Here is a 56077-nt window from a genome sequence, read left to right on the forward strand (position 1 = left end):
GTGGGTGGCCCAAAGCCCGTCCTCGCCCGCGTCTGGCAGGTTCTCGGGTTTTTCATGGCGGTGAATGTGCCACTTTGCAATGAACAGGGCCGTGATCGGGGCTGTCAGGAACAAGAACAGCGTGATCAACAGCTCATGCAGGGACAGATGATTTTCAATCAAAACCGAATGGATGATCGAAGCCACAAGAACGCCGCCCACCCCCAGAGTCGTAGCTTTGGTCGGCGCATGAAGGCGCGACATCGGGTCTTTCAGTTTGATCATCCCATACGAGCCCACGAAGCCGAAAATCCCCGAGACGACTAGAAAGAAGGCGATCAAAAATTCGAAAATGAATGCCATGTCGCCCTCACTCGATAATGTTGCCGCGCAACATGAAACGCGCGTAAGCCACGGTTGAGACGAACCCTAGCATGGCAATGATCATGGCGGATTCGAAAAAGATCTCGGTCCCCAAGGATAGGCCATACAGGATCAGAAGGGCGATGGTGTTGATCACCATCGTATCCAGCGCCAGCACACGGGTGCCGACGCCGTCTGCTGTGATGATCCGCCAAAGGCACATCATGATGGCGGTTCCGAAACACGCAAAGGCAAACCAGATGGCGTAGTCGATCATTCGAAAATCTCCTTGAGCCGGCGTTCATAGCGCTGCTTGATTTGATCGCGCACCGCCTCGGGGTCTGGGGCGTCCAGGCAATGAACCAAAAGGCAATGACCTTGCGCTGACAGATCGCTGCTGACCGTGCCCGGTGTCATTGTAATGGTGCCGGCCAGAACGGTTATGGCCTCGGGCGTGCGTAGCTCCAGCGGAACGCTGATCCAATTGGGTTTCCGGTCTGCATCGCGTTTGAACAGGATGATCCGGGCGACTGTGACATTGGCCACGACGATATCCCAAAGCACGACCAGAATGTATTCAACCACCATGGGCCAATTTCGCAGTTTCGGGCGATCCGGCCAGTAGGGTTGCGTGACGAATGGGATGATAATCCCTAAAATCAGGCCGAAGACCAACGAGTTCAGCGAAGGTTCGTTCGCCAGCAGAACCCACACAACCGTCAAAAGAAACGTCAGATGAGGGTGCGGAAATATCCGGTGCAGGAGTCTTATCATTCTTCGCCTCCCAATACGGCTGAGATATAGTCTTCCGGGGTAAACAATTGCTGGGCCGTGCTGCTGGCGTATTGCAATGCGGGACCAGCGAACAGCGTCAGCATGACAAGGCCAAGAACAAGCGTAAAGACGGCGGTGAAGGCGAGGCCGGGTTGCGGTTCTGGCGCCGGTACAGTGTCTCCCTCGTCTGCGCCTTCCTGGTCCGCTTCCGCGTTGTGCTGGGCGTCATGACTTTTCCAAAAGATCAGCGACCCGGCCCGCGCCAGACCGACAATCGTGACAAATGAGCCGATCAGGACTACCGCCCAGATTGCGTTTGCGTCCCGTGCATCCCGCGCGGCGTCCAGAACCAACAATTTGCCGACAAAGCCTGATAGCGGCGGCATCCCTGCCAACGCGATGGCCCCGACAAAGAACAGGGCTGAAATCAACCCGCTCTGCGGCATCGGCCGCGTGGGGGCAATCGCTCCGCCGCGACGTTCCATTACCAGATCAGCCACCAGGAACAGCAGGGCGGTCGCTAGGGTCGAATGGTAGATATAGTACAGTGCCGCAGTTGTGGCGGTTTCCGTGAACAACGAAATGGCAATCAGCAGCGTTCCCATAGACGCGATGGCGCAAAAGGCCACCATCCGCGCGATATGCTGCGCGCCAAGGATGCCGATCGTACCCACCGCAAGCGTCACCAGAGCAGCCGGTTGTAGCCATGCGCCTACCAGTCCTTGCGTCGCTTCGACCTCGGGGCCGAAGCCCAGCGTGTACATCCGCAGGATCGAATAGGCTCCGACCTTGGTCATAATTGCAAACAGCGCGGCGACAGGCAGAGGGGCGTTCGCGTAGCTGGCGGGTAGCCAGAAATGCAGGGGCAGTACCGCGGCCTTGATACAGAACACCAACAGCAACAGCACCGCGCCGACCCGCAGCAGGGCCGTGTCGTCGGCCGGTAGCTCGGCTACGCGCACGGCCATGTCCGCCATGTTCAGCGTGCCGGTCACAGCATAAAGCGTTCCCAGTGCGAACAGGAACAGGGTTGATCCCAGCAGGTTATAGGCAACGTATTGCACGCCCGCCTTCAGTCGCACCGCCCCGCCGCCATGGGTCATCAAGCCGTAAGAGGCGATCAGCAGAACCTCGAAGAAAACAAACAGGTTGAAGGCGTCGCCAGTCAGGAATGCGCCGCACACACCCATCAGTTGAAAGTGGAACAAGGCGTGGAAATGTTTGCCCCGGTCGTCCCAGCCCGAGGCGATGGCATATAATACAATGGGCAGCGCCAGCAGGGCGGTCAGCAACACCATCATGGCCGACAGGCGGTCCAGCACCAGAACAATACCGAACGGCGCGGGCCAGTCGCCCAGTTCATAAACCTGAATGTCGCCTCCCGCCGCCTGTGCAGTAATCGTCAGGGCGATCCCCAGCAGAACAACCACCCCGGCGACCGAGAAGATGCGTTGCAGGTCCAGATGATACCGCAGGACCATGATAATAAACGGGGCCAGGATCGCAGGAAGGACGACCGGCGCAACGATCCAGTGGTTCATGCGTCTTCTCCCGGCGCATCCACGCTGTCCTGCGCGGTCATGTCGATATGGTCATCCCTAGACGACAGATACGCCGACAATGAGATCATGACGATCACCGCCGTCATCCCGAACGAGATCACAATGGCTGTCAGAACCAGCGCCTGCGGCAGCGGATCAGTATAGGGCACGTCTTCGTATTTATTCAGAACAGCAGGGGCGTTCAGTGCCAACCGTCCGGTGGCAAACAGGAAGACGTTCACGGCGTAGGTCAGCAAGGAGAGGCCCAGAATGACCGGAAAGGTTCTGCGGCGCAGGATCAGGAAAATCCCGGCGGCGGTCATGATGCCAACGGCTGAGGCGACAAGCGCTTCCATCAGGCTTGCTCCTTTTCTTGTTCTTCTTCCGGGGGATTATCCCGCAGCGGGTTGATATCCATCGGGAATTCCTGCGCCATTCCGGGCTGCCAGGCAAACCGTGACAGGCTGTCCAAAGCCAGCATGACGGCGCCCAGAACCGCCAGGAAAACGCCTGTGTCGAACAGCATCGCCGTGGCCCATTCGAACTCTTCCAGCGGTGGCCAGTGCAGATAACCGAAGTCGCTGGTCAGGAAGGGGCGTTCGTTGAACCACGCACCCAGACCCGTTGCGGCTGCGATCAGGACACCCCAGCCGATTGTGCCGTGATAATAGAACCGCTGCCGTTCAATGGCCCATGTGTACCCGCTGGCCATGTATTGCATCAGGTAGGCGATGGCGACGATCAGACCGGCGATAAAGCCGCCTCCGGGCTGGTTGTGGCCGCGGAAAAAGATATAGGCCCCCACCATCAACGCAATTGGCATCATCATGCGCGTCACAACTACCATCATGAGAGGGTGTGAATCACCCGATTGCGGCCAGTGCGGTTTGCGGTTCAGCAGATAGCTGCGGACATTCGTCCCCAATACGGATTCTGTCAGCGCAAAGATGATCAGGGCGGCAATCCCCAGCACAATGATTTCACCAAAGGTATCAAAACCCCGGAAGTCGACCAGGATCACGTTGACGACGTTGGTGCCTCCGCCTCCTTTGTACGAGTTGGCAAGGTGGAACTCGGAAATGGTTGGAAACGCAAAGTCACGCAGCATGAGCGCATAGATCAACGCGCCAGTGCCCAGCCCTGCGACGACTGAAATAGCCGCGTCCCGCCAACGCCGCGTTGCGCTGCTGTCCCATGGTGTATCCGTAGGCAGAAAGTTCAGCGACAGCAGCAGAAGGATCATGGTCACCACTTCGACCGAGATCTGCGTCAGGGCCAAATCCGGGGCCGAGAGATAGTTGAACGCCATTGAAACGATCAGTCCAACGACTCCGATCAGGACCAGCGACAGCAACCGGTTACGGTGGAACCACATAATCGCCAATGTCGCACCCACCAGACAGATCCAACCGATGAACGGAATGAGTGGTGCAGGCAGGGCTTCGCGTGTCGCGGCCCCCAACGACCCGGTCGAATACGCATAGTACCCCAGTCCGAGCGTGAAGGCGATCAGGATGATGGCGTAACGGCTGATGACACCATTATGCAGCCCGTCTGTGACCCACCTGCTGAATACCGTGAATGCGCCAATGACATTGTCAAAGATTGCTTTGGCCTCGGGGCGGGGAAGGGCGTTCCAAAGCTGCTCGCCCCGGCGGTGAAGGGCCAGCAGGAACAGACCGCCCAGCGTTGCAACAACGGACATGTAAAGTGCAGGCGTAAAGCCGTGCCACAGTTTCAGCGAATAGTAGGGCAGTTTCTCGCCGCCAATCACCGCGCTGGATACGACGGTGACCAGTGGCCCTACAATGGCCGCAGAATACAAGCCAATCAGCACAACAAGCACCACGAGGAAAGCCGGGGCCAGCCATAGCCCGACCGGAGGATCATGTGGATGGGCCGGGTAATCGCTCCGCTGTGGGCCAAGAAACACATGGCTGACAAAGCGGAATGAATAAGCGGCAGAAAACAGCGCCGCCAGCAAAGCCAGACCCGGCACCAGATAGGGTGAGTTCAACCAGGTGGTGTGAACGGTTTCTTCCAGCATCATCTCCTTGGACAAGAAGCCGTTCAGGGGCGGCAGCCCTGCCATCGACAGTGCTGCAATCGTTCCGATGGTGAATGTTATCGGCATCAGCTTTCGCAGACCGCCAAGCCGCTTGATGTCGCGGGTTCCGGTCTCGTGGTCGACAATGCCTGCGGTCATGAACAGCGCGGCCTTGAACGTCGCGTGGTTGATGATGTGGAACACGGCGGCGACGGCTGCGAACTTGGTGCCAAAGCCCAGCAACATCGTGACCAACCCCAAGTGTGACACCGTGGAAAATGCCAACAGCGCCTTCAGGTCATCTTTGAACAGTGCGATGCAGGCACCGATCAGCATCGTGACCAACCCTGTTGTCGCAACAATATAGAACCACGCATCTGTTCCGGCCAGAACCGGCCACATTCGCGCCATCAGGAAAAGCCCGGCCTTCACCATTGTGGCAGAATGCAGGTAAGCCGAAACCGGTGTCGGTGCAGCCATCGCATGGGGCAACCAGAAGTGAAACGGGAATTGGGCCGACTTGGTGAAACACCCCAACAGGATCAGGATCAGCGCAGGCAGATAATGTGGCGACGACTGGATCAGCTCTTTGTTCTGAAGAATGACGCTCAGGTCGTAGGAGCCGACGATATTGCCAAGGATCAGCATCCCCGCGATCATAGCGAGCCCGCCTGACCCCGTTACCGCCAGCGCCATTCTAGCCCCCTGGCGGCCTTCGGGAAGGTGTTTCCAATAGCCGATCAGCAGGAATGAACTTAGCGACGTAAGCTCCCAGAAAATAAGCAGAAGAAGGACGTTGTCTGACAAAACGATGCCGACCATCGCGCCCTGAAACAGCAGCAGGTACGTATAGAACTGCCCCATCGGATCTTCGCGTGACAGGTAGAACCGGGCGTAGAGAATGATCAGTAGACCGATGCCCAGGATCAGCAGGGCAAACAGAAAACCAAGACCGTCCAGCATGAAATTGGCGTTTAGTCCAAGAATGGGAATCCAATCAAACCGAGCGGACACGACATCGCCCCGCATGACCGACGGGATATGGATGAGCAAACCCATCAAGGCCAGAAACGTGGTCAGCCCCGCGGCGGATGCAGCTGCGTTTCGTCCCGCCCTGATAAGAAGGGCTGGAAACACAGCGCCGAGAAAGGGAAGGGCCGCGATGAGGAATAGGGACAAGTGCGATACTCCGGTCTGGGCGGTCAAAATTGGTACTGATTTTGTAAGGAAATATTTCCGACTGTCCAGCTATTGCAAGTTTTGCACTTTGTCCTACCCCTGCATTCAGGGCGAAGTTCTGTGCGGGAAAATGACGCGATCTTGATTGGCGCGCCTATTTTCGGCGCGGAATTGAAACTGGGACTGTGATAAACCCGTCTTGCCGGTTGAGGAGAATGCGACGTGGCAGGTGAAACAAGTAGAACACGCAGATGGGTCGTGCTTGGCGCGGTCGGTGTCGTTGCAACAGGGTTGGCGGTTCGCGAATACCGGTTGATCCCTCCGGTTTACGCGGGTGGGCAGCTTGGCGTTCGGGACGCGCACCAACAGGCTGTATCAGGTGAGATATTGTTGCTTGATATCCGCACGCCACGTGAATGGGCGGCGACAGGCGTCGGAGAAGGGGCGGCAACGCTGGACATGCGCCGGGAGGATTTTGTCGAAGTGTTGGATCAATTGACCGACGGCGACAGGACCACGGCAATCGCTTTGATCTGCGCGCGTGGTGTCCGGTCAGCCCGGCTGAGTAACCGCCTAAGCGAGGCTGGGTTTGTAAACATTATCGACGTTCCTGAAGGTATGCTTGGGTCCGCTGCGGGTCCGGGCTGGCTGCGTACGGGCCTGCCTTTGGTTGACTATGAAAAGGAACAGCTATGATCCGAACGGTGACATTGGCACTTGGCCTTTCGCTTGCGGGTCAGAACGGCCTTGCCGCCTGTGCTGATCAGGACGGGATGTGCGAAACGGCCTCGGGCGGGTACCACATCGAAATGCCACAGGCCGAAAACCCGCCGCTGGTGGTTTTTCTGCACGGCTATGGCGGCACCGCGACGGGGACTTTGAAAAACCGCAGGATGGTCGACCCTCTGCTGGCCCGAGGCTATGCGGTCATGGCCCCCGAAGGGTCAGAGCGAAACGGACGCCAAAGCTGGAACTTTTTCCCCGGATGGGAAGGCAGGGACGAGACCGCATTCCTGAACGAAGTGGTACAGGACGCTTCGGACCGGTTTGGTGTTGATGCCGACCGCGTGGTTCTGGGCGGGTTTTCGGCTGGGGCCTTCATGGTCTACTATCTGGCATGCGCTGCGCCCGAGACGTTTTCGGCCTATGTGCCAGTATCCGGCGGGTTTTGGCGGCCCCATCCCCAAAGCTGCGAGGGACCGGTGCGCATGTTCCACACGCATGGCTGGACCGACAATGTCGTCCCGCTGGAAGGCCGCATCCTTGGCGGAGGCCGCTTTCATCAGGGCGACATTTTTGCCGGGTTGGAAATATGGCGTGTAGCCAACGAATGCGCAGACACCAAGCCCACCGGCTTTTCCACAACCGGCCAATTCATGCGCCGTCACTGGAGTGGTTGCGCCGACGGCAGCGCGTTGGAATTCGCGCTTTTCCCCGGGGGGCACAATGTGCCCAAGGGGTGGCCCGATATGATGGTTGACTGGTATGAAGGCCTGCCGGGGGGCTGATCAAAGCCCATTACTCGGCAGGTGTCATGACGCCCTTGCCATCGATCAGACGCTTCAACTCATCCCGGTGTCGACGGGCCGACCGCGTGATTGCGGGTTCCTGAATGTCCTCTTTCATACCGACCATACGGCGCGCGGGTGCTGATGATACGCCACTGAGCGCCGACAACGGAATGGCGAACGCAAGGCTAATGGCAATCGGAGCCAGCCAGATCGACACAAGTCCGGACAAAATGCCAACACTCAGGGCGATGCCGCTGATGGTTTCCAGCACATGGCATAGGATCAATGTGCGCAGCCCATAACTGCCGCCATCCCGCGCCTGCGGGGACCAGCCCTTTTGCACGCCAAAAGCTGTGCGGAAAACGGCGGTCATCTGTTGCACCATAAGGATCGGGGCATAGAGGATGGACAGGACCACCTCGGCCAGAAATGAGGTCAAGAACTTGGGGCCGCCACCAAACTCGGCATAGCGCATGCCGCTTAGGGGCAGGGCCAGAACGCCAAGCACCTTGGGGGCCAGCAACATGGCGTACATGACCAAGATGATCAGGACGTGACGGGTTTCCGACATTTCCGGCCATTGGGGGAACAGAGGGTTATCGGGGCTGAAATAATGCAGAACCGACGCGTCTTCGCCCTGACCGATAAGCGCCCACATGACCAGCAGGGCGAACCAAAGCGGTGACATCAGGTATCCAACCGCACCGTGGAACATGTGGAACCGCGATACGGCCCGAAACCCGGTAGAGTCCAACAGTTTCAGGTGCTGCAGGTTGCCTTGGCACCAGCGCCTGTCTCGCAATGCGTGATCAATCAGGGTTGGCGGGGTTTCTTCGTAAGATCCACGGATGCGCGGCAGAAACCGCACGCCCCATCCGGCACGGCGCATCAACCCAGCCTCGACGAAATCGTGGCTCATGATCAGCTTTTCCTGACCGCTGAGCGTCCGTAGTTTTGGCAGACCCGCGCAATTGGCAAAAGCCTTGGTGCGGATAATGGCGTTGTGACCCCAATAGTTGCCCTCTTGCCCGCACCAACGGGCCAGCCCTTCGGCAAAGGCAATGCCATATACGCCATTGGCGAATTGCTGCATTCGGGCAAAAACCGACTGCGCGCCGATCAATTGGGGATAGCTCTGGATCAGGCCCGCGCCGGGGTCGCGCGCCAACGAGTCGGTCAGGCGCAGGATTGCCTGGCCCGTCATCAGGCTGTCTGCGTCCAGCACCAGCATTGCGTCCCAATCAGCGCCCCAGCGACTGACCCAATCGGCAATGTTTCCGACCTTGCGGTCCGTGTTCTGTTCACGCCGACGGTAATAGAGTTCCAGCCCCGGCGCGAGCGTGGTGCGCAACGCTTCGATACTGGATTGTTCCTGCGCGGCAATTTCGGGATCGCGGGTGTCGGACAGGATGAACATGGCATAGTGATGCTGACCACCTTGCGCGCGCAGGTCTTCCAGCATCGTCCGGGCGTTCCCCAGAACATTCCACGGAACCTCGTTATAGACAGGCATCAGCAGAGCAACGCGCAGCGGCTGCGCGCGATCTTGCCGTTGCGGCGGTTCTTGCCGGGACAGTGACACCATGCCCAGCAAAACAGTGCAGACCGTGAAGGCGATCCAGAAGAAATTGAAGGAAATCAGGGTTAGAAGGATGCCTTCCACCAAATTGATCCCTTCGGCCGCAAACCAGTCCGCCATCACCCATAGTAAGCCCAGGGTCGCAACCATTGCGGGCGAGAACACAAGCGCACGCCAGAAGCCAGCCGAAGGACGCTGGCCACCCGGGACTTGCGCATCGCGGAACCCTGCGCGGAAATTCTGCGCTGGCATCGCCAAAGGTGTCTCTGGCGGCATGATATGCAAATCGCTGCTCATATGGTCCAACGGTACAGCCAGACCTCAGAGGCCGGTTGTTTGTCTTTCATCAATTGCGCACGCAGTTCGACGTGGTTGCGTTCACCGGGTTGGAACGAGAATGCCAGCCGCAACCCGCCCGTATCAGGGTTACGCTGCAAGACGCCATCTGAGGTTTCGGCGTGGGGCGAATCCACGAAGATGGTCATCGCCTCGGGATCATCGAACAACTCGCTTGGCTCAAAGTCGATGACAGCCAGACGGCCATCGCCAAAGGTGTTGTCGCCCATCGCTGTGTTGATCACGCGCGGCATCGGTGTCCGCTGCGGTTCTTCACCCCAGATCAGGCGATAGGAGAGGTCGACCTGACTGCCTGCCGTGTACGGCTCCATCGGGCGCCAATAGGCGACGATATTGTCATAAATCTCTTGATCTGCCGGAATTTCCACCAGCGTCACTGTGCCCTTGCCCCAGTCGCCGTTTGGTTCAACCCACAGGCTGGGACGCTTGTGGTAATTGGCCTCAAGATCGGCATAGTCCGAGAATTCCCGCTTACGCTGCATCAGGCCGAAACCGCGCGGGTTCATGTCGACGAAAGAGGAAATCTGCAAACGGGTGGGGTTGGCCAGCGGCCGCCACAGTACCTCGCCAGCGCCGTTGCGGATCAATAGCCCGTCGCTGTCGTGGACGGCGGGGCGGAAGTCGTCAAAGCGGCTGTGGTTGGTCTGATCGAACAGGAACATCGACGTGCCTGGTGCGATCCCTACATGAGACAGGTCCTCTCGTGGGAACAGCGTGGCTTCGACATCCATCACGCAATCCGCACCGGCGGTGACGTTGAACCGATAGGCACCGGTCACGCTGGGGCTGTCCATCAGGGCGTGTACAACCATGTTGCGTTGGCCGGGTTCAGGGCGTTCCAGCCAAAAGCGGATGAATTCCGGGAACTCCTCGCCATCCGGGTCACCGGTTTTCAGGGCAAGGCCGCGCGCGGACAGGCCGTAAACCTCGTGCAGGCCAATGGCGCGAAAATAGCTGGCCCCCTGCCAGACGCAGAATTCGTCTGTCTCACCGGGGCGGTGCATCTCGGTCCGTAGGCGCAGGCCCGAAAAGCCCAACGTATCGTCGATGGGCAGTTGTGGCACGTCTTCGGACTTGTCGAACATCGACAGATCGAAAGCGACCGGAGTTGCCATGCCGTCCTCGACCGTGGCCACTTTGACGGTGCGGGGGAAGTAAAGGCCGGGGGTAAAGAAATCGACATTAAACGGCGTTTCGGTTTCGTACCACAGCGCGCGATCTAGACGGAACCGGATCGAGCGGTATTGCTGATAGGTCAGGTCCTGCCATTCCTGCGGGACCATTTCCCGTTCCGCAAATGGCCGACTGGCCAGATCACGGGCAAGCGCGATCACGTCTTCGCGCTGAAATGGAACTTCACCACCTACCGCAAAGGTCGCCGGGGCGATTGCAAGCGCTGAGGTTGAGGCCAGAAATGCGCGACGCGTGAAATTCATTTTTTTGACTTCCAAGGTTGTGACTTGAACCAGGCGGCCGTGTAAGCGACGCCGATGATCATGGCAAAGCCAATCATGTTGGCGGCAAACACGCTGGCAACATCCCGCCCACTCAGGTCCAGTCCGACGCCGATAAGTCGTGCTGCTGCCATGGAAAATACAAAGACCGCCAGCGACTGCTGCCCGACTTTGGTGATGACGGTCAACAAGAACTGCCAGACCCGCGCGGCAACCCCGTGCCCGGTCGCGATCAGGCGGTGGCCGTGCTCTCCTGCTACGACCCAGCCCAGATAGGCTAGCGATAGGAAGTGAATGTAACGGAAAAGTCCGAATTCTGTCTTGTCGCGGAATTCCTTGGTGACGGGCCAGACTTTTCGGATTTCGTCTGCAAGGTCAGGGGCTGCCGCATTGATCCACATGAACACTTTCCAAGACCCGAAAGGCATTGACAGGATCAGGAATAGCGCCGCTGCCCAGATCAACGTTTTCGACACAGGCGGGGCAGGAATCCAGCCACGCATGAAGGCAAAGCCGGTGAAGAACAACAACTGCCATCCAAAGGGGTTGAAAAACCACTCCCGTTCCGACCACGGTTCGGCGGGCAAAGCCAGCGCACCCGTCTGTGCGATGAGCCAGATCGCGATGGACGTGGCGGCAACGGCCCAAAATCCGATCCGATACAAGCCCATGAACACGGGCATAAGGGCCAGAACCACCAGATACATCGGTAAGATGTCAAAGTAGTTCGGCACGTAAGTCAGCGTGAACAACCCTACCATTTGCGGGGCCGGGTCATTGAAGAAATGCTGCAGGTTTAGGGACGAGATGTAGGTTTTCTCGAAAAGCCCGGTCTGATCCAACGCGGCCATCGACATTGCCACGAAGAAGAACAGGCAGATATGCGCCCAGTATACCTGCCAGATGCGGAAGGCGACACGGGCTGTGCCCATCCACCAGCCTTTACGCAAAAAGGCACCGCCAAACGCGATGGCCGAGGCCATGCCCGAGCAGAACACAAAAATTTCGGTTGCGTCCGAGAACCCGAACCGCGCGGGGATCCACTTGGCCCAGGGGTCGTTTGGGATATGGGCGATCAGAATGATAAACATCGCGATACCGCGATAGAAATCCAGGCGCGGGTCGCGCACGCGGGCAGGGGCGGCTGCTTGGGCCGCCACAGGCGCAAAATCAGAAGCGGGCGATGCTGTCGCCATACGTGTTCTGTCCTTCTTTGGTCTTTTGTTTTTGTTATTCAGCCGGAACGCTTTGTGCATCCCGATCATCGCGGGCCGCGTCGATCAATGCGCGGCGCGCAAGGGCGTAATTGTCCTCGCCACCGGCCCGTTTTGCGCGGCGGTCATCCAGAATGCGCTCGACTGCATCCAGACGCCCGGCGCGCAGGCCGGAATCAATTGTGATGCGCTCGAATACATCACGTTGCGCGTGACTGCCACCTGCCAGTTGCATTCCGTCACGTGCATTGGACAGGAAATCAAAGGCTTGACCATAAAGCCCCTCGCCGAAGGCTTCCAGCCCCTTGGCCGCCGCGATCCCCGGATCGGACATGCGGATCGGGGTGTCACCCTGATTGCGCTGGGCGTCTTTCTGGATGCGTTGCAGCATCTTGCCGGTGGCCTCGGGGCGCTTGTCGCCAGTGAGGGCCAGCAAATAGTGCAGATCGGCGAAGATCAGGCAACCATCCTCGGTGCGCGCGGCGCTGAGATCGGCCAGTTCTTCCCAGCGGTTGCCAACGTTAACGCCCTCAAGCTCAAGCCGGGATAGCAGCGAGGTGGCGTTCGAGATGTCGCGATAGTCGTCGGTTTTGTCCTGACGGATATAGTTGTCATACAACTCCATCACCTGATCGACCTGACCCAAATCCAGATGCATCAGCGCCTTGTGCCACCAGACGTGGTAGCGGAAGTTGTTGCAATGGGTCCAGGCGTCCTCGCGCCCGGCCAACCAGTCCAGACCCAGTTGTGCATTGCCTGTCATCTCATGCACATGTGCGACGGCGTGCAGGCCCCATGCATCGTCCGAAGCCATCCACAAGGCCTGACGACCTGCGATCTCGGCTTTTTCATAGGCGCCCGTTTCTTCCAACGCGAAAGAGTGGCAGCCCAGCAGATAGCCGCGCCCCGCGTGGTCAGGTTCATACGCGGGCATTACCCTTTCGATGGATCGGCGCATCCCGGCGGAGTCACCCAAAATAAACCGGGTGGCATGGCTAAGCTTCATTGCTAGCGTATCTTGCGGATGCGCGCGCAGGACCTCTTCGAACTTCTGTACAGCCTGCGAAGGCAGATCGGCCAGATAAAGCTCCAAAGCATCAACAAAAAGACGTTCGCGATCTGTGACTGGCTGACGCTCCATCGCGGCCTTTGCAGAGACCAGCGCGTCGGTTGCAACAGGCATCACCTCGCGCCGCCCCAAGAGGACCATGAACAACCCTTTGACTGCGTGACCCAGCGCAAAGTCGGGCTCAAGTTCCAGGACAGCGACCAGATGCTGCGGGGTGACCGCCGCGTGCGCCATGAACCCAAGAAGCACCCCGTTCCATGCTTCGACGCTTGTCGGGTGGTTCAGAGTGTTCATCTGTCCGAAAACGTCTTGTTTCATGCTCGTGGTCCGATCCAGTTTTGAATATGTTGCTCTATTCGACTTACCAGAGACTCTAGCGGCGTCGTATCAGTATCGACCAACCTCTCGAATTGGTGAAAGGCTGTGTGCCTAAAACGTGAAAAAAACCGCCGATTCAACGGCATGTTTCAGCAACATGCCGCCTAATTCGGCGTTCTGTTTCAATCGTTGAACGGATTTTCGGCGCTCAGAACATCCTGTGTGTCCGCCCCAAAGACCGGCGGCGCGGCACGATATGTAACCGGTGTGCGCGAGAATTTGAGCGGATTTCCGATCAGTTTCACCTCGGCTGGATCTGCCTGCATTGCAATCTGCATTTGTCGCGCCGCGACCTGTTCGGTGTCAAAAACCTGATCCATTGTCTGCACGGGGCCGACGGGCACTTTGCGGTTTTCAAGCTCGGATATCACCGTTTCAGTATCAACGGATCGAACGGCGGGGCGAAGTATTGCGTTCAGCGCATCCCGGTTTTCAAGACGGGAAGGGTTCGTGGCAAAACGCGGGTCGTCGGCCAGTTCGGGGCGTTCGACGAAGTCACAGAAACGCCTGAACTGGCTGTCATTTCCAACCGCCAGAATGACGTGGCCGTCTGACGTTTCATAGACATCATAAGGCACGATATTCGGATGGCCATTTCCGCGCCGCTGCGGAACGTCGCCAGAGGTCAGGTAGTTGACCCCTTCGTTGATCAGCCACGCGATCTGAGCATCCACAAGCGCAAGGTCAATCTGCTGGCCTTCTCCGGTCAAATCGCGGTGACGCAGCGCGGCCAGAATGCCAACAGTTGCGTACATCCCGCACATGACATCCGCGATGCCCACACCCACCTTCATCGGAGCGCCCTCGGGATCACCTGTCAGGGACATGATGCCGCCGTAGCCTTGCGCCATCAGGTCATAGCCGGGTTTTGACGAATTGGGGCCCGTCTGCCCGTAGCCCGAAATGGAACAATAGACGAGGCCGGGAATATCTTTGGACAACGCCTTGTAATCCAAGCCGTATTTCGCTAGCCCCCCGGGTTTGAAGTTCTCGATCAGGATATCCGCATATGCGGCCAGTCTTTTGATCTCGGCCTGACCCTCGGCTGTTGCGATGTCTATGGCGACGGATTTCTTGTTGCGGTTGGCCGACATGAAATACGCGCTCAGATCCGAGGGGTTTCCGTCGGCGTCCGCCACATAGGGTGGCCCCCATTGGCGCGTGTCGTCGCCCTTAGTTGCCGGGTTCTCGATCTTGATCACGTTGGCGCCCAGATCCCCCAGAAGTTGGGTGCAAGTCGGACCCGCAAGGATGCGGGACAGGTCCAATACCTTTACGCCTTTCAGCGGGCCTTCAGATCCGGCCATCATAGCCTCCACGGTCAATTTCTGCGGCAATCACAGTGAATGTGTCAGATTCCATCGCCGCGTCCAGTGCTGCGCGCAATTCGGAACGTGTGCGAACCGTGTGGCCGATGCCGCCAAATGCCCGACCCATTGCCGCAAAATCGTGTCGGTCGAAGTCCACACCTTTGTTTCCCATCTGACGTTGCCGCTGTTTCAACTCGATTAGGGCAAGGCTTGCGTCCACGAAGACGAGAAAAATGGGGTTACCCCCCATTTCGGCAGCTGTTGAAAGCTCTCCGGCAACCATCAGGAATCCGGCGTCGCCGGAAAAGCTGATCACGGGGCGGTCGGGCTCTGCCAGTTTTAGACCGATCGCCATCGGCACGGCGCACCCCATCGTGCAAAGGGCCGAAGACTGGATCAACCCACGTTCCTCGGAACATTCCCACATCTGGCTTAGAAGGATGCGATGGGCCCCGCTATCTGCCGTGGCCAGTGTTTCCGGCGGCAATGCAGCGCGTGTTTCCGCAATAACGGCGGCCGGTCCCCACTCATCATCAGTCGGAAAGGCCTGTAACAATGCGGATTTAACCTTGTTCGGTTCACCGCCGGGCCAGGTTTTCCGGGCGGGGTTGCCCTTGGCAATCGCTTCAAGTGTAGCCCCTGTGTCGGCCACCAGATTCAATCCGGCCTGATGCATGTAGTGGTCATTAACCACGGCCGAGATATCAATGACCCGCTTTTCATCTGGGTCCCAAATCTCGCGCCAGCCGGGGCGCATTTCGATTGGATCATAGCCCAGACACAAAACCAGATCAGCCTGTTCAACCAACGGCACCAGATGCTTGTCGGCCAATGGCGACAGACCTGCGCCACCCAAGCACAGGGGATGATCTTCGGGGACGACGCCCTTGGCCTTGTAGGTGGTGACGAATGGAATGTCGAAATGTTCCAGAAACGCCTGCACGACGTTGCGCGAGTCATCGTATAGAACATCAAGCCCGATAATGGCTATGGGGCGTTCGGCCTCGGTGACCCAGCGGCGAGCTTTCTCAACGCAATTCCCTTCGGGCGCGACCGCACCGGGTTTGGTAAGCCTGCGGCGTTTGACACCTGAAACACGCGTGTCCGCGACCGAGATGGGCACATCAATATGCACCGGACCGGGGCGGGGCTGGTTGGCCAGCGACACGGCCTTGTCCGCAATGATATCCGCGCCCTTTGCGGTAAGCGTAAAGGTCCCCTTGGTGATCGAGTGGTAGACCTGCGCGTGATCCATGACCTGATGGGTGTAAGTCAGCGCCTCGTCCGCGTCGACGCATCCGGTCAGCACGATCATGGGCACCCTGTCCTGCAAGGCGTTGGCAACCACGTTGATCCCGTTCATCGCGCCGGGGCCGAGGGTTGCGACAAGAATTGCAGGCGCGCCGTCGCGGTGATGCACAGCCTCGGCCATGAAGCCTGCTGCGTTTTCGTGTTTGGTCAGGTGAAAGGTGATCCCGGCCTGCTCCAGTGCGTCCACCAGTGTCAGGACTTCGCCGCCCGGCATGCCAAAGGCGTGGCGGCACCCGGCCTCATAAAGACGTTCGGCCAGAAGGTCCGCAGCGCGGGGCGAAAGGTCCTGCATCAGTCGTTCTCCGAGAAAATGTCTCACAGCAGATTGCGGAGGACGGCCCCGGGCGCAAGGCGGATCACGCCAGTGTGACTATTTGACTGCGGTTTCAGCTATGGACTGAAACTTTGTATCCAGATCAGCCGCGATGTTTCTCAACGGTTCGCCGCCTTCCGGCAGATAGGGTGAAAAAACAAAGCTGGGTGTCTTGTAGGACAAAGTGGCGGTGCCATCGGGTTTTTCTGTCACATAGAACCGGATCGGGGCTTCGATCATCGCGTTCACCGACGTTTCAAGAACGCGTACTGCGTAGTCATTGTTAAAGACACCAATGACCCGGTTGCCGGGAATGATGATCCCACGCGCAGCGGCAGCCTGTGTCGGCCCGGCCTGAGTGACCACGATCAAACCGTTTTCCTTCACGGCGGCTTTTGTGTCTGTCAGCAGTTCCTCGTAAGATTTCTGCGTTGGAAAAACGGCCCATCCCGACGGTGCGTCGTCCGCCCAGGCGGGCAAGGCCAGCGACCCCAACGCAAACAATGCAGCTTTCATAATAAGTCTCCCACGAAATACCGGAACGCGTCTTGCAAGAAAAAAGGTCAAGTTTCGGTCGCAATACTGCGCGCATTCCAAACAGATTGACAGTTCAGAACCCAAAGGATCACAGCATTGTAAGTAAGTACCAAGACTGGGGCTTAGTCCTGGTCTTCGCGCTTTTTCAACAAATAGATATCCATGATCCAGCCGTGATCCGCCCGGGCCATGGCGCGTGTGTCTAAAATCTGCTGGGCCGCGTCTGCCAAAGCCCCTTTGATCAGGATTTCTTCGCTCATGCCGACGTAAGCGCCCCACCAGATGTCATAATCAGCCATCGACAGGTGCTGGAATGAGCATTCTCCGTCCAGCATAACCGCGACTGTCGACGCATCTTGCGGCCATCCTTCATCCCGAATGCGCCGCCCGGTTGTGACAACATATGGCGCACCAAGGTCGTTGATCGGGATGGCATGAGCCGCAGTCAGGGCCTGCAATGCGGTAATGCCCGGCACAACGCGCGTCTTAGGGTAAGGGTCCAGCCGTGACGCGATCCTGAGAGAGCTGTCATATAATGACGGATCACCCCAGATCAGCAACGCAACGTGGCGCGCGCTGGGATGGGTGAAAATCGCATCGCGCCAACGCTGGGCGATCGCGTCATGCCACTCGTCAACGCCCTGTAGATACCCGTCTTCCGAGCGGCGTTTGGGGATGTCAAAATACGCGATTTGCGGCGGTGTGTCCGTTACTGCATTGATGATTTCTTCTCGCAGGCCGGCAAGATCGGCTTTGTTCTCGCCTTTTTTCGGAATCAGGATCAGGTCAGCCGCCCGAATGGCCTGTGCGCCTTGAAAGGTCACGTGATCCGGGTTGCCCGAGCCGATGCCGATCAGGGTCAGGTCAAACATCGTCAAACTCTGCCAATGGACCATAAAGGATCAGGGCAGGGGCTGTGCCGATTTCTGCCGCCAATTTCTCGGACAGTGCGCCGACCGATGATCGGTGCAGTTTTTGGTCAGGTGTAGATACGGATTCAGCCATCAAAGCAGGGGTTTTCAATGGTAAGCCATGATCGTGCAACGCTTTGACCAGAAGGGGAAAAGTTCGCTTACCCATGAAAACAACGGTGGTTGCGTCCGGGTCGGCCAAAGCGGGCAGGTTCAGATCGTCGGGAAGTTTTCCGCTTACATCGTGGCCCGTCACAAATTGCACGCGCCGGGCGGTCAGTCGCCGGGTCAGAGGGATACCGGCCGCCGCCGCAGCGGCAACAGCCGATGGAATTCCGGGAATGATCTCGTACTTGATGCCGGCTTCTTGCAGGGCGACAAGTTCTTCCTCGAGCCGTCCGAACAAGCCTCCATCGCCCGATTTCAAGCGCACGACGCGCGCACCGGTGTTTGCGTAATCCACCAGTAGTCGGCTGACGTGATCCTGCTTGGGCGACGGACGTCCGGCCCGTTTGCCGACGCCCACCAGATCGGCGTCGTCCCGCGCATGAGACAGGATCGGGCCGCTGCTGAGATCGTCAAACAGCACGGCGTCAGCCTTTTGCAACCGGTCTACGGCCTTCAGCGTCAACAGTTCCGGATCACCGGGCCCCGAGCCTATGAATGAGACAAACCCGCTCATGCCGAGGCTTCCGCGATCAGGTGAAAGAACGTGCCGGTTACGTTGCCGCGTACCGACCCGGTTTGCGGTCCTTCAGCCCCTTCAGCGTCGAATACGCGTGCCAATGGCGCATCTGGCTGCTCGAGAATGGATGAATAATGGAACTCATGCCCCCTCAGCGGTGTCTTGGCGTCATAGCCGGGCATTGGGGCTAACAGTTCTGCCCGGCGGTACCCAAGGTTGAACTTGCGTTTCTCATAGGACGTTACCAGCCCCAGCAACCCTGCCATCTGATGCCGGGTGCCATCCTTGTCGACAAGGGCTTGTCCCAAGGTCATGTAACCTCCGCATTCACCGTGAACGGGCTTGGTTTCCGCGTGTTTGCGCAGGCCGGACAGAAATGTTGCAGCAGCGGCCAGTGTGCCCGCGTGAAGCTCGGGATAACCGCCCGGCAACCAGACCAGATTCGCGTTGGGTGCGGGCGGTTCGTCCGCAAGTGGTGAAAAGGGCAGAATTTCCGCCCCGGCTGCGCGCCATCCTTCCAGCAAGTGCGGATAGGTAAAAGAAAACGCCGCGTCCCGTGCCAGTGCGATCCGTTGCGCAGGAGGCCGCGGCAGCGCGGATGACGATGGCCCCTTTGAGCCTGAGGAAGCCGCATTCTTGATGGCCTCAAGATCCACGTGTTCCCGAAGGAACGCGGCATATCCGACGATTGCGCTTTCAAGGTCAGGATGTTCAACAGCCTGAATCAGGCCCAGATGCCGTTCAGGAAGCGTCAGGTCGCCCCGGCGCGGCAAAACGCCCAGAACAGGCAACCCGGCGCGCTCCATGCCCAGCCGCGTTAAACGTTCGTGACGTGGGCTGGCGCATCGGTTCAGGATTACGCCTGCAAAGGGAAGATCGGGATTATACATCCGAAATCCCAGCGCGGTTGCAGCGGCCGATTGAGCCTGCCCGCCGACATCCAGCACCAAAACGACGGGCCAACCCATCCGCTGCGCGGTTTCCGCGCTTGAGCCATGCCCAAGCTCACCGGGTTTGGCGACACCGTCGAACAGGCCCATCGATCCCTCGGCGATGACGATGTCCGCATCCTCGGCTTGCGCGGAAATTGCGGTCAAAAGCGGCTCTCCCATCGCCCAGCTATCAAGATTGAACGAGGCGCGCCCAGCTGCTGCCCTGTGGAAGGCCGGGTCGATATAATCCGGCCCGCTTTTGAACGGCTGCACCGTCAGCCCATCTTCGGCCAGCGCCCTTAGAAGCCCCAGCATGACTGTCGTTTTCCCAGTCCCCGAAGACGGAGCAGAGATCAACAGGCCCGGAGAGTTAGTCATCGCCATGGCTCCAACTTGACCACGGGCTATCCGCGCTTTGCGGGCGATAGCGGCGGTCGTAATCCTTTGAATACAGGCAGCTTTCGTCAAACCCTTTGCCCGCCAATGCGGGGCCAACCATGATCAGCGCCGTGCGCGAGATACCTTCGTCCAGTGCATCTTTCAGCGTTTCCAGCGTCGCGCGAATAATGCGCTCATCCGGCCAGCTTGCGCGATAAACAACGGCGACGGGGCAGTCTGCACCGTAGGCCGGGGTCAGGTCGGCGATTACCTTGTCCAGATTGCCGATCGACAGGTGAATGGCCAGCGTTGCGCCTGTGCGGGCAAAATTCTCCAATGTCTCGCCTTCGGGCATCGAGGACGCACGGCCCGGTGTCCGGGTGAGAACCACGGATTGAGCAAGCCCAGGCAGCGTTAGTTCGGTCCCCAGCGCCGCCGCAGCCGCTGCGAACGAGGGCACGCCCGGCGTGACGCTGACGGGAATTCCCATCTCTTTCAGCCGTCGAATTTGCTCGCCCATGGCCGACCAGACCGACAGGTCGCCGGAATGCAGGCGCGCAACGTCGTGGCCCGCTTTGTGCGCAGCCTCGATCTCGGCCATGATCTGATCCAGATCCATGGGGGCAGTATTGATGATCTGCGCCCCTTCGGGGCAGTGGCCAAGGATTTCCTCGGGCACCAGCGAGCCTGCGTAAAGGCACACAGGGCAGGACGCGATGATATCGCGCCCGCGCAGGGTCAGCAGGTCGGCGGCACCGGGTCCGGCACCGATGAAATGAACGGTCATGATTGTCCTCCGATGGCTATGGCGCAGGTGGCCAGCCGGTCGTCCGATATGTGTCTGGGGGAAAGCAACCGGGCCTGAGGCCCGGCGGCCGCAAGGGCGGATGCTTCGGATACGCTGCCAGTGCCATATGTGGCCCGGCTGCGGTTCGAGCATGTCAGGGTGCGTTGTCCGGCCAGTTCGCTGGCCGCCACATAGTGCAAGGGCAGGGCCAGTGCGTCCGCAAAGGCCGCCAAAGCCGGATGCCCCTTTTTGTCGCTGGCCGTCGCCAAGGCCGAAACGTCGTGACCTATCGATGCCGCATCATAGGCAGCCTGCAGGCTTTCAACCGTCGCAGATGACGAAAAACCAAGGCCCGCGACAATCATAGCGTCACGCTCCACTGGATGACCGGATAGGATGACTTCCACCCGCGACGAGGGCCCAAAGACGACGCCTGCGCCAGTTCAATCCGCAATAGCTCACCACCCAGCTTCTCGTGCCACTGGGTCAGCAGTGCTTCGCTTTCCAATGTCACGGCGTTTGCCACCAACCGCGTCCCCGCCGGCAGTGTTTCACTGATCCATTCCAGAAGGGCGGTGCTCAGGCCGCCACCGATGAAAACGGCGTCGGGTTTTGGAAGCGGGGTCAGTGAGTCTGGTGCGGTGCCGTGCACCACGTCCAGCCGGTCTTGCCCCAACGCGTCCGCGTTGCGCCGAATGCGGTCGGCGCGGTCCTTGCGCGGTTCGATCGTGGTGGCGCTTAGCGTCGGATCACACATCAGCCATTCGATGCCGATCGAGCCCGAGCCGCCTCCGATATCCCAAAGGTGCTCCCCCCTCTGAGGGGCGAGGGCAGACAGGGTCAATGCCCGAATGGGCCGTTTTGTAATTTGGCCGTCGGTTTCAAAAATCTCATCGGGTTTGCCAGAGGCTTTGGGAATGGCGTTGCCGTGTCTCGCCACGTCCAGTGCAACGCAAACGGGGTGATTGAAGTCGCCTTGCAAGGCTTCGGTCAGAGTCAAGCTGTGGGATCGCTCTCGGGGGCCGCCCAAAGCCTCCATTACGTGAAACTGGGTGTCAGCAAATCCGGTTTCGGTCAGATACTGCGCCAGCTCTGCGACCGCAGCCCCGTTACGCAGCAGAAGTATCGCACGAAGCCCCGCTGCCAAATGGGGGCGCAATTGCGTGAGTGGCGCGGCGTGCAAGCCGAAGGTCTGAGCCCCTTCCAGCGGCCAACCCAAGCGCGCGGCGGCCAGTGAAAACGTCGATCGCCCGGGCAGAGCCGTCCACTCACCAGCCTCAAAATTGCGGGCAATCACCGAGCCTGCGCCGAACCAGAAGGGATCGCCCGAGGCCAAAACCACGGTCTTGCGCCCCCTCAAACCGCTCAGGATAGGCAGGCCGTCGGAAAATGGGACAGGCCATTCGATCCGTTCGGCCTTGCCTTGGGGTATCAATGCAATATGGCGTGGTGGGCCCATTATAACTTCGGCCTGTTCCAGCACTTGACGGGTTGCAGGCGAAAGGCCATCCAGTCCATCTTCACCCAAGCCCAAAACGGTCAACCACGGAGTATCAGACATGCCTAACCTCCTGATTCTTGGTGGTACAACCGAAGCAAATGCATTGGCCCAAGCTATAGCGGATCTGGGGATGCCCGCGACCTATTCCTATGCTGGCCGCGTGGACAAGCCGCGCCCCCAACCACTTCCGGTGCGGGTTGGCGGTTTTGGCGGCATCGATCGGCTGGTTGCTTACCTTCATGACAACGAAATAACCCACATTGTCGATGCAACCCACCCGTTTGCCGCCCAGATGAGCCGAAACGCGATTGAGGCCAGCGCGGTTGCTCAAACAAAGCTTGCTGTGCTGACTCGTCCCGCCTGGGCAGCCCAAGCCGGCGACGATTGGCGCCACGTTCCGGACATCGGGGCAGCGGTTGCAGCGTTGTCCGGCGACCCTCGCCGCATTTTCCTGGCGGTTGGACGCATGCATCTTGCGGATTTTGCCGCCCAACCCCAACACCATTATCTTCTGCGGTTGGTGGACGCGCCCGGCGCGCTGCCCCTGCCGAACTGCGACGTTGTCGTGGATCGCGGACCTTTCGCCGAAGCGGACGACCGCGCGCTGATGCAGAGGCACGGGATTGAGCTGGTTGTCTCTAAGAATGCTGGCGGAACCGGGGCACGCGCCAAACTGGACGCTGCCCGATCTTTGGGTGTGCCGGTCTTGATGATCGACCGGCCGGTCCTGCCGCAAAGAACAGAACTGGCGAGCGTTGCTCAGGTTCTGGACTGGTTGGATCATTCCTGATCCTCGTCCGGGGTAAAGCGCGGCGTATAGACGATGGGTGTTCCGTCCCGCTCGATCAGGCGTGTTCGCGAGGAACCGACCAGAACGACGGTTTGCATATCGGCCATGTCCGGCGTCGCTTCGGCCAAAGTCGAAACTCGGATCGCTTCATCCGCGCGGGATACGGCGCGGGCAAACAGAATTAGCCGTTCGGGTTCGCATTCGTCACGCAGAATTTCCAGCGTTTTTACAAAGCCTTCGGGGCGAGACTTTGAGCGTGGATTGTAAAACGCCATCGAGAAATCCGCCTGTGCAGCCAGACGCAGGCGCTTTTCGATCAGAGGCCACGGTTTTAGGTTGTCGCTCAGGTTGATCGCGCAAAAGTCATGACCCAGTGGTGCGCCCGCCCGCGCCGCGGCCGCTAGCATCGCTGTGATCCCGGGTAGAACGTCTATCTGGAGATTGCGCCATTCTTCCGGCCCATTCTCCAACGCTTCAAACACCGCGGCTGCCATCGCGAAAACGCCGGGATCGCCCGAGGATACCACGACCACGCGCTTGCCTTCCGCTGCCAATTGCAACGCATGCTGCGAGCGGTCGATCTCGACCCGGTTGTCACTGGCGTGCAGGGTCAGGCCGGCGCGTTCGGCGACGCGCGCGACATAGGGGTTGTAGCCGACAACATCCGTCGCCTCATCCAGTGCAGCCGTAACTTCGGGTGTCACAAGTCCCTCGTTGCCGGGGCCGAGGCCAGCGATTTTGACCCAGCCGCTCATGGTCGCCGCCCCTGTCCGTGGACAATGATGATCGAGAAATAAGGCGTGACCTTGTCCTCAGATTCGGACAATTTCATCACTTTCTGGTTGGGCATCTGTGCAAATTCGACGATCCAAGCCCTGTCATACATTCCTGCCGACCTGAGCGCCCGCTTCACCTTGTCGATGTTGCGACCGATCTTCATGACCACCAAAGCATCGGTCTGCGCCATGCGCTGCGCCAAATCGTGTTCGGGCAGCGTGCCAACCAACACGGTCAACACGTCGTCGCCCCATGTGATCGGGTCACCCGTGGCCGTCCACGCGCCGGACATTCCGGTAATTGCGGGCACGACTTCCACATCAGTCGTGGTTCGTAAGCGGTTGTAAAGGTGCATGAAAGATCCATAGAAAAATGGATCTCCCTCGCACAGAACCACGACATCCTCGCCTTGTTCCGCCAAGGATTTCAAATGCGCAGCGCAGTCTTCGTAGAAGGCCGACAGCAATTCGTTATAGCGCGGGTCACTCAGGGGGATTTCGGTCGTGACCGGGTATTCCATCGGAAATTCCACGGCGTTTTCGGGGATTATCCCGTTGACGATCTTTCGCGCCTGTCCGCTGCGACCGGGCTTGCGGAAAAACGCCACATGTCGCGCATTGCGCAGCAGACGGTCGGCCCGGACGCTCATCAGGTCCGGGTCGCCGGGGCCAAGGCCAACGCCGTATATTTTCCCCGCTGTCATTCGGCGCGGCTCGCGATTGCGTTAACGGCGGCGACGGTGATGGCGCTGCCGCCCAAACGCCCCTTGACGATGCAGGACGGGACCGGCTGCGCTTCCCATAGGGCGTCTTTGGATTCGACCGCGCCGACAAAGCCCACGGGGCAGCCGATGATCGCGGCGGGGCGCGGGCAGTCGGGGTCTTCCAGCATGTTCAGCAGGTGAAACAGCGCGGTGGGCGCGTTGCCAATCGCGACGACGGCACCCGCCAAATGCGGGCGCCACAGCTCCAGCGCGACGGCGGATCGCGTGTTGCTCATCTCGGCGGCCAGCGGGCGCACACGTTCGTCGTGTAGGGTGCAGATCACGTCGTTGTAGGCAGGCAGACGGAACCGGGTCACACCTTCGCTGACCATGCGCGCGTCACACAGGATCGGTGCGCCAGCCTCCAGTGCTGCGCGTGCGGTGGCGACAAAGCCGGGCGAGAAATGCACGAACTCTTCCAGCCCCACCATGCCTGCTGCGTGGATCATGCGGACAGCGACCTGTTCCTCGTCGGCGTCGAACCGGGTCAGATCGGCCTCGGACCGGATGGTGGCAAAGCTTTCTTTGTAAATCGCCGCGCCATCGGTTTCGTAAGTGTAAGGCATCAGGTGAAGTCCATATTCATCAGTGTTTCTACGGTCAGGCCGGTCTGGCAGGGCTCATCCCCCGCGCGGCCTTGTTTGACAAGATCAAATCGTCCGGCATTCCCGATCAGAGTCACATCGGCCGGGCCCATCCGCGCGCACCCCTTGGAACAGCCCGAGACATGGAGGCTGCCCGGTACGCGCGCCGCCAAAGCGCGGGCGATATCACGGGTTTCCACCTGCGCTTGCGGGCAGAATGGCGCGCCGGGGCAGGCGTCGGTGGTCATCAAAGGATCGGTGCCACCCGTGACAAAGGCTGGGGCAGGTATTGCCGCCCCGCCTTCCAGCAGGATCAGCCGCCACGGGGTCACACGCAGGGCTTGGGCCCCGCTGTGCGCGATCAGCTCTTTCAGGGCGCGCGCAGGCAGTTGCCCAAAGGCTGCACCATAGAGCGTCCCCAGATCGCAAGCACCCGGCTGCAACGGTGCGCCAATAGGTTCCGAAGCTGCGCCCTGCCATTCCGAAGGCAAGGCCGAGACAACGCGTGACATGCGACGAGTCTCGGGCGTGTAGGTTTGGGCGAACCATGTGGCCAGACATATCAACTGGTCAATGGCGTCAGCTTCCTGGACCAGACGTCCGGTCTTGGCCCCGTCGGCGCGCAGGATCAGGCCGTCCGGGGCGGTCTCCAACCGGATATCAGCGGAATCACCTGCCAGCAGGCGTTGAGCTCCGGTGTCGATGGCAAAGCCGAATTTGGCGGGCAGGGCGGGCAATTCCGCCAACCGGTCAATCAGTTCCTGTGTCAGCTTGGCGGTCAGATCGCCCGACTGATAAAGCGGCGAGACCAAAATGTTACGGCGCACCTCGATCCCCGGTTCGGCATCCAGCAGCTTCAGCGCGGCCAGTTCAGCCAGCAGGGGCTGATGATCCGCCTCGGCCACGCCGCGCAGTTGCAGGTTGGCGCGGTTGGTCAGGTCGATGGTGCCATTGCCGAAACGCGCGGCCAGATCACACAGACCCATGGCTTGTTCCGCCGTCAGCCGTGCCAATCGGGGCCGCACCCGTACCACCAGCCCGTCGCCCGACATCATCGGACGGTGCGCGCCGGGGCACCAGCCCTGGACGATGGGAGCGCTCATCCCAGCCCCTCCAGATCGGCACGGATCGAGTTGCGCCGCGTGTTCCAAAGCCCGGCCTCCATTAAGGCGCGGAACCGGTCCTGCATAGCCTGATGCGCCTTTGGGTTGGCCTCGGCCAGAAAGGCGTCGACGTCATCATTGCCCAGCGTGGCATCGTGGTAGAGGTCGAACAGATGCGGCGCGACCGTGCCCGACAGATGCGCGAATGAGGCCATATGGTCCAGCGTCGCTGCAATCTCGGCCGCGCCCCGGAACCCGTGGCGTTGCATCCCTGCTATCCAGCCCGGATTGGCGGCGCGGGCGTGGACCACGCGGCTGATTTCCTCGGGCAGGGTCCGCGCGCGCGGGGTGCCGGGGTTGGTGTTGTCCAGATGATACAGCTGCGCGGTGCCGCCGGTGATCTTCTTGGCGGCGGCGAACCCGGCCTCATGCGTGGCATAATCATTGGCCAGCAGCAGGTCGGTCTCGGCCAGATCCTGAAGGTGCACAAAGCTGTCGGCATTGGCGACGCGCTGCGCAATCCCGTCCTTGTCCTGCGCGTTATGTTCGCCCTCCAGAGCGTAGGAACTGGCGTCCAGCCAAGCCTCGCCCGCCTGCGCGCGGGCTTCGTCGGTGTAAATTTCGGACAATTGCGTCATGTTCACACCATAGCTGCCGGGGGCGGGGCCATAGACGCGGGCGGCGGGTTCGTGACCGGCGTAAGGGTTCCAGTCGGTGGCCTCGTCCCGCGCCGACAACGCCCGGATCGCCTGACCGTAGAGCGCCGAAAGCGTCGGGAACACGTCGCGGAACAGGCCCGAGACCCGCAATGTCACATCCAGACGCGGACGGCTGAGGTCGGTGATCGGCAGCACTTCGATGCCCGAGACCCGTTCGGACCCCTTGTCCCAGACCGGTTTTACGCCCAAAAGGTGCAACGCCATGGCGAATTCCTCGCCCGCCGTGCGCATCGTGGCTGAGCCCCACAGATCGACGATCAGCCCCTTGGGATAATCGCCTTCTTCCTGAAGGTGACGCCGCACCAGTTCCTCGGCCAGTTTGACACCCTGCGCATAAGCCGCGCGTGTAGGCACCGAGCGCGGATCGGTGGTATAAATGTTCCGCCCGGTGGGCAGCACGTCAGAACGCCCACGATAGGGGGACCCAGATGGCCCGGCCTCGATCCGCTTTCCGGCCAGCGCATCCGTCAGCGCGCGACGCTCAGAGTGGGCAGAGGGCGCGGGGTCGAAATTGCCCGTGACCTCCGGTACCCGGCCAAAGATGTGCAGACCGTCACCGAACTGGCTTTCCTTGATGTCGCAGACAAAGCGGTCAATGCGGGTGATCGCCTCGGCGGTGCAGGTGGCCTGATCCAGACCCAGATCGCTTTCCAACCCGATGGCCTGCGCCTCATCCCGAATGTCTTCCTGCAACCGGTCGCGGCGTTTGGGGTCAAGACCATCGGCATTCGAGAATTCGTCCAGCAGGGATTCAAGCCGCACCATTCGGTCGGGCGTGCCGCTTTCCTTCAGCGGGGGTGGGACGTGGCCCAGCGTGACCGCGCCGATCCGGCGTTTGGCCTGTGCGGCCTCGCCGGGGTCGTTGACGATAAAGGGGTAGATCACGGGCAGATCGCGGATCAAGGCCTCGGGCCAGCAAGTGGCGGACAGGGCGACGGATTTGCCCGGCAGCCATTCCAGCGTGCCATGGGCACCGATATGGATCAAAGCGTCTGCGCCCAGCCCTTTGCGGAGCCACAGGTAGAAGGCGACATAGCTGTGGCGCGGGGTGCGCGACAGGTCGTGATAGTCGTCATCGCGCAGCTCGGGCGTGCCGCGCTCGGGCTGCAAGGCGACCAGAGCTTTGCCCCGGCGCAGAGCGGTAAAGTGGAACGCTCCGTTTGCGCAAGCGAGGTCGTCCTCGGGCGCTCCCCAGACTGTGTTCAGGTCGGTACGAAGCTGCTCGGGCAGGTCGGCCAGCGCGGTTTGGTAGTCGGCAAGGGGCCACGCGATGCGCGCGTTCAGCAGCGCTTCAGAGATTGGGTCGGCGGCGGCGGTGTCATAGCCCTCGGCCTGCAAGTCGGACAGCATCGCCTCGGCAGAGGCCAGCGCGTCCAGACCGACCGCATGGGCCATCTGCCAGTCTTTGCCCGGATATGTGGACAGGACCAACGCGGGCACCTGGTCGGATTTAGGTTTGTCCTGAAGGTTCAACCAGCTGGTCACACGGTCGAGGATGGCCTCGACCCGTTCCTCTTCGGCCCGGTGGGCAAAACGAGAATATTCCAGATGCGGATCACGCTTGCCCGGTTCTTTGAACGAGGCGACGCCCGCGTTGATCCGCCCGTCCACCTCGGGCAAAACCACATGCATGGCAAGGTCGGCGGGTGAGAGGCCGCGTTCCGCCTCGGCCCATGCCTTGCGGCGCGAGGTGGCCAGCGCGACTTGGAAGACGGGCACATTCGCAGCATCTAAGGGCGAGGTGCCAGACGCGCCTTTGCCCGAGAATGAGGTGGCGTTGATGATCACCGAAGGGGCCAGCGATACGATGGTTTCGCGTAGCCAGTCGGCGGCTGCCGGTGCCTTCAATGACGGGGCGAACAGGCCCACGGCCTCAAGGCCCCGTTCGCGTAGGCTGTGGATCAAGGCTGCAACAGGGGCGGTATCTGCGGATGTCAGATAAGCGCGGTAGAATGTCACGAGGATACGTTTGGCGTCGCCGGAAAACGCCTGTTCTGCCGGTATCACGCCTCGATCCGGGCACCACACGCCACATTCGGGGATCGTTTTGGCCCCCATCACCGGACCCGCATATAGCCCCGCCGCCAGCGCCATCTGCGCCAAAGCGGCTTGTGCTGCGACCTCGCCACCCGTGTCGCACAGATGCGCCAAGCGGCGCAGGGTTGACACGGGCAGGGTGGAATACTCATCCAGCCGCGTATCCTCGCGCCCGTCGGCGGGCAGCACGGCCACAGCGATCCCCTTGGCCTGCGCCAGCGCCAGAACCTGTTGCAGCCCATAGGCCCAATAGGGCACCCCTCCGATCAGGCGGATCAGGATGCCCTTTGCGCCCTCAAGCGTCTGTTCCACATAGGTGTCTACGGACAAAGGGTGTTTCAGCGCCGTCAGATTGGCCAGCCGCAGGGTCGGCATCCGCCCCTCGGGCCCGCCACCGCGATGCCAGCCCGCCGCGAAAGCGCCAAGGTCACTGTCGGAAAAGGACAGCGCCACCAGATCCGCCGGGCTTTGGCCCAGATCGGTCGGGGTCTCTGATTCCTCGAGCCCGTGGCTTTCGCGGAAGACGACGTGCATGGTCTTACTCTGTGCTCACTCGGCGGGTTCGGTGACACCCATCAGGATATCGCGGATTTCGGCCTCTTTGATGTCGTCATGCTCGGCGATCACTACCAGACGCGAGCGGCGTGCTTCATCCGGTTCCCAAAGGCGGTCATACTGATGCCGCACGCGCGCACCAACGGCCTGCACCAGCAGGCGCATTGGCTTGCCTTGAACGGCGGCATAGCCTTTGACCCGCAGAATGTTCAGTTCAGAAGCCAGACGTTCGATTTTGGCAACCAGATCCAGCGGATCGGCCTGTTCGGGCAACTCGACGATGATGCTTTCGAAATCGTCATGCTCGTGATCGTCGTGACCGTCATGATGGCTGGGTCGGGCATCCATGTCATCCTCGGCGGCGGCTTCCAGCCCCAGTACGACGCGCACGTCGACGACACCTTCGGCCACTTCGACCACGGGCAGAGGGCGCGGGGCCTCGGCGGCGATGATCTCGCGCGCTTTGGCAACACCCTCGGGCCCGGCCAGATCAGGCTTGGTCAGAAGGATGATGTCGGCGCACGAGATCTGATCTTCGAACACCTCGGACAGGGGCGTTTCGTGGTCGATGGAATCATCGGCCATGCGCTGTGCATCCACCGCTTCGACATTGGGGGCAAAGCGACCTGCAGCGACGGCCTCGGCATCGGCCAGTGCGATCACGCCGTCCACGGTGATTTTCGACCGGATATCGGGCCAGTCGAAGGCTTTCAGCAGCGGTTTCGGCAGTGCCAAACCGGATGTTTCGATCAGGATATGTTCCGGGCGCGGCTCCAACGCCATCAGCGCCTCAATCGTGGGAATGAAATCATCTGCCACGGTGCAGCAGATGCAACCATTGGCCAGCTCCATGATGTTTTCCGCCGGGCAATCGGGGATCGCGCAGGATTTCAGGATATCGCCATCCACGCCCACATCGCCGAATTCATTGACCACAACGGCCAGACGCTTGCCCTGCGGGTTCTGCATCAGGTGGCGTACCAGCGTGGTCTTGCCCGAGCCCAGAAAGCCGGTGATCACAGTAACAGGGAGTTTTTCCAAATTGCTCATTTCAGGGCTCCAATCGGGGGAATGCGGGCCGCGCAGTTTTTGCGGAAATGTTCAGGGCGTTCGCGCCATTTGACCAAGCCATCTTCGGTCGCAAGGTACTTGGTCGCGCCTTCAACGATGGTTTCCACATGGTCGCTTTCATTCAGGTGCTCATACACGAACGTCCAGCGTTCGGGCCCACCGCGCAGAACGATGGAACAGCCCTGATCGCAATTCGAAAGGCATTCCACGGCTTTCAGGACAACGCCCTCGGGCAGCTTGGCCTGTTCAAGGGCTTTGTGCAGCAATGCGCCGGGCCGCTGCGCGTCGTCTTCGACGGGCAGTCCTCGGCGACAGGTGGTGCAGACCAGCAGCTCGACTGGTGCAGTATCGGTCACGTCTCTCATCCCCCCAAATCCTCTTTGTGGGGGACGGGGTCTCATGCGGGCCACGCGTTGCGACATGGACCCGACACCGGAACACCCCGTCCGGTTACATCTTCGGGCGCTGGCAGGTCTCCCGGCTTGCGGATATCGGGGCATAGCCCTGTCAGATGTCCTGCCTTCCCGACCTTATTGGCCAGTGGCTTTGGGCACCCTCTCCGGTCACGGTCGCGGGGGCGGCTGTGTTTCACGGAAGATCCGCTGACACATTCCCTTTTCATCCATCCTAAGATGGACACCAACGGATCGGACATGCGGCACCCGGCAGGGGATTGTCAAGCGACTCGCAGATATCCGCGCTACCAGAGTGAAAAAGCGACCTGACAGCGTCGCTGGGCGGCATGACTTGGGGGCAAGCGTCATGCTGCCATGCCCTAAACAAGAGAGGTATGTCGCATGAAGGTAGGCTTTATCGGGCTGGGCAATGTGGGTGGCAAACTGTCGGGATCCTTGCTTCGCAACGGGATCGACCTGACCGTACATGATCTGAATCCCAATCTGGTCGCTGAATTTGTAACGCGGGGTGCAAAGGCCGCCGAAAGTCCCGCACAGCTGATGCGCGATTGCGATGCGGTCATTACCTGCCTGCCATCACCCGCCGCGTCGGATGCGGTGATGCAAGAGATGCTGCCCAATGTCCGTACCGGCAAGATCTGGATGGAGATGTCTACCACCGACGAGGCCGAGGTCAAACGGCTGGGTGCCCTTGTAATCGAACGCGGGGGCGCAGCCGTGGATTGTCCTGTGTCGGGCGGGTGCCACCGCGCAGCGACGGGCAACATCTCGATCTTTGCGGGCTGCGACCGGGATACCTTTGAGCGTATCCTGCCATTTCTGACGACAATGGGCCGGCGCATCCTGCACACCGGCGAGCTCGGCTCGGCCTCGGTGCTGAAGGTTCTGACAAACTACCTGGCCACGGCGAATCTGATCACCTGCGCCGAAGCATTGGTTACCGCCAAGGCTGCCGGTATGGACCTGAATACCACATATGAGGCCATCAAGATCTCTTCGGGTACATCCTTTGTCCATGAGACAGAAAGTCAGGTCATTTTGAACGGATCGCGGGATATCTCATTCACAATGGACCTTGTGAAAAAGGACATCGGTCTGTTTCAGGAGGTGGCAGACCGCGCCGGTGTTCCGCTTGAAATGAACCCGCTGATGATCCGAATTTTTGACGACGCCATCGCACGTTATGGAGAGCGGGAGCTTTCGCCGAACATTATCCGGCGCCTGGAGGATGCGACTGGGCTGGATGTCAGCGCCCCAGGGTTTCCGCCCGAGATGGAAGACGACGAACCCGAAGAGCCAGGGTACGAGGTCGTCCCTCAGGGTCGCAACGCCGTTTAGTTATTCATGAAATCCGTCACCTTGCCGCCGCGCGCTTGTCCACTGGGCACGCAGCGGTTCTCCTGTGGGCAGGATCGCTTTTCTGGCGACAGAAGCAGGGTAAGGCCTGCGGAAAAAATGCCATTTTCTGAGGGTCTTAGGCGCGGGGAGGGCACTATTGCCAGTGTACCACACCCGAGCACCACAGGGCTAAGTCAATGATTTGGCAAAAATTGGAGGCGAGTACCGGAATCGAACCGGTGTACACGGATTTGCAATCCGCTGCGTCACCACTCCGCCAACTCGCCTTTTCAAGTAAAATCAAATACTTGTCGTGGTGTGGGGGGCGTTTTAACAGCTTTCGTCTGGGGCGTCCAGAGGGGCGCCTCAAAAATTCATGCAGAACGCCTTGGCTGGTTGTAGATACTCGGGAAATATTGGTTCTGCGGCAAAAGTTCTCTGTGCTGGCCGTTGCTGGTTCCGCCCTGATATGGCACAAGCGCATCATCCAAGGGAAAGATACGAGCGATCCAATGACAGACTTCGCAGCCCGCCGCCGCACGATGGTTGATACACAGATCCGACCCTCTGATGTGACCAAGTTTCCCATTATCGACGCGATGTTGAACGTGAGGCGAGAGAACTTCGTGCCGGATTCCCAGCGCGAGGCGGCTTATGTCGAAGGATTGGTAGATATGGGTGCGGGGCGCTGTATGCTAGAGCCCAGGACTCTGGCTAAGATATTGGATGCACTTAACATTTCAAATGATGAGATTGTTTTGGATGTCGGCTCGGCTATGGGGTATTCGACAGCAGTTGCGGCGCGGATGGCGCAATTGGTTGTCGGAGTCGAGGAAGACGAGGACCTTGCGGCCGAGTCTCAGACCGTCCTTATGGAGGCGGACGCAGACAACGCCATCGTGCATGTCGGACCGTTGGCGCAAGGTGCGACAGAGCATGGGCCTTACGACGTGATCATGATCCAGGGCGGGGTCGAGCAGGTGCCAGACGCCATTATTGATCAGCTCAAAGAACACGGCCGGATTGCTTGCCTTTTCATGGAAGGTGAGCTGGGAACGGTTCGCATCGGCCATAAATCCGGAGGTCGGGTGACCTGGCGCCATGCTTTTAATGCCAACGCGCCGGTATTGCAGGCATTTTCCGCGGATCGTGCATTTTCGCTATAATTCTACGGCAGATTATTCTGCTGCCTTGATTAGTTGAAAGCAAAGGCGCAAACTGCGCCTAGGGCTGCGTAATTTTGATTTGAGAGGATTTCGTTATGAGTTCAAAGTCGGGAGGTAAGCTGGTCAAGGCCTTGGCGCTGACGGCTGGTATCGCACTCAGCGTTGTTCCGGGACGGGCGGTTTGGGCAGATAATCTGACCGACGCTTTCATTGGTGCATATAACACAAGCGGATTGCTGGAACAGAACCGCGCGCTGCTGCGTGCAGCAGACGAAGATGTGGCAATTGCCCTGTCTGCGCTGCGGCCGATCATCAACTGGACGGTGCAAGTCAGTCAGGATTACACGCGTTCCACCACGGATGACGTCGTAGTCAGGAACGAACCATCGTCCTTTTTCACCGGATTGACGCTGAGCCAATTGATTTATGATGGCGGCTTCTCGGTTCTGGGCAAACAGTCTGCGCAGGAAATCGTTCTGTCCACCCGTCAGAACCTGATTGATATTGAACAGCTTGTCCTGTTCCGCGCCGTGAATGCGTATCTGGAAGTCGTTCTTCAAGAAGAAACCGTTCAGATTCAGCTCAACGATGTCGATGTGTCTTCCGAGGAACTCCGGGCCTCTCAGGATCGTTTCGACGTGGGCGAAGTCACACGAACCGACGTTGCGTTGTCCCAAGCGCAGCTTGCCAGTGCTCAGGCGGAACTTGCCATTGCTCGCGGTAACCTGAGCCGCGCGCAGGCGGAATATGTGAACGCCGTGGGTAAAGCGCCGGGTGCAACAGCGGGCCAACCCAGCCTGCCGAACCTATCTGGCTCAGAATCTGAAGCGATCGCCTTCGCTCAGCGGAACCACCCCGCAATTCTGGCCGCTCAGCACGAGGTGCGAGCCTTTGATCTGGCCGTGCAGCAGCAGCGTGCCAACCTTGGTCCGAACGTAAGCCTGAACGCGGATGCGGGTATTCGCGAAAGCTATGACAATGATGACAACCTCGAAGACGCGTCGATTTCGCTGAACTTCAACCAGCCGATCTATGCTGGTGGTCGTTTGGCGGCAAACGTGCGTCGGTCCATGGCGACCCGTGACGCCTCGCGAGCAAACCTGTTGAACGTGCAAAAAGACATCACGCAGGGCGTGGCAGATGCCTATGCGCGTTTTCAGGCCGCAACTGCAAGCCTGAGAGCGTCGACGGAACAGGTTCGCGCCTCGCAGGTCGCGTTTGACGGTATCCGGGAAGAGGCGACATTGGGCGCTCGGACCACGCTGGACGTTCTGAACGCTCAGCAGGACTTGCTGAACGCGCAGTTGACCGAGGTTGGTTCACGCACAGAGCGGTCACGTGCGGCCTATGATTTGCTGCAGGCCCAAGGTCTGCTAACGGCCGAGCGGCTCGGTCTTGCTGTGCAGATCTATGACCCGACGCTCTACTACAACCTGGTCAAGCGCGCACCGGCGCAGGTCAGCAAGCAGAGCAAGGATCTGGATCGCGTGCTGAAAGCGTTGCGTCGCGACTAAGGGTCCAAGCTGACGGTTGTGAGGTCCGAAGTGTTTGGCTACACTCGATTCTGAGGACAGAGTGGTAGTGAAAAGATGACGGACAAGGTGGTAAACGGGAGCGTAGAGGACGTTTTGTCCTCTATCAAACGGCTGGTCGGTGAAGAAGGCCGCAAGATCCCGGACCTTGTTCCAACAGCCATGTCCAGAAAGCCGGGTCGCTTGGTCCTGACGGATGCTTTGCGTGTTAGCGAAGCAGCAGAAGACGAAGACGAGGCGGAACCCAAGGCGAAATACACCGCGGATGCGTCCATCAAGCCAATGGTCCTGCGTGCCAGCGACATTGTTAAGCGTGACGAACCTGTCGCCGAAGAACAGCAAAGCCCTGATCCAGCGGATAGTCTGAGTGCGAAGATCGAGGCGCTGGAAGCCGCAATTGCCCGCACCGAAGATCAGTGGGAGCCGGACGGCGATAGCGAGGACGAGTATTCCGGCACGCGCACGACGTCGCTGGAATGGAGCGCGGATGAGGAAGCAAGCAGCGCCAAGGAAGACGTCCACGCCGATAATGATGACTCTGCGCCCGAGGCCGAACCCCAGGTTTCCGAAACGAAGGCAATGTTCATTCGCGATCCCGAAGTGACCGCTGCCGCTGTATCATCCACTGAACAGCCCAGGGACGTAACCGCCCTTGATGAGGTCGCGTTACGTGACCTGATAGCGCTGGTTGTGCGTGAGGAACTGCAAGGCGTTCTGGGTGAGCGGATTACGCGCAACGTCCGCAAAATGGTCCGGCGCGAGATTTATCGAGCGCTTGCCGAACACAAGCCGGATTGATCGTTATCCGCGCGTAGGACTCTCTGCAAGGTCCAGCAGTTGATCCAGGTTCATATGCGTTTCAAGATGGTCCGCCAACGCGTCGAGTGTGTCCTCAACCCCATCTTCATAACCCAAATCCGATGCTGCGCCGAGCTGTGACAAGTAGCTGGCGCGAAATGCGTCAGAAGAGAAGATGCCATGCAAATAGCTGCCACGAATGCGGCCGGACTTGTCAGTGGCGCCTTCTGGCCGCCCGTCGATTTCCAGCCAAGCGCGTCGGCAATCGGCCCCCTCTGTTTTACCCATGTGAATTTCATAACCCTGTACAGGGTCGCCGCCTGGAACAGTTCGGGCGCTGCGCAGGGTGAGCGTCTTTTGTCCCGACATCACCGTGTCGACATCTAATAGGCCCAAGCCTTCGACAGTCCCCTGGCGACCATCCACCCCTTCCGGGTCCGCGATCGTCTTGCCCAGCATTTGATACCCGCCACACAAGCCCAAGACATGACCGCCCCGACGAACATGTGCAAATAGATCCACATCCCAGCCCTGAGCGCGGAAATAAGCCAGATCGCCGATGGTCGATTTGCTGCCCGGCAAAAGCACCAGATCGGCGTCTCCGGGCAGAGCGCGACCAGCAGGCACGATCTCTACGGTGATGCCCGGTTCGGCGGACAGGGGGTCAAGATCGTCGAAATTCGCCATCCTCTCCAGTTGCGGGACCACGACTTTACAGGCCCCACCGCTGTGCGAGCGGATATCCATCATGTCTTCGGCTGGAAGACGCCACGCATCATGGAACCAAGGAACGACGCCCAAACAGGGCCATCCGGTTCGCGCTGCTATGTCATCTCGTCCTTCGTCAAACAGTGAAACATCACCCTTAAAGCGGTTAACCACAAAGCCCCTGATCATAGCCAGATCGCTCGCATCAAGCACGGCCTGGGTTCCAACGATCTGGGCAATGACGCCGCCGCGATGGATGTCACCGACCAGAACCACAGGAACCCCCGCAGCACAGGCGAAGCCCATGTTGGCAATATCGCCCTTGCGCAGGTTGGTTTCCGCCGGGCTTCCAGCGCCTTCTATCAGCACCAGATCGGCATCGTCGCATAACCTGTCAAAGCTTTCCAAGGCAGCACTCAGCAGCTTGGACTTGTCCTTGCGGTAATCTCCGGCTTTCATCGTCCCGGCGCGTTGGCCCTGTACGACAATCTGAGCGCCGGTATCCGTTTCAGGTTTCAGCAGAATCGGGTTCATGTCAGTATGCGTCGGCCGTTTGGCAGCGCGGGCCTGTAATGCCTGCGCCCGTCCGATCTCACCGCCGTTCTCGGTGACGGCGGCATTGTTTGACATGTTTTGCGGCTTGAACGGTGCGACACGCAGGCCGCGCCGCGTATAGGCCCGGGCCAGCCCTGCCACCAGAACCGACTTGCCGACATTGCTGCCGGTGCCCTGAATCATGATGGCGCGAACCATGCCGAGTCTCCTATAACCTGAAGGGCACATGACCCGATTTGATGGCTGAGGAAAAGCCCCGGATGAACACACCTGCACATCTTTTGATCGGGGCTGCGGCTTTCGCAAATCCTCCGCGGGGGCGGATTTTGTGGGCTGCTTTGCTGGGCTCTGCGCTGCCGGATGTGTCGCTTTACCTGATGGCTGGGGTGTCCCTGTTCATTTTGGGGATTCCTGAGCAGGTGGTTTTCGGTCAGCTTTACTATTCTTCGGAATGGCAGACCGTATTCGCCGTCGACAATTCATTTTTTGTTTGGGGATTGGCGCTATTTGCTGGGGTTTGGTTCCGTATCAGGCCGCTAATCGTTGGCGCGTCGGCTGGCTTGCTGCATTTGTTACTGGACTTTCTATTGCATGCCGGGGACGGGCGGCCCCAGTTCTGGCCATTCAGCTCGTGGGTCTTTGACAGCCCAGTCAGTTATTGGGACAGCGCGCACCACGCCTTTTGGGTGGCACCTGTGTCATTGACAGTGTGCGCGGTGTCTTATCTGTTACTGTGGCGGCGGGGCATGGCATGGTCGGCGAAGGTGTTTTTTGCCATGATGCTGTGCGCCGAGGTTTGGGTTGCGCGACAGTGGTTGCTGTTTTTCTGACGCAACGCTTGGGGCAAACGAAAAGCGCGCTCCAGTGGCAGGAGCGCGCTTTTTCATCCGACCAGAAGTTTGGATCAGGCTGCTTCTGCCTGTTGTGCGGCGTTGCGACGCTCGCTCTCTTCACGCGACAGGGCGACCGAGGTGCGTACACCACGACCAACGAACTCCATCAGTCCGCTGACAACGCGTTCGTTCGGGTCAATCCCTGCACAAGACAGGACCTCGCGACCATCGCGCGAGCGGGCCCACCGAGCGATTTGTTCGGGGCCATTGCCGTACTTTTTATCGTCGGCGATTGCGTCATCCAGTGCAGCCAACACAACGGCTGCGAAAAGTTTACGAGCACGGTTGCCTTGCTCATTGTTAAAGGCGGTGCCGTCAACGAAATCTCTCATCTCGTCTTCCTTGTTGTTCTTGCTCTTGCATTTTCGGCGTGACGGTCCTTATGACCGATTAAGTGCGATTCGGATACACCTAATATGCATAGTTGCGTTGCGTCATTTGCATGGCTTGCTGCAGCTGCAGCACAAGGTCTCGTTGTCTTGCCAGGTGCAGCCACGCCAGATATAGGGAGCGCAACTTACGCATCAACCGTTTGTGAAGGATTTATGTAATGCCCAAGATAAATGGGAACGAAATTCGCCCCGGCAATGTGCTTGAGCATAATGACGGTCTGTGGGCAGCCGTAAAAGTCGATCATGTAAAGCCCGGAAAAGGCGGTGCTTTTGCGCAAGTCGAATTGCGCAACCTGCGGAATGGGTCAAAATTGAACGAACGGTTCCGTTCGGCGGATAAAGTTGAACGTGTGCGGCTAGAGCAGAAGGACCAGCAGTTCCTGTACGAATCTGACGGCATGCTGGTGTTCATGGACTCTGAGACCTACGAACAGATCGAACTGCCTGCCGAGCTGCTGGGCGAGCGCCGCCCGTTTCTGCAGGACGGCATGACCATCGTGGTCGAGTTCTACGAATCCGAGGCGCTGAACGCCACTTTGCCCCAGAAAGTGACCTGCAAGATCGTCGAGACCGAACCTGTCGTCAAAGGTCAAACCGCTGCGAACTCGTTCAAACCGGCGATTCTGGACAATGGCGTTAAGGTCATGGTGCCGCCGTTCATCGGACAGGATGAGATGATCGTCGTGAACACCGAAACCATGGAATATTCCGAGCGCGCCTAAACGGTTGCCTTGATGAAAATGAAAAAATACCGCGACGGCAGGGGCCGCGCGGTCTTTTTAACTTAACCTTCTTGGGTTCCGATACTGTTCAGGATTGGGGCCGAACAATTCAAGCATCAACTCGTATTTGATGCGATTGGCACTGACTTGCCGGTAGAACGCGATCAAAAAGGCGGTTGGCCCTTGAATGCGGGTTAAACCGCTGGTCGCGGCGACCACAGTACCCACATCCGTTTTGCCTTGTAAAACGAGATAACCGCCCAGCATCAAAACGCCGACGGTGCCCGCGCCGTTGATGACGCTGAGCAGGAACTTGGCGGACAGTTTCCACAAAAACATACGACGGCGTGTTTCGTAGATGTCGTCGAACTGCGCTTCGATATCACGCGCGACAGCGTCGATATCTTCGACCGTCAGCTTGTCGGTCGCGCTGCGCAGGATGTGGACGCGCTCGGCCACAAAGGTGTTTACTTTGCGCTGTGAGATCAGAACGATGACGATCTGCGGCACAATCATCGAAAATGCAATCAGGCCAAGTCCCGGCTGCGTCGATGAAATATACCCGATCACACTGATCAGAGTTCCCACTTGCACCACCGGATCCGAAAACGCCCCGCCCGCAAATTTGCCCAGCTCTTCGGCTTCGGCCGAGATTGCGGTGGTCATTGTTCCCTTGCGAACGGTCCCGCCCGTTTCGCCCAGATCCGATGAACGCAATAGCAGCCGTTGCCGGATCATGCGGATCATGTCTTCGCCCAATGTGCCAGCCCGAAAGCCCAGCAACCATTTCAGAGCAAGACTCAGCAGGATAACGGACATCATGCCGCTTCCGAGATAGATCAGGTGATCCGTGTCGACGTTATCCTCGGTCAGATGGTTGACGATGTCGCGCTGAAACTCCAGCGGCACCGCAGCCAGACCCGCGATGGCTATGGATAGAATAATAAGGATGATCTGACGCCCTGCACTGGCACGCCAGATCGCTCTGTATAGTTTGAACATTTGTTTTTCCGGTTCTTGAACCTGCACACAGTGTGGCAGCGCCTTTGGGCGTGTTCAAACTATACCTCAAAAACCGTGGGTTACGCCGTGCTGGATTGGCAACAATCAAATCTCAACGGTGATTGGGACTCCGTCGGCGGTCAAATCGCCCTTGGCGCGGTCCAGTCTAAGATAGGCGATGCCCCGACCGTCAGACTGGGTAAACAGCGTGCCTGCGGGTTTTCCATCGGACAGAATTTCCGCCCCGACCGGGGCCGCGCCGCCGACCCGGACGCTGCGCAGACCCTTGCGCAACTCGGTCTTGTGTTTCATCCGCGCGGTGACTTCCTGCCCGACATAGCAGCCCTTTTTGAAGTCGACACCGTTCAAGACCTCGAAACCGGATTCAAGGATATAGCTGTCAGTTGTCAGTTCGATTGCAGTCTCGGGAATGCAGTGACGCACGCGGATCGCGTCCCAATCGGTGCCATCGTCGCCCTCGGCGTTTTCCGAGTAGATGCGCCAACCCATTTCGGGATGACGGGGATCCGACAGCGCGCCATGGGGGGCAGGGCCCGTTCCGCGTTGAAGGTTCAGGCCGCTATCATCAATCGTGACATCGGCCCGCAGCTTGTACATGTTCAACCGCTTGACGAGACCGTCAGCCAGTTCCTCTGCCACGTCCAGAAGAACGGTCTCTCCGTCCCGCAGCAGAAAGAAATCTGCCAGATACTTGCCCTGAGGGGTCAGCAGCGCGGCGTAGACGATCCCGTGTTCTATCCCGGCGATGTCATTTGTCACCAGCCCTTGCAGGAAACTGTCAGTGTCCGCGCCGCCAAAGCGCAGGATGCGGCGATTGGGCATGTTACGTCCTCGTCTTTTCCTTGAGCCACGTGATATAGGAGTTCACGCCGACAAGACCAGAGGGTTTCATCATGCCAGCGCCGATCAGCATCGTCATCCCAACGCTGAATGCGGCGGACAGCCTTCCTGAAACGCTGCAGGCTTTGATGGAGGGGCTGCATACCGGACTGATCCGGGAACTGATTGTTTCTGATGGTGGCTCTACCGATTCTACGTTGGAAATTGCCGATGACGCCGGGGCCGAGATTGTGACCGGTGCTGCGTCACGCGGGGGACAACTGCAGCGCGGATGCGCATTGGCCAAGGCTGAATGGTTATTGGTTCTGCACGCGGATACCGTCTTGCAAGAGGGGTGGAGCAAGGCTGTGGGTGATCACTTGCGGACCGGCGGTCCGGCGGCCTTTCGTCTTGCTTTCCGCGCTGCGGGGTTTGCACCTGCCTGGGTTGCGGGTTGGGCCAATTTGCGCAGCCGTCTGTTTCGGTTGCCGTATGGCGATCAGGGACTTTTGATCAGGCGCAAGGCTTACATGGATGCGGGGGGGTACCCAGACCAGCCATTAATGGAAGATGTTGCGCTGGCGCGTCGGCTGCGGGGTATAACCCTGTTACCCGTTCGTGCCTTCACAAGTGCGGATCGGTATCAGAGGGTGGGGTGGGCCCGCCGGGGTGCGCGGAACTTGTGGACACTGACGCGGTATTTTCTGGGTGGTGATCCTGAACGGCTGGCTCAGTCATACCGGCGCTGAGGCTTGTGCGCAGTTCGACGATCGACTTACCCAGCCGGAACGGGGCCGCGAAACTAACCAGACAGAGGGCGACGATCTGCAGCACCAGAATATGTGCATTGGCTTGCAGGTATTCCCATTCGTCCTTTAGCTTCCCAACCTGCGCGATCAGATCGTCGTAACTCTGGGCAAGAATGACATAGTCCCCGGCGATTGCCGGAACTTTTCGGCGCATGTTGTCGATTGCAGCCTGCGTTTCTTCGTCGAGTGACGTGAAAACCAGAAACTGATCCAAGTCGAAGGATTCAACCTTTGAGGCCATTGCCCGCATGTCGTCCTGCTCGGCCTTTGCGCTTTGTCCGAACAGGAAATGCAGACCCTGAAGCGGCGCGACCTCGTTTGTGACGGCGATAAACAAAGGAAGCTCGGAATTACTGGCGGTGGACGCCGATAGGAACTCCACCTTGTCGCACAAAACCCCGATATCTTTGTCATAGGCGGGGTCACAAAAGCGCAGCCGGAACCGTGCGGCATCCCGGTCGAACGCAAGCGTTGCGGCATAAGCCACGTCAATCTGCCGGTCCAGCCGCGAACTGTCTGATGTGTATAACCCTGCAAGAACAGCAACCAAGGCACCGATTCCGCCCAGAACAACCCAAACGAGATCAGCCAGTTTCCACGCACGGTGGCCAGCAGGTTTTCGGAACAGAAACCCGGTTCCAACCGATCCAATCAGAAAGAACAGGATCAACAGGGGCAGTTGATTGTCGGCAATAAACGTCATGCATACAAAGTGACGACGCGTTCACGACGTGGCAACACTCTTCACGGGCTGTTGTTCTTTTTGTCGGATCAGAAATCAAGAGCCGGAGCTTTGGCCAAACTTCCGAAATAGCTTGGTGCGGTCAAAGGCTTGCTCCAACTCGTCAGTGCGTTCCTTTACCGAATCCCAAAGCCGCTCCTGCACCTCGGCGATGGCACATTCCATTAACGCAAGGATTGAAGCCATCGAGTCCCAGGCCGAAGGCACGGCGATCCGGGCCGCGAAAGTGTGCCGCGCCAGCCGGTGAATAGGCGAGCGCCACTGGTCGGTGAACAGCACAATCTCGGCCTCGCGTTCCTGACAAAGCTGCCCGATCAACATGGTCGCGTTCTCGTACCTGCGCACGTCCAGCGCAACCAGAACGTCATTCTTTCGAACATCCAGCAGGTCATGCGTCCAGGAGGCCGCGACGGGCAGCAACCGGACGTCGGGCCGGATCATTTGCAAGTGCAGATAGAGATACTGCGCCAGCGTGCCCGTGATGCGCCCGCCGGTGATGAAAATCCGCCGGTTCGGCTCCGATAACAGGTTGCAAAAGCTATCGAATTCACCGGGATCAACTTCGTCTATCGTGCGCTTCTGGTTGGCAAGGGATTGTTGGGAATAGCGATTCAGGATGTGTTCTTCGGGCAGGTCATTCTGCCAGACGTCGCGCTTGGCGACAGGCCCCGAGATCATCTCTTTCACCTCGCCACGCAGGGCGGCCTGAAACTGCGGATAGCCGTCAAACCCGGTTTTCTGCAGCATCCGCGCAACTGTCGTGGTCGAAACCGAGGCTGCGCTGGCCAGTTCGGTGATGCTGCCCAGCCCGGCCATGGGGTAATCATCCAGCAGAACACTGACGAGTTGCCGTTCAGAAGGGGTCATCTTGTCCCGATGGGCCAGCAGCCTGTCCGTCACCCGCACTGAACGATCCTCCTGTATGCGACAGGGGCATAATGTGAACAATTTTTCATCAAGATCAAGCGTGGAAAATTTTGTACAGGAAAATTATTGACAGGTGTTTGCTGAGTGTGGAAATTTTTCCGCGACGATCACACATGGAATCGCAGGGCGGTAAATTGGACTTCGGAACAGTCGTTCACACGGATTTGGCAGACGACGCGCCTTCGATGATGCTGGTCTGTGAGCACGCGTCCAATCGAATCCCTGTATCTCTTGGGGATATGGGATTGGAACCAGATGCGTTGCTAAGCCATATCGCCTGGGATCCCGGCGCATTGGCCGTGGCTAAACTGATGGCTGCGCGCATGTCGGCCCCCTTGGTCTATGGTGGCGTTTCGCGTCTGGTTTACGACTGCAACCGCCCGCCCGAGGCCGCCGGGGCCATGCCGGTACGAAGTGAGAACTGGGACATTCCGGCCAATGCAAGCCTGTCTTCGCAAGGGCGCAAGGCGCGTATCGAAGGGGTCTATGAGCCGTTTCGCAAATCCCTGTCGGATGTGTTGGACCAGTATCGGCGCTCGTTAGAGTTGATGGTCACGGTTCACAGCTTCACGCCCATATATCTTGGCAAAAAGCGTGAGGTGGAACTGGGTATCCTGCACGGTGAGGATGACCGTTTCGCGACCTCAATGATGGCCCAGCAGCCAGCCCAGAACCCATATGTCACCCGCTTGAACGAGCCTTATTCGGCCGCCGATGGTGTTGCGCATACTCTGGACGCGCAGGCCGCGCCGCGCGGGTTGATGAATGTGATGATCGAAATCCGCAACGACCTGATCGAAACGCCTGAGCAGCAGTCGGCTGTGGCTGACGCGCTGGTCCCGTGGATTGCGAGGGTCTTGTCGGGCATCAATAAGAAGGTGGCGATGTGATCCGGGTCATGGGTGTATATGTCCGCGTCGTCGATGCGATCAACTATAGGATCGGGCGGGTGATGATGTGGGGCCTGTTCGTGATGATGGGCATCCTGCTGTGGTCTTCGATCTCGAAGACCTTTTTCCTGCCGTCGCTGTGGACGCTGGAAATGGCGCAGTTCGCGATGGTGACCTATTACATCATGGGCGGGCCGTATTCGATCCAACTGGGGTCGAACGTGCGGATGGACCTGTTCTATCACAACTGGAGCCACACGAAAAAAGCGTGGTTCGACGCCTTCACCGTGATGTTGCTGATCCTGTATCTAGGCGTGCTGTTTTATGGCGGGCTGGGATCAACCGCCTATAGCCTTGGCTATTGGGGGGATTCGCCGATCTCGTACTTCACTGGCCTGCTGACCGGCAGTGAAGAGATCGGGCGCCTCGAACGATCCTCGACCGCGTGGCGACCATATATCTGGCCCGTCAAGGCGATTATGGTGTTCGGCTTCTTCCTGATGCTGCTGCAGGCGATATCGGAATTCTTCAAAGACATAGCCCGGATCAACGGGCAGGAAATCGGGGTTCGTCGGGCATGAGCCAGGAATACATCGCCATTTTCATGTTCGCCTCGATGATGCTGATGCTGTTCACAGGTCAGCGCGTCTTTGGCGCGATCGGAGCGGTCGCTACTTTCGCGGCACTCGCCCTGTGGGGGACGGGCGGGCAGGATATTACGTTTTCGGCCGCGATGAAGCTGATGAAATGGTATCCGCTGCTTACCCTGCCGATGTTCATTTTCATGGGTTATGTTCTGTCGGAAAGCCGTCTGGCGGATGACCTGTATCGGATGTTCCATGTGTGGATGGGGCCGGTGAATGGTGGGTTGGCGATCGGCACGATTGGCTTGATGGTTTTGGTCTCGGCTATGAACGGCCTTAGCGTCGCGGGGATGGCCATTGGCGCAACCATTGCGCTGCCGGAACTGCTGCGGCGGGGCTATGACAAGACGATGGTGACCGGCGTTATTCAAGCCGGGTCCAGTTTGGGCATTCTGGTACCGCCCTCGGTCGTGCTGGTGCTTTATGCGATGATCGCGCGGCAACCGGTGGGTCAGTTATGGCTGGCCGGGATCGTGCCGGGCCTGCTGATGGCCAGCCTTTTCATCTTATATATCTGGATTCGCTGCCGCATTCAGCCCGAGCTTGGCCCCGCAATGAAAGACGCGCATGAGGTGCCGCGGGCCGAGAAAATCCGGCTGCTGGGCGCGGGCGCGCTACCGTTGATAATCTTTGCCGCCATGATGGTACCGTTTGTGAATGGCTGGACTTCGCTTGTCGAAAGCTCGGCCATCGGGGCGCTGACGGCTCTGGTCGTCTCGGTCGTGAAACGCCGCATGACTTGGAAGATTTTCGAGGATTGCACCAAGCAGACGCTGGCGATTTCGTGCATGTTCATGTGGATCATTCTCGCCGCTCTGGGCTTTGGCGCGGTGTTCGATGGGCTGGGCGCGGTGAAAGCCATCGACAATCTGTTCACCGATCAATTGGGCTTGTCGCCGTGGATGATCCTGATCCTGATGCAGCTCAGCTTTATCGTGATGGGCACGTTTTTGGACGACACGGCGATGCTGGTGATCGTGGCGCCGCTCTATGTGCCGCTGGTGGGGGCATTGGGTTTTGACCTGATCTGGTATGGAGTGCTTTATACGATCACCACCCAGATCGCCTATATGACGCCGCCTTTCGGCTATAACCTGTTCCTGATGCGGGCCATGGCCCCGCCCGAGATCACGCTGCGCGACATCTACCGCTCGATCTTTCCGTTTGTCGCGGTGATGGTGCTGGCGCTGACGATCATCATGATTTTCCCGGAAATCGCCCTGTGGCTGCCCGGCTATGTCTATGGAAATTAACAAGAATGCCCGTTGAAGCGGCACGAGAACCTACAACAGAGAGGAAATGACATGACAACAAGACGTAAGTTTCTGAAAACAGCCGGGGTCGGTGTTGCCGCTGCACCTTTGGCCACGCCTGCACTGGCGCAAAGCACGATCACATGGCGGATGCAGACCTATGCCGGTCCTGCACTTGCCGCCCACGTGATCGATCCCGCGATCGAGATGTTCAACAAAATCGCCGGTGACCGGATGCAGATCGAGCTGTTCTATGCCGATCAGCTTGTCCCGACCGGAGAGCTGTTCCGTGCCATGCAGAAGGGCACGATTGATGCGGTCCAGTCCGACGATGACTCGATGGCATCGCCTACCGAAGTAACGGTGTTCGGCGGCTATTTCCCGTTTGCGTCGCGCTATTCGCTGGACGTGCCGGTGCTGTTCAACCAGTACGGCCTGAACGAGATCTGGGATGAGGAATATTCCAAGGTCGGCGTCAAGCATATCAGCGCCGGTGCATGGGACCCCTGCCACTTTGCCACTAAAGACCCGATCAACAGCCTGGCCGATCTGCAGGGCAAACGCGTCTTTACCTTCCCGACAGCGGGCCGGTTCCTGGCGCAGTTTGGCGTTGTCCCGGTTACTCTGCCTTGGGAAGACATCGAGGTCGCGGTGCAAACCGGCGAGTTGGACGGCATCGCGTGGTCTGGCATCACCGAAGACTACACTGTCGGTTGGGCGGATGTGACCAATTACTTCCTGACCAACAACATCTCGGGCGCATGGGCGGGATCGTTCTTTGCCAATATGGATCGCTGGAACGAGCTGCCCGAAGATTTGCAGACCCTGTTCCGCGTCTGCTGTGACCAGTCGCACTACTATCGTCAGTGGTGGTACTGGGGTGGCGAAGCCAGCCTGCGCGTCAACGGCGATAAGATGCAGTTGACCTCGATCCCGGATGAAGAATGGGCGACGGTTGAAGAAGCGGCCGTTGCCTTCTGGGATGAGATCGCAGCTGAATCCGAAACCAAGGCGAAGGTTGTCGAGATCTTCAAGCAGTATAACGCCGACATGCTCAAGGCCGGACGGCCTTATCGCTACGGCTAAAATCCAAGCGACTACGGCGCGCGGCCTCGGTCGCGTGCCGGTATTGAACCACTGGAACCCCTGTCCCCGATGCTAGGCTTGCCTCTGAAACAGACAAGAATGCTCTGGTCACGCTTTGGCGTGAGCCGAGTCCGAGGGGCATAGGTAAATGGCAATCGCCGGGTTCCTGATCGAGATTTTTGCGGCAACCATGTTGCTGATCTTTGCTTTGCGTCTGGTGCGCACGGGCATCGAACGGCGCTTTGGTGCGTTGTTTCAGTCGCTGTTGACGCGACATTCAAACGTATTTGTTGCAGGTGGGGCCGGTATGGTTCTGGCCACGATCCTGCAAAGCTCGGCCGCGGTGACGGTATTGCTGACCGGTTTTGCGGCGGCTGGCACGGTCAGCTTTGGCATGGCATTGGCCGGGGTGCTGGGCGCGGATCTGGGGGCTGCGCTGGTCATTCAGGTTCTGTCTTACGATCTTGGCTGGCTGCAACCCGTTCTGCTGGCGCTTGGCGGCTGGCTTTACCTCAAATCCGACCGCGCCAATGTGCGGCTGATCGGGCGCATTGTTCTGGGCGTCGCGTTCATTCTGGTCTCATTGCAGTTCCTGCGGGATGCGGTCGATCCGATCCGCGAAAGCGCCTTTTTGCCGGCCATCGCGGGATATCTGGAAAGCGATTATTTCAGCGCCTTTATCGTAGGCGCGGTTCTTGCCTTTGTTATGCACAGCTCCGTGGCAACGATTCTGATGTGCGTAACACTGGTTCAGGTCGGAGCGATCCCCTTTGCGGCGGGTCTGTCGCTGGTGCTTGGGGCTAATCTGGGATCTGCCTTCATTCCCATCTGGCTGACGCGCGACCTGCCAATTTCAGCAAGGCGCATTCCACTGGCCAACTTGCTGCTGCGCGGCAGTGCGGCGCTGGTGATGCTAATCGCGGTCAACGTGACCGGCGCGCATCAGGCGCTTATGGTGGCCGGGGCAGGGCAGTCGTTGATCCTGGTCCATATCGGGTTCAATCTTGCCATATTCGTGCTGGCCACAGGGTTCGTAAATTGGTTGGAGCGCCCGATGACGCCGTCGCTTATCCGATCCTCTACCAAAGCGGGCAGGTACTGGAGACGCGTCTGGTGATGGAAATGGAAAAGGAAGCGGTCGAGGACTAGGGCCGCGAGACAGAGTTTGGGGCGATGTCCCCGGAAGATAACAAAGGATGAACGGGATGGGCAATGACGCACGTTTGGACGATCTGAAAGCCAAGGTCGAAGCCGGTGAGGTTGATACCGTGCTGGTCTGCATGGTCGACATGCAGGGCCGTCTGATGGGCAAACGCTTTCACGCAGGCCATTTCGTGGCTGGTGCGTGGGAAGAGACCCATTGTTGCAACTACCTGCTGGCGACCGACCTCGAGATGGCGACCCCTGATGGCTATGCCGCCACCAGCTGGGAACGCGGCTATGGCGATTACGTGATGAAGCCCGACCTGAGCACTCTGCGCCCGGTGCCTTGGCTGGAGGGCACCGCTATGGTGATGTGTGATGTGTTGGATCATCACACGCATGAGGAAGTGCCCCATGCGCCTCGGTCTATTCTGAAAAAGCAGGTGAACCGGCTGAAGGCCATGGGCTATGACGCCATGTGCGCCACCGAGTTGGAGTTCTTTCTGTTCGAGAAAAGCTTTGACCAGATACGCAAGGAGGGCTTCCGCGATCTGGAGCCGATCTCGGGCTACAATGAAGACTATCACATCTTGCAGACCACCAAGGAAGAGCATGTGATGCGCCCGATCCGCAACCATCTGTGGAATGCGGGCATACCGGTCGAGAATTCGAAAGGGGAGGCCGAGACCGGGCAGGAAGAGTTGAACATCAAATATGCGGCGGCGATGGACACGGCCGAGTATCACTCGATTGCTAAGAACGCGGTGAAAGAGATTGCCTGGCAGCATGGTCATGCGGCGACGTTCCTGCCGAAATGGCATCATGAGAAAGTGGGCAGTTCGTCCCACGTGCATCAGTCGCTTTGGGCGGATGGGCAACCGGCGTTTTTCGACAAGTCGGATGCACTGGGCATGTCGGCTCTGATGAAAAGCTACATGGCAGGGTTGCTGAAATACGCGGCCGATTACACCTATTTCATGGCGCCGTACATAAACAGCTATAAGCGGTTCATGAAGGGCACCTTTGCGCCGACACGGATCATCTGGTCGGTGGACAATCGCACGGCGGGGTTCCGTCTGTGTGGGGATGGCACCAAGGCGGTACGGGTAGAGTGCCGTATTCCGGGTTCGGACATGAACCCTTATCTGGCGATGGCAGGGATGCTGGCCGCTGGGATTGCCGGGATTGAAGAGGGGCTGGAGTTGCAGCCCCCGACGCAGGGAGACGTCTATCAGGGGGAAACCGGGATGATCCCCGGCAATCTGCGTGCGGCGCGGGATGCGTTGTATGGGTCAGCCATGTTGCGGGCCGCCATGGGCGATGATGTGGTCGATCATTATTCCCGTGCGGCAGAGGTCGAGATTGAAGAATTCGAGCGTGTGGTGACCGATTGGGAAATCGCGCGCGGGTTTGAGCGGGCTTGAGACGGGTTGGCTGGGGGCTCTGCCCCCAGACCCCCGGGATATTTTTGGCCAGATGAAGCAGGGGATCCTGTTTCTTTCGGAAATGGAGTGAAGATGGGGCAGATGTTGAATTGTGTCTCGCCGATTGATGGGTCGGTTTACGCAGAGCGTGAAGTGCTGTCGGCTGAGGCGGCGTTCGAGGTCGCCGCGCGGGCGCGCGCGGCGCAGGCGGAGTGGGCGGCGCGCCCGTTGCAGGAGCGGACCCGCCTTGTGATGGCAGGCGTGGCTGCTGTGGGTGCGATGAATGATGAGATCGTGCCTGAGCTTGCGCATATGATGGGCCGTCCGGTGCGCTATGGCGGTGAGTTTGGTGGGTTCAATGAGCGTGCTAGCCATATGGCCGAGATTGCCGAGGTTTCTCTGGCTGATATCGCGGTGGGTGAGGATGAGACCTTTAAGCGCTATATCAAGCGTATTCCGCATGGGGTCGTGTTTGTGGTGGCGCCTTGGAATTACCCGTACATGACTGCGATCAACACGGTGGCGCCCGCGCTGATTGCGGGTAATACGGTGGTGCTGAAACACGCGACGCAGACCTTGTTGGTGGGTGAGCGAATGGCACAGGCCTTCCATGGGGCGGGTGTGCCACAGGATGTGTTCCAGAACGTGTTCCTCAGCCATGACGTGACCAATGATCTGATCGCGGGAAAGGCGTTTGATTTTGTGAACTTTACCGGCTCGGTCGGTGGCGGGCAGGCGATGGAGCGGGCCGCGGCGGGCACCTTTACCGGCGTTGGCACTGAACTGGGCGGCAAGGATCCGGGCTATGTCATGGAGGATGCCGATCTGGATGCGGCCGTGGATACGTTGATCGACGGGGCGATGTTTAACTCGGGCCAGTGTTGTTGCGGGATTGAACGGATTTATGTGCATCAGAGCCTTTACGAGGCGTTTGTCGCCAAGGCGGTTGAGGTCGTGAACGGCTATAAGCTGGGCAACCCGCTGGATGCCGAGACGACGATTGGTCCGATGGCCAATGTCCGCTTTGCCGATGAGGTGCGCGCGCAGATTGCCGAGGCCGTTGCGGCGGGTGCCGTTGCCCATATCGAGACCTTCGCCGAGGATGATGGCGGGGCCTATCTGACGCCGCAGATCCTGACCAATGTCACCCATGATATGCGCGTGATGCGGGACGAAAGCTTTGGCCCGGTGGTGGGCATCATGAAAGTTTCGTCCGACGAAGAAGCCATCGCGCTGATGAATGACAGCGAGTTTGGCCTGACCGCCAGCCTCTGGACCCGCGATGTGGATCGTGCTGCGCGGGTGGGGGACCAGATCGAAACCGGCACCGTGTTCATGAACCGGGCAGACTATCTTGACCCGGGCCTGTGCTGGACCGGCTGCAAGAATACCGGGCGCGGAGGGGGATTGTCGGTCATCGGCTATCACAACCTCACACGCCCCAAATCCTACCATCTGAAAAAGGTGACATCATGAGCCTTGTTGGAAACTGGTCCTATCCGACCGCGATCAAGTTCGGCGCTGGCCGGATTAAGGAATTGCCCGAGGCCTGCGTGGCTGCCGGGATGAAGCGCCCTCTGTTGGTGACTGACAAGGGGTTGGCCGATCTGCCGATCACCACGGCGACGCTGGATATCCTTGAGGCTGCCGGACTGGGCCGTGGCCTGTTCAACGATGTGGACCCGAACCCCAATGAAAAGAACCTCGCAGCCGGGGTAGAGGCTTATAAAGCGGGCGGCCATGACGGGGTGATCGCGTTTGGCGGTGGCTCGGGGCTGGATCTGGGTAAGATGGTGGCCTTCATGTGCGGCCAGACGCGGCCCGTTTGGGATTTCGAGGATATCGGCGACTGGTGGACCCGTGCTGATGCTGATGCCATCGCGCCGATCATCGCCGTGCCCACCACCGCAGGGACAGGGTCCGAGGTCGGGCGCGCAAGCGTCATCACCAATTCGGAAACGCATGTCAAAAAGATCATCTTTCACCCGAAAGTGCTGCCAACGGTCGTGATCTGCGACCCCGAGCTGACCGTGGGTATGCCCCAATTCATCACCGCAGGCACTGGTCTGGATGCGTTTGCGCATTGTGTCGAGGCGTTTTCCAGCCCGCATTACCACCCCATGTCCCAAGGCATCGCGCTGGAAGGGATGCGGCTGGTTAAGGACTACCTGCCGCGTGCCTATAAAGACGGCTCCGATATCGAAGCGCGCGCCCAGATGATGAGCGCGGCGGCGATGGGGGCGACCGCGTTTCAAAAGGGCCTTGGCGCGATACACGCGATGAGCCACCCGATTGGCGCGGTGTTCAACACCCATCACGGCACCACGAACGCCGTTTGTATGCCGGCCGTTCTGGACTTTAACGCCCCCGCCGTCGCCGACCGGTTCCAGCAGGCTGCGGCCTATCTGGGCATCGATGGCGGCTTTGACGGCTTCCGCGCTTTTGTGCAGGAGTTCAACGACAGCTTCGCCATTCCGCGCAAACTGTCCGATCTGGGCGTGACCGAAACACGGCTCCCCGAACTGGTCAAAGGCGCGATCATCGACCCATCCTGCGGCGGCAATCCGATTGAGCTGACCGAAGACAACCTGACCGCGCTGTTCAACGCCGCGCTGTAACAGGCTTGTAGACCCGCTCCCTCACCTCGCATACTGAGCGCAGGTGAGGGAGATTTTCATGACCAAAGAGATAGTTCTGATCCACGGGGCCTTTGCCGGGCCGTGGTGTATGCAGGATTACGCGGGCTTCTTCCGCGCGCGCGGCTGGACGGTTCACACCCCCGCGTTGCGCTACCATGGAGGAGACCCCAAGGCCGAGCCTGACCCCGGCCTGACCGACACCAGTGTCATGGATTACGCCGATGACATCGCCGACTTTGTGCAGGGGCTGGACAGCAAGCCCGTGCTGCTGGGCCATGCCATCGCGGGGGTGGTGGCGCAGCAGGTGGCGGCGCGCTGTCTGTCCAGCGCCATCGTGCTGATCAACCCGAACGCGGCCTGGGGGACGTTGCCCGAAACCGACGACGAACGCGCCGTGCCGCGTGCGCTGATGGAGGGCGGGGCGTTCTGGAAACAGCCCATGCGCGTCGATTTCGACCTGATGGCCCCCTTTGCGCTGAACAAACTGCCTGAGGCGCAGCAGCACGCAGTGTTCGACCAGCTTGGTGCTGAGAGCGGGCGTGTGATGTTCGAGATGTTCTTTTGGATGTTCGACGACCACCACGCGATGAAAGTGGACAGGGACAAGGTCGACTGCCCCGTCCTGATCGTTTCAGGCACCGAGGATCGGGCCGTGAACCCCAACACCTGCCGCGCGCTGGCGGAACTCTACGGAGACCGCGCGACCTTCCTGCCCGTCGAAAACCACGCGCATTTTCTGTTTATGGAGCCCGGTTGGGAAGGCCCGGCCGGACAGATTGCGGACTGGCTGGATCAGACGCCGGGTGTCACCGGCTGATCTGGAAGCTGCTCTGGGGTTTCCAACTGAGCGAGCCATCGTCGTTCTTGACGCAGCGCAGCAGGTGCTCTTCGCGCGTGCTGATCGTGTCGGTCACGGTGTTGTCGCCGAATATGACCACGAACGCGTCCATCGAATAGGCCATGCCCGCATAGTAACAGAACCGGGTCTCGGCCCCTTCCGGAATTGGCGATGCGGTGCTGAGCGTCTGCTGTGCGGTTGCATGGCTGGCCAGCAATGCCAGCGCCAGCCCGAGGGTTGCTGTTTTCATGTCGTCCTCCCGTTCGAAAATCACTTGGCTCATTGAGTCTTGGACGCTCGAGAACCTCAAATGTCGTTCTTGAATGACGGGTTGAGAGTAAGTGTGAACGGGATCAACGGGTTAGGCAAGGGGGGTGTCTGGACGCAGTTCTATTGATCAACACCGACAACAAGTCCCTAGCAAGATGCGAGATGATGTTAGTAGGCAACTCCGAGTATTCTGACTTGGAGTTGGTCCTTCGCGCGGCGCGAGTAGTTAAGTTCTTTTGCGCGCGAATTTCCGAAAAAGCCACCAGTAAGTTTTGCTTTGAACACTCAATAGTTTTGTAGCCAGTTTGCCTTAGTTGGCTTGATTTTCATCCTGCGCCTCAGCTATGGGTTTGCAACCTTAGGAGTTATTTTAATGCAAGAACAATACCGACAGGCGTTCTATTTATTTTTGGGCCTTCTGTTGACGTTTTTCCTTTTATTGGTCCTTGGAGCAATAAATGTAAATTACCCCGGATTTACTTCACTCGAAGCGCATTGGGTTGCATTGTCGTTGTTGCCTTTGTTGGCATTCTTGTGGTTTGGGGGCTACATTACGAGATTCAATGCGTTTGGGGTCGAAATTCAAAACGTACTGAAATCTCCAATTGGGGACTCACTAGAGATTTTCAGGAAAATTGAGGTCTCCGGAATTCTTTCAATGAAAGATGAATTCGCAACAAGAAAAGGGAGTGGTTCGAAGCTCGAGAACATGTCTCTTTTGAGAAGGCAAAAAGTTCGGATGCTTAAGTTTGAAATAGGACACCATTATAACACCAAATTGGTCTTGGATTACTTTAAGGCTTTGCCCAATCTAAAGTACGTAGAAGTTGTGGACCGAAGAAATCGTCTAGTTTCAGTTGTCACATTGAATAGCATTTTTTTGAATAGTGTTGATGACCGTGACAGACTTCTTTGGGAAGAAGATGAGTTCTTACTTCGACGTGTCGAAGATTTCCTCACTTCACTTCACAATATGATTGAAGGGCCATACATCCTTGAATTTGAGGAAAAGTACCCGGACGTCGCCTTGAGGTTGGATAGCTCCGCAACCGTAAATTTCATGCTGGAGTCAGTTCGCCTTTACAACGCAAGTGTAGTGGCGATTGAAAATGAACAGGCACGCTGCTTGGCAGTTATAACTCAAGAACAGTTGATAAAGTACTTATCAAATATTGTTGTGAGAAATAATGTTTCCTAGACTATTGTTGCCGAATTGATCATCAAACATCCAACTCCTCCACAAACCGCGCGTTCTCCTGAATGTACTGGAACCGCAGTTCGGGCTTCTTACCCATCAGACGCTCGACCAGATCGCCGGTTTCGCCGGGTTCGTCCTCGTCAATCGTGACGCGGATCAGTTTGCGGGATGCCGGGTCCATCGTGGTCTCTTTCAGGTCTTTGGCGTCCATTTCGCCCAGACCTTTGAAGCGCGAGACGTCGATCTTGCCTTTGCCGCCCAGACCCTTCTCAAGCCATTCGTCCCGCTCGGCCTCGTCCAGACAATAGACACGCTTGGCGCCTTGGGTCAGGCGATAGAGGGGCGGGCACGCGAGGTACAGGTGACCCGCGTCGATCATAGGCCGCATCTGAGTGAAGAAGAACGTCATCAGCAGGGATGCGATATGCGCGCCGTCCACATCCGCGTCGGTCATTATGATGATCTTGTCATAGCGCAGATCGTCGACGTTGAACTTGGTGCCAAGCCCCACACCTAGCGCTTGTGTTAGGTCGTTGATCTCGGCGTTCGTGCCCAGCTTGGAACTGGCCGCGCCCAGCACGTTCAGGATTTTCCCGCGCAGGGGTAGCAGGGCCTGTGTCTTGCGGTCCCGCCCCATTTTGGCAGAACCACCGGCCGAGTCGCCCTCGACGATGAACAACTCGGTGCCGTCGCGTGTTGAACTAGAGCAGTCCACCAACTTGCCGGGGAGACGAAGTTTCTTAGTGGCGGACTTGCGTTGTGTTTCCTTCTCGGCCCGTCGGCGCAGACGTTCCTCAGCCCGGAGTATCACAAAGTCGAGTATCGCGCCGGCGGATTTCGTATCTGCCGCCAGCCAGTTGTCGAAATGGTCGCGGACCGAGTTTTCGACCAGTCGCTGCGCCTCGACTGTGGCAAGGCGGTCTTTGGTCTGGCCCACGAATTCCGGCTCGCGGATAAAGCACGACACCAGCGCGCAGCCGCCGGTGATCAGGTCATCACGGGTGATCTGCGCCGCTTTCTTGTTGTTGATCAGTTCACCATAGGCCTTGATCCCCTTGAGGATCGCGGCCCAGAACCCCGCAACATGGGTGCCGCCTTCGGGCGTAGGGACGGTGTTACAGTAGGATTGGATGAACCCATCGCGCGAGGGTGTCCAGTTGATCGCCCATTCGACCTTGCCCGGCGTGCCGAATTTCTCGGTGAAGTCCACGGTGCCCGCGAAAGGCTGCTCGGCATAGGTGGACGAGCCGTTCATCGTCTCCTTGAGGTAATCGGACAGGCCGCCAGGGAAGTGGAACGTCGCCTCGGTCGGGGTCTCGCCGTCGTCGATATGCGATTTCCAG

General features: G+C 58.9%; 53 protein-coding genes, 1 tRNA gene, 1 pseudogene and 1 riboswitch (2 of these 56 running past the window's edge). Of the genes and pseudogenes, 20 read left to right on the forward strand and 35 right to left on the reverse strand.

The window, feature by feature from the left end; genetic code table 11:
• The 6 genes in view from RUESEDTHA_RS09555 to RUESEDTHA_RS09580 are tightly spaced (at most 7 nt apart) and all read right to left on the reverse strand, a layout consistent with a single transcriptional unit that may run on beyond the window.
• Positions 1–342, reverse strand: partial view of a Na+/H+ antiporter subunit G gene (locus tag RUESEDTHA_RS09555; protein ID WP_171122014.1) — the 5' portion only. It extends 45 nt beyond the left edge of the window; 342 of the gene's 387 nt are visible here — the first part of the coding sequence; it begins with the start codon at positions 340–342; its stop codon lies beyond the left edge, outside the window.
• Between the two features lie 7 nt (positions 343–349).
• A complete protein-coding gene (locus RUESEDTHA_RS09560; protein WP_171122015.1) occupies positions 350–619 on the reverse strand; it encodes a K+/H+ antiporter subunit F in 270 nt (89 codons plus the stop codon).
• The gene (locus RUESEDTHA_RS09565; RefSeq protein ID WP_370456782.1) at positions 616–1116 is read right to left on the reverse strand and encodes a Na+/H+ antiporter subunit E; all 501 of its coding nucleotides are present in this window, start codon (positions 1114–1116) and stop codon (positions 616–618) included. The genes RUESEDTHA_RS09560 and RUESEDTHA_RS09565 overlap by 4 nt, the downstream gene beginning before the upstream one ends.
• Complete coding sequence (locus RUESEDTHA_RS09570; protein ID WP_180886526.1) at positions 1113–2657, reverse strand: monovalent cation/H+ antiporter subunit D; 1545 nt, start codon at positions 2655–2657, stop codon at positions 1113–1115. Before RUESEDTHA_RS09570 ends, RUESEDTHA_RS09565 begins: the two co-directional genes overlap by 4 nt.
• The gene (locus tag RUESEDTHA_RS09575) at positions 2654–3013 is read right to left on the reverse strand and encodes a Na+/H+ antiporter subunit C (RefSeq protein ID WP_171122017.1); all 360 of its coding nucleotides are present in this window, start codon (positions 3011–3013) and stop codon (positions 2654–2656) included. The genes RUESEDTHA_RS09570 and RUESEDTHA_RS09575 overlap by 4 nt, the downstream gene beginning before the upstream one ends.
• Positions 3013–5883, reverse strand: coding sequence for a monovalent cation/H+ antiporter subunit A (locus tag RUESEDTHA_RS09580; RefSeq protein WP_180886527.1), 2871 nt, complete (start codon positions 5881–5883; stop codon positions 3013–3015). The genes RUESEDTHA_RS09575 and RUESEDTHA_RS09580 overlap by 1 nt, the downstream gene beginning before the upstream one ends.
• Positions 5884–6105: 222 nt before the next feature.
• Between RUESEDTHA_RS09580 and RUESEDTHA_RS09585 the strand changes: the two genes are divergently transcribed.
• Together RUESEDTHA_RS09585 and RUESEDTHA_RS09590 are read left to right on the forward strand one after the other, a co-directional pair.
• On the forward strand, positions 6106–6579 hold the full coding sequence (locus tag RUESEDTHA_RS09585) for a rhodanese-like domain-containing protein (RefSeq protein WP_180886528.1): 474 nt from the start codon (positions 6106–6108) through the stop codon (positions 6577–6579).
• Entirely contained in the window at positions 6576–7391 is an 816-nt protein-coding gene (locus RUESEDTHA_RS09590; RefSeq protein ID WP_180886529.1) for a PHB depolymerase family esterase, read from the forward strand. Before RUESEDTHA_RS09585 ends, RUESEDTHA_RS09590 begins: the two co-directional genes overlap by 4 nt.
• Positions 7392–7401: 10 nt before the next feature.
• Here the strand turns inward: RUESEDTHA_RS09590 and mdoH are convergent, their stop codons facing one another.
• The 13 genes from mdoH to cbiE all read right to left on the reverse strand — a co-directional run bounded on the left by mdoH (position 7402) and on the right by cbiE (position 22170).
• Complete coding sequence (mdoH, locus tag RUESEDTHA_RS09595) at positions 7402–9270, reverse strand: glucans biosynthesis glucosyltransferase MdoH (protein ID WP_180886530.1); 1869 nt, start codon at positions 9268–9270, stop codon at positions 7402–7404.
• Complete coding sequence (locus RUESEDTHA_RS09600) at positions 9267–10766, reverse strand: glucan biosynthesis protein (RefSeq protein WP_180886531.1); 1500 nt, start codon at positions 10764–10766, stop codon at positions 9267–9269. Before RUESEDTHA_RS09600 ends, mdoH begins: the two co-directional genes overlap by 4 nt.
• Positions 10763–11980 (reverse strand): OpgC family protein, encoded by a 1218-nt coding sequence (locus RUESEDTHA_RS09605; protein ID WP_180886532.1) that lies wholly within the window; start codon positions 11978–11980, stop codon positions 10763–10765. Before RUESEDTHA_RS09605 ends, RUESEDTHA_RS09600 begins: the two co-directional genes overlap by 4 nt.
• A gap of 34 nt (positions 11981–12014) precedes the next feature.
• The gene (locus RUESEDTHA_RS09610) at positions 12015–13385 is read right to left on the reverse strand and encodes a tetratricopeptide repeat protein (protein ID WP_180886533.1); all 1371 of its coding nucleotides are present in this window, start codon (positions 13383–13385) and stop codon (positions 12015–12017) included.
• Positions 13386–13567: 182 nt separating this feature from the next.
• Positions 13568–14752: a CaiB/BaiF CoA-transferase family protein gene (locus tag RUESEDTHA_RS09615; protein ID WP_180886534.1), complete on the reverse strand. Its 1185-nt coding sequence runs from the start codon at positions 14750–14752 to the stop codon at positions 13568–13570.
• Positions 14739–16358 (reverse strand): thiamine pyrophosphate-binding protein, encoded by a 1620-nt coding sequence (locus RUESEDTHA_RS09620; RefSeq protein ID WP_180886535.1) that lies wholly within the window; start codon positions 16356–16358, stop codon positions 14739–14741. The genes RUESEDTHA_RS09615 and RUESEDTHA_RS09620 overlap by 14 nt, the downstream gene beginning before the upstream one ends.
• Positions 16359–16436: 78 nt before the next feature.
• Positions 16437–16895 (reverse strand): DUF302 domain-containing protein, encoded by a 459-nt coding sequence (locus tag RUESEDTHA_RS09625; protein WP_180886536.1) that lies wholly within the window; start codon positions 16893–16895, stop codon positions 16437–16439.
• A gap of 143 nt (positions 16896–17038) precedes the next feature.
• Entirely contained in the window at positions 17039–17788 is a 750-nt protein-coding gene (gene cobF, locus RUESEDTHA_RS09630; RefSeq protein WP_180886537.1) for a precorrin-6A synthase (deacetylating), read from the reverse strand.
• On the reverse strand, positions 17781–18509 hold the full coding sequence (cobA, locus tag RUESEDTHA_RS09635; RefSeq protein WP_180886538.1) for a uroporphyrinogen-III C-methyltransferase: 729 nt from the start codon (positions 18507–18509) through the stop codon (positions 17781–17783). The genes cobF and cobA overlap by 8 nt, the downstream gene beginning before the upstream one ends.
• Complete coding sequence (locus RUESEDTHA_RS09640; protein WP_180886539.1) at positions 18506–19822, reverse strand: cobyrinate a,c-diamide synthase; 1317 nt, start codon at positions 19820–19822, stop codon at positions 18506–18508. The genes cobA and RUESEDTHA_RS09640 overlap by 4 nt, the downstream gene beginning before the upstream one ends.
• Positions 19815–20609, reverse strand: a complete 795-nt coding sequence (cobM, locus tag RUESEDTHA_RS09645; RefSeq protein WP_180886540.1) for a precorrin-4 C(11)-methyltransferase — start codon at positions 20607–20609, stop codon at positions 19815–19817. The genes RUESEDTHA_RS09640 and cobM overlap by 8 nt, the downstream gene beginning before the upstream one ends.
• On the reverse strand, positions 20606–20974 hold the full coding sequence (locus RUESEDTHA_RS09650; RefSeq protein ID WP_180886541.1) for a cobalamin biosynthesis protein: 369 nt from the start codon (positions 20972–20974) through the stop codon (positions 20606–20608). Before RUESEDTHA_RS09650 ends, cobM begins: the two co-directional genes overlap by 4 nt.
• Positions 20971–22170, reverse strand: a complete 1200-nt coding sequence (gene cbiE / locus RUESEDTHA_RS09655; RefSeq protein ID WP_180886542.1) for a precorrin-6y C5,15-methyltransferase (decarboxylating) subunit CbiE — start codon at positions 22168–22170, stop codon at positions 20971–20973. Before cbiE ends, RUESEDTHA_RS09650 begins: the two co-directional genes overlap by 4 nt.
• On the opposite strand from cbiE, the gene RUESEDTHA_RS09660 reads away from it, so the two are divergent.
• Positions 22169–22900: a cobalt-precorrin-6A reductase gene (locus tag RUESEDTHA_RS09660; RefSeq protein WP_180886543.1), complete on the forward strand. Its 732-nt coding sequence runs from the start codon at positions 22169–22171 to the stop codon at positions 22898–22900. The genes cbiE and RUESEDTHA_RS09660 overlap by 2 nt on opposite strands.
• Here RUESEDTHA_RS09660 and cobJ read toward each other — a convergent pair.
• From cobJ to RUESEDTHA_RS09695, 7 genes are read right to left on the reverse strand one after another with little or no spacing between them, the layout of a single operon-like run.
• A complete protein-coding gene (gene cobJ, locus RUESEDTHA_RS09665) occupies positions 22891–23655 on the reverse strand; it encodes a precorrin-3B C(17)-methyltransferase (protein WP_180886544.1) in 765 nt (254 codons plus the stop codon). The two genes, RUESEDTHA_RS09660 and cobJ, sit on opposite strands and share 10 nt — an antisense overlap.
• On the reverse strand, positions 23652–24380 hold the full coding sequence (locus tag RUESEDTHA_RS09670; RefSeq protein ID WP_180886545.1) for a precorrin-2 C(20)-methyltransferase: 729 nt from the start codon (positions 24378–24380) through the stop codon (positions 23652–23654). Before RUESEDTHA_RS09670 ends, cobJ begins: the two co-directional genes overlap by 4 nt.
• Positions 24377–25006, reverse strand: a complete 630-nt coding sequence (locus tag RUESEDTHA_RS09675) for a precorrin-8X methylmutase (protein ID WP_180886546.1) — start codon at positions 25004–25006, stop codon at positions 24377–24379. The genes RUESEDTHA_RS09670 and RUESEDTHA_RS09675 overlap by 4 nt, the downstream gene beginning before the upstream one ends.
• On the reverse strand, positions 25006–26127 hold the full coding sequence (locus RUESEDTHA_RS09680; protein ID WP_180886547.1) for a cobalamin biosynthesis protein CobG: 1122 nt from the start codon (positions 26125–26127) through the stop codon (positions 25006–25008). Before RUESEDTHA_RS09680 ends, RUESEDTHA_RS09675 begins: the two co-directional genes overlap by 1 nt.
• Positions 26124–29417 carry a cobaltochelatase subunit CobN gene (gene cobN, locus RUESEDTHA_RS09685; RefSeq protein WP_180886548.1) on the reverse strand — a complete coding sequence of 1098 codons (3294 nt, stop codon included), beginning with the start codon at positions 29415–29417 and terminating at the stop codon, positions 26124–26126. Before cobN ends, RUESEDTHA_RS09680 begins: the two co-directional genes overlap by 4 nt.
• A 15-nt stretch (positions 29418–29432) precedes the next feature.
• Entirely contained in the window at positions 29433–30488 is a 1056-nt protein-coding gene (cobW, locus tag RUESEDTHA_RS09690) for a cobalamin biosynthesis protein CobW (RefSeq protein WP_180886549.1), read from the reverse strand.
• Positions 30485–30874: a DUF1636 domain-containing protein gene (locus RUESEDTHA_RS09695; RefSeq protein ID WP_180886550.1), complete on the reverse strand. Its 390-nt coding sequence runs from the start codon at positions 30872–30874 to the stop codon at positions 30485–30487. Before RUESEDTHA_RS09695 ends, cobW begins: the two co-directional genes overlap by 4 nt.
• Before the next feature lie 84 nt (positions 30875–30958).
• Positions 30959–31168: riboswitch (cobalamin riboswitch) on the reverse strand.
• Between the two features lie 138 nt (positions 31169–31306).
• Between RUESEDTHA_RS09695 and RUESEDTHA_RS09700 the strand changes: the two genes are divergently transcribed.
• A complete protein-coding gene (locus RUESEDTHA_RS09700) occupies positions 31307–32263 on the forward strand; it encodes an NAD(P)-dependent oxidoreductase (protein ID WP_180886551.1) in 957 nt (318 codons plus the stop codon).
• Between the two features lie 213 nt (positions 32264–32476).
• On the opposite strand, the gene RUESEDTHA_RS09705 is transcribed toward RUESEDTHA_RS09700, so the two are convergent.
• A tRNA-Cys gene (locus RUESEDTHA_RS09705) sits at positions 32477–32550 on the reverse strand.
• 225 nt (positions 32551–32775) lie between these two features.
• Here RUESEDTHA_RS09705 and RUESEDTHA_RS09710 point away from each other — a divergent pair.
• From RUESEDTHA_RS09710 to RUESEDTHA_RS09720, 3 genes are all read left to right on the forward strand, one after another.
• Positions 32776–33429, forward strand: a complete 654-nt coding sequence (locus RUESEDTHA_RS09710) for a protein-L-isoaspartate O-methyltransferase (RefSeq protein ID WP_180886552.1) — start codon at positions 32776–32778, stop codon at positions 33427–33429.
• 95 nt (positions 33430–33524) lie between these two features.
• Positions 33525–34943 (forward strand): TolC family outer membrane protein, encoded by a 1419-nt coding sequence (locus RUESEDTHA_RS09715; protein WP_180886553.1) that lies wholly within the window; start codon positions 33525–33527, stop codon positions 34941–34943.
• A gap of 75 nt (positions 34944–35018) precedes the next feature.
• The gene (locus RUESEDTHA_RS09720; protein ID WP_180886554.1) at positions 35019–35759 is read left to right on the forward strand and encodes a hypothetical protein; all 741 of its coding nucleotides are present in this window, start codon (positions 35019–35021) and stop codon (positions 35757–35759) included.
• A gap of 3 nt (positions 35760–35762) precedes the next feature.
• Here the strand turns inward: RUESEDTHA_RS09720 and RUESEDTHA_RS09725 are convergent, their stop codons facing one another.
• Complete coding sequence (locus RUESEDTHA_RS09725; RefSeq protein ID WP_180886555.1) at positions 35763–37220, reverse strand: cobyric acid synthase; 1458 nt, start codon at positions 37218–37220, stop codon at positions 35763–35765.
• A gap of 62 nt (positions 37221–37282) precedes the next feature.
• Between RUESEDTHA_RS09725 and RUESEDTHA_RS09730 the strand changes: the two genes are divergently transcribed.
• Complete coding sequence (locus RUESEDTHA_RS09730) at positions 37283–37852, forward strand: cobalamin biosynthesis protein CobQ (protein ID WP_180886556.1); 570 nt, start codon at positions 37283–37285, stop codon at positions 37850–37852.
• Positions 37853–37926: 74 nt separating this feature from the next.
• Here RUESEDTHA_RS09730 and RUESEDTHA_RS09735 read toward each other — a convergent pair whose 3' ends face one another.
• Entirely contained in the window at positions 37927–38247 is a 321-nt protein-coding gene (locus tag RUESEDTHA_RS09735) for a DUF6280 family protein (RefSeq protein WP_037310273.1), read from the reverse strand.
• Positions 38248–38465: 218 nt separating this feature from the next.
• Between RUESEDTHA_RS09735 and efp the strand changes: the two genes are divergently transcribed.
• Positions 38466–39029 carry an elongation factor P gene (efp, locus tag RUESEDTHA_RS09740; RefSeq protein WP_170325421.1) on the forward strand — a complete coding sequence of 188 codons (564 nt, stop codon included), beginning with the start codon at positions 38466–38468 and terminating at the stop codon, positions 39027–39029.
• A gap of 57 nt (positions 39030–39086) precedes the next feature.
• On the opposite strand, the gene RUESEDTHA_RS09745 is transcribed toward efp, so the two are convergent.
• Together RUESEDTHA_RS09745 and RUESEDTHA_RS09750 are read right to left on the reverse strand one after the other, a co-directional pair.
• Positions 39087–40031 (reverse strand): ABC transporter transmembrane domain-containing protein, encoded by a 945-nt coding sequence (locus RUESEDTHA_RS09745; protein ID WP_180886557.1) that lies wholly within the window; start codon positions 40029–40031, stop codon positions 39087–39089.
• Between the two features lie 105 nt (positions 40032–40136).
• The gene (locus tag RUESEDTHA_RS09750; RefSeq protein WP_180886558.1) at positions 40137–40874 is read right to left on the reverse strand and encodes a folate-binding protein YgfZ; all 738 of its coding nucleotides are present in this window, start codon (positions 40872–40874) and stop codon (positions 40137–40139) included.
• Positions 40875–40945: 71 nt separating this feature from the next.
• On the opposite strand from RUESEDTHA_RS09750, the gene RUESEDTHA_RS09755 reads away from it, so the two are divergent.
• Complete coding sequence (locus tag RUESEDTHA_RS09755) at positions 40946–41620, forward strand: TIGR04283 family arsenosugar biosynthesis glycosyltransferase (RefSeq protein ID WP_171125358.1); 675 nt, start codon at positions 40946–40948, stop codon at positions 41618–41620.
• A gap of 7 nt (positions 41621–41627) precedes the next feature.
• On the opposite strand, the pseudogene RUESEDTHA_RS21025 reads toward RUESEDTHA_RS09755, so the two are convergent.
• Positions 41628–42383: pseudogene (locus RUESEDTHA_RS21025) on the reverse strand (hypothetical protein); the annotation flags it as partial.
• A gap of 75 nt (positions 42384–42458) precedes the next feature.
• Positions 42459–43328: a MurR/RpiR family transcriptional regulator gene (locus RUESEDTHA_RS09765; RefSeq protein ID WP_180886559.1), complete on the reverse strand. Its 870-nt coding sequence runs from the start codon at positions 43326–43328 to the stop codon at positions 42459–42461.
• A gap of 155 nt (positions 43329–43483) precedes the next feature.
• Here RUESEDTHA_RS09765 and RUESEDTHA_RS09770 point away from each other — a divergent pair, with 155 nt between their 5' ends.
• The 9 genes from RUESEDTHA_RS09770 to RUESEDTHA_RS09810 all read left to right on the forward strand — a co-directional run bounded on the left by RUESEDTHA_RS09770 (position 43484) and on the right by RUESEDTHA_RS09810 (position 53245).
• Positions 43484–44239, forward strand: coding sequence for an N-formylglutamate amidohydrolase (locus RUESEDTHA_RS09770; RefSeq protein WP_255431670.1), 756 nt, complete (start codon positions 43484–43486; stop codon positions 44237–44239).
• A gap of 8 nt (positions 44240–44247) precedes the next feature.
• Positions 44248–44820: a TRAP transporter small permease subunit gene (locus RUESEDTHA_RS09775; protein WP_180886561.1), complete on the forward strand. Its 573-nt coding sequence runs from the start codon at positions 44248–44250 to the stop codon at positions 44818–44820.
• Positions 44817–46136 (forward strand): TRAP transporter large permease subunit, encoded by a 1320-nt coding sequence (locus RUESEDTHA_RS09780; protein WP_180886562.1) that lies wholly within the window; start codon positions 44817–44819, stop codon positions 46134–46136. Before RUESEDTHA_RS09775 ends, RUESEDTHA_RS09780 begins: the two co-directional genes overlap by 4 nt.
• A gap of 51 nt (positions 46137–46187) precedes the next feature.
• Positions 46188–47222 (forward strand): TRAP transporter substrate-binding protein, encoded by a 1035-nt coding sequence (locus RUESEDTHA_RS09785; RefSeq protein ID WP_180886563.1) that lies wholly within the window; start codon positions 46188–46190, stop codon positions 47220–47222.
• Positions 47223–47370: 148 nt separating this feature from the next.
• Positions 47371–48339, forward strand: coding sequence for a Na/Pi cotransporter family protein (locus tag RUESEDTHA_RS09790; RefSeq protein ID WP_180886564.1), 969 nt, complete (start codon positions 47371–47373; stop codon positions 48337–48339).
• Between the two features lie 88 nt (positions 48340–48427).
• Entirely contained in the window at positions 48428–49789 is a 1362-nt protein-coding gene (locus RUESEDTHA_RS09795) for a glutamine synthetase family protein (protein WP_180886565.1), read from the forward strand.
• A gap of 93 nt (positions 49790–49882) precedes the next feature.
• Positions 49883–51265, forward strand: a complete 1383-nt coding sequence (locus RUESEDTHA_RS09800; protein WP_180886566.1) for an aldehyde dehydrogenase family protein — start codon at positions 49883–49885, stop codon at positions 51263–51265.
• Complete coding sequence (locus RUESEDTHA_RS09805) at positions 51262–52407, forward strand: iron-containing alcohol dehydrogenase (protein WP_180886567.1); 1146 nt, start codon at positions 51262–51264, stop codon at positions 52405–52407. The genes RUESEDTHA_RS09800 and RUESEDTHA_RS09805 overlap by 4 nt, the downstream gene beginning before the upstream one ends.
• A 58-nt stretch (positions 52408–52465) precedes the next feature.
• Positions 52466–53245 (forward strand): alpha/beta hydrolase, encoded by a 780-nt coding sequence (locus RUESEDTHA_RS09810; RefSeq protein WP_180886568.1) that lies wholly within the window; start codon positions 52466–52468, stop codon positions 53243–53245.
• Here RUESEDTHA_RS09810 and RUESEDTHA_RS09815 read toward each other — a convergent pair.
• Positions 53235–53516, reverse strand: a complete 282-nt coding sequence (locus RUESEDTHA_RS09815; protein WP_180886569.1) for a hypothetical protein — start codon at positions 53514–53516, stop codon at positions 53235–53237. The two genes, RUESEDTHA_RS09810 and RUESEDTHA_RS09815, sit on opposite strands and share 11 nt — an antisense overlap.
• 393 nt (positions 53517–53909) lie before the next feature.
• Between RUESEDTHA_RS09815 and RUESEDTHA_RS09820 the strand changes: the two genes are divergently transcribed.
• Positions 53910–54734, forward strand: a complete 825-nt coding sequence (locus tag RUESEDTHA_RS09820) for a hypothetical protein (protein ID WP_180886570.1) — start codon at positions 53910–53912, stop codon at positions 54732–54734.
• Positions 54735–54756: 22 nt separating this feature from the next.
• Here the strand turns inward: RUESEDTHA_RS09820 and parE are convergent, their stop codons facing one another.
• Positions 54757–56077, reverse strand: the 3' portion of a protein-coding gene (parE, locus tag RUESEDTHA_RS09825) for a DNA topoisomerase IV subunit B (protein ID WP_171210806.1). It continues 638 nt past the right edge of the window; the window shows 1321 of its 1959 coding nt (coding positions 639–1959); the start codon falls outside the window, past its right edge; its stop codon occupies positions 54757–54759.

The sequence above is a fragment of the Ruegeria sp. THAF57 genome (assembly GCF_903914075.1).
GTDB lineage: Bacteria > Pseudomonadota > Alphaproteobacteria > Rhodobacterales > Rhodobacteraceae > Ruegeria.

Bases quoted from the DNA above. Each gene is read 5' to 3' on its own strand.
- RUESEDTHA_RS09560 (WP_171122015.1), bottom strand. From the start codon at position 619: ATGATCGACTACGCCATCTGGTTTGCCTTTGCGTGTTTCGGAACCGCC.
- RUESEDTHA_RS09565 (WP_370456782.1), bottom strand. From the start codon at position 1,116: ATGATAAGACTCCTGCACCGGATATTTCCGCACCCTCATCTGACGTTT.
- RUESEDTHA_RS09570 (WP_180886526.1), bottom strand. From the start codon at position 2,657: ATGAACCACTGGATCGTTGCGCCGGTCGTCCTTCCTGCGATCCTGGCC.
- RUESEDTHA_RS09575 (WP_171122017.1), bottom strand. From the start codon at position 3,013: ATGGAAGCGCTTGTCGCCTCAGCCGTTGGCATCATGACCGCCGCCGGG.
- RUESEDTHA_RS09590 (WP_180886529.1), top strand. From the start codon at position 6,576: ATGATCCGAACGGTGACATTGGCACTTGGCCTTTCGCTTGCGGGTCAG.
- mdoH (WP_180886530.1), bottom strand. From the start codon at position 9,270: ATGAGCAGCGATTTGCATATCATGCCGCCAGAGACACCTTTGGCGATG.
- RUESEDTHA_RS09600 (WP_180886531.1), bottom strand. From the start codon at position 10,766: ATGAATTTCACGCGTCGCGCATTTCTGGCCTCAACCTCAGCGCTTGCA.
- RUESEDTHA_RS09605 (WP_180886532.1), bottom strand. From the start codon at position 11,980: ATGGCGACAGCATCGCCCGCTTCTGATTTTGCGCCTGTGGCGGCCCAA.
- RUESEDTHA_RS09610 (WP_180886533.1), bottom strand. From the start codon at position 13,385: ATGAAACAAGACGTTTTCGGACAGATGAACACTCTGAACCACCCGACA.
- RUESEDTHA_RS09615 (WP_180886534.1), bottom strand. From the start codon at position 14,752: ATGGCCGGATCTGAAGGCCCGCTGAAAGGCGTAAAGGTATTGGACCTG.
- RUESEDTHA_RS09620 (WP_180886535.1), bottom strand. From the start codon at position 16,358: ATGCAGGACCTTTCGCCCCGCGCTGCGGACCTTCTGGCCGAACGTCTT.
- RUESEDTHA_RS09625 (WP_180886536.1), bottom strand. From the start codon at position 16,895: ATGAAAGCTGCATTGTTTGCGTTGGGGTCGCTGGCCTTGCCCGCCTGG.
- cobF (WP_180886537.1), bottom strand. From the start codon at position 17,788: ATGTTTGACCTGACCCTGATCGGCATCGGCTCGGGCAACCCGGATCAC.
- cobA (WP_180886538.1), bottom strand. From the start codon at position 18,509: ATGAGCGGGTTTGTCTCATTCATAGGCTCGGGGCCCGGTGATCCGGAA.
- RUESEDTHA_RS09640 (WP_180886539.1), bottom strand. From the start codon at position 19,822: ATGACTAACTCTCCGGGCCTGTTGATCTCTGCTCCGTCTTCGGGGACT.
- cobM (WP_180886540.1), bottom strand. From the start codon at position 20,609: ATGACCGTTCATTTCATCGGTGCCGGACCCGGTGCCGCCGACCTGCTG.
- RUESEDTHA_RS09650 (WP_180886541.1), bottom strand. From the start codon at position 20,974: ATGATTGTCGCGGGCCTTGGTTTTTCGTCATCTGCGACGGTTGAAAGC.
- RUESEDTHA_RS09660 (WP_180886543.1), top strand. From the start codon at position 22,169: ATGCCTAACCTCCTGATTCTTGGTGGTACAACCGAAGCAAATGCATTG.
- cbiE (WP_180886542.1), bottom strand. From the start codon at position 22,170: ATGTCTGATACTCCGTGGTTGACCGTTTTGGGCTTGGGTGAAGATGGA.
- cobJ (WP_180886544.1), bottom strand. From the start codon at position 23,655: ATGAGCGGCTGGGTCAAAATCGCTGGCCTCGGCCCCGGCAACGAGGGA.
- RUESEDTHA_RS09670 (WP_180886545.1), bottom strand. From the start codon at position 24,380: ATGACAGCGGGGAAAATATACGGCGTTGGCCTTGGCCCCGGCGACCCG.
- RUESEDTHA_RS09675 (WP_180886546.1), bottom strand. From the start codon at position 25,006: ATGCCTTACACTTACGAAACCGATGGCGCGGCGATTTACAAAGAAAGC.
- RUESEDTHA_RS09680 (WP_180886547.1), bottom strand. From the start codon at position 26,127: ATGAGCGCTCCCATCGTCCAGGGCTGGTGCCCCGGCGCGCACCGTCCG.
- cobN (WP_180886548.1), bottom strand. From the start codon at position 29,417: ATGCACGTCGTCTTCCGCGAAAGCCACGGGCTCGAGGAATCAGAGACC.
- cobW (WP_180886549.1), bottom strand. From the start codon at position 30,488: ATGAGCAATTTGGAAAAACTCCCTGTTACTGTGATCACCGGCTTTCTG.
- RUESEDTHA_RS09695 (WP_180886550.1), bottom strand. From the start codon at position 30,874: ATGAGAGACGTGACCGATACTGCACCAGTCGAGCTGCTGGTCTGCACC.
- RUESEDTHA_RS09700 (WP_180886551.1), top strand. From the start codon at position 31,307: ATGAAGGTAGGCTTTATCGGGCTGGGCAATGTGGGTGGCAAACTGTCG.
- RUESEDTHA_RS09710 (WP_180886552.1), top strand. From the start codon at position 32,776: ATGACAGACTTCGCAGCCCGCCGCCGCACGATGGTTGATACACAGATC.
- RUESEDTHA_RS09715 (WP_180886553.1), top strand. From the start codon at position 33,525: ATGAGTTCAAAGTCGGGAGGTAAGCTGGTCAAGGCCTTGGCGCTGACG.
- RUESEDTHA_RS09720 (WP_180886554.1), top strand. From the start codon at position 35,019: ATGACGGACAAGGTGGTAAACGGGAGCGTAGAGGACGTTTTGTCCTCT.
- RUESEDTHA_RS09725 (WP_180886555.1), bottom strand. From the start codon at position 37,220: ATGGTTCGCGCCATCATGATTCAGGGCACCGGCAGCAATGTCGGCAAG.
- RUESEDTHA_RS09730 (WP_180886556.1), top strand. From the start codon at position 37,283: ATGAACACACCTGCACATCTTTTGATCGGGGCTGCGGCTTTCGCAAAT.
- RUESEDTHA_RS09735 (WP_037310273.1), bottom strand. From the start codon at position 38,247: ATGAGAGATTTCGTTGACGGCACCGCCTTTAACAATGAGCAAGGCAAC.
- efp (WP_170325421.1), top strand. From the start codon at position 38,466: ATGCCCAAGATAAATGGGAACGAAATTCGCCCCGGCAATGTGCTTGAG.
- RUESEDTHA_RS09745 (WP_180886557.1), bottom strand. From the start codon at position 40,031: ATGTTCAAACTATACAGAGCGATCTGGCGTGCCAGTGCAGGGCGTCAG.
- RUESEDTHA_RS09750 (WP_180886558.1), bottom strand. From the start codon at position 40,874: ATGCCCAATCGCCGCATCCTGCGCTTTGGCGGCGCGGACACTGACAGT.
- RUESEDTHA_RS09755 (WP_171125358.1), top strand. From the start codon at position 40,946: ATGCCAGCGCCGATCAGCATCGTCATCCCAACGCTGAATGCGGCGGAC.
- RUESEDTHA_RS09775 (WP_180886561.1), top strand. From the start codon at position 44,248: ATGGGTGTATATGTCCGCGTCGTCGATGCGATCAACTATAGGATCGGG.
- RUESEDTHA_RS09780 (WP_180886562.1), top strand. From the start codon at position 44,817: ATGAGCCAGGAATACATCGCCATTTTCATGTTCGCCTCGATGATGCTG.
- RUESEDTHA_RS09785 (WP_180886563.1), top strand. From the start codon at position 46,188: ATGACAACAAGACGTAAGTTTCTGAAAACAGCCGGGGTCGGTGTTGCC.
- RUESEDTHA_RS09790 (WP_180886564.1), top strand. From the start codon at position 47,371: ATGGCAATCGCCGGGTTCCTGATCGAGATTTTTGCGGCAACCATGTTG.
- RUESEDTHA_RS09795 (WP_180886565.1), top strand. From the start codon at position 48,428: ATGGGCAATGACGCACGTTTGGACGATCTGAAAGCCAAGGTCGAAGCC.
- RUESEDTHA_RS09800 (WP_180886566.1), top strand. From the start codon at position 49,883: ATGGGGCAGATGTTGAATTGTGTCTCGCCGATTGATGGGTCGGTTTAC.
- RUESEDTHA_RS09805 (WP_180886567.1), top strand. From the start codon at position 51,262: ATGAGCCTTGTTGGAAACTGGTCCTATCCGACCGCGATCAAGTTCGGC.
- RUESEDTHA_RS09810 (WP_180886568.1), top strand. From the start codon at position 52,466: ATGACCAAAGAGATAGTTCTGATCCACGGGGCCTTTGCCGGGCCGTGG.
- RUESEDTHA_RS09815 (WP_180886569.1), bottom strand. From the start codon at position 53,516: ATGAAAACAGCAACCCTCGGGCTGGCGCTGGCATTGCTGGCCAGCCAT.
- RUESEDTHA_RS09820 (WP_180886570.1), top strand. From the start codon at position 53,910: ATGCAAGAACAATACCGACAGGCGTTCTATTTATTTTTGGGCCTTCTG.